Here is a 56459-nt window from a genome sequence, read left to right on the forward strand (position 1 = left end):
GTGAGCGGGGCTTCGACGTGCGGGTGGCGAAGTTCCCGTTCACCGCGAACGGCAAGGCGCAGGGGCTCGGCGACCCCGGCGGCTTTGTGAAGCTCATCAGCGACGGCCGCCACGGCGAGCTGCTGGGCGGTCATCTCGTCGGCCCGGAGGTCACCGAGCTGCTGCCCGAGCTCACCCTCGCCCAGCAGTGGGATCTGACCGTCCACGAAGTGGCGCGCAACATCCACGCCCACCCCACGCTCAGCGAGGCGGTGAAGGAGGCCGTCCACGGGCTCGCCGGGCACATGATCAACATGTGAGCCGAGGCGGCCGGCGCTGGACGGATCATGTGAAGGTGCGCTCGGCGCTGGATCCGCGCAGTGTCGGCGGGCAGGTGTGCGCCTTCCCGGGCTTCCGGCACATCGACATCGTGGAAGGTCATCCAGAAGTCGGACGGGCCTTCCTAGGGTGTCCGGCCCTCGTCCAGCTCCCATGCCACCTGGGCGACATCGGCCATGGTCGCCACGATGGCCGGCGGCTCGCCCGCGCCGTTGAGATACCGGTACTCCGAGCCCACTGTGATCACCAACCGCTCGGGCAGCCCCAGGGACGGAAAGGTGTTCTCGGCGATGAGCGTGCGGGCCGCCTCCAGGGCGGGGACTCCGGCCGTGTGCAGTTGATGGGCACGGTCCCGGACATGCTCCAGATAGCCGATGTGGCCGCGGACGCCCTCCGGGTCCAGGACCGGGCCATGGCCGGGGATGATCACCTGTGCCCCGGTCGCCAGCACCCGCTCGCAGGCCGCGATCACATTGCTGAGCGGGCCCGCCCAGTGCACCGCGTGGTCGCCGGGGTCCTGCGGACCGGACGCGAAGATGACATCACCGGTGAACGCCACCTTCTGCTGGGGCAGATAGGCGACCAGATCGCCCGTGGTGTGCGCGGGCGGCAGCCCGAACAGTTCGACCGGCACCTGGCCGATCCGCAGGTCCAGTTCGCCCACGAAGGTGAGGCTCGGCTCGACGACCTGGGTGGCGGACCAGTCGAACCGCTGGAAGTGGCGCTGGAGATACCAGCCGAGCGGTGTCGCCGGGTCGCTGCCGCGCACCATGGCGTGCAGCTGCCGCGGTTCTGGCTCGTACGCGATATGGCCGAGCGCCTCGCGGGTGGCGACGATCTCCGGGTCGGGCAGGACGTCGGCGCCCCACAGGTGGTCGCCGTTGGCGTGGGTGACGATCACCCGCCCGATACGTCCGCCGGCGGGCAGCAGCGACCGGCTGCGGTCCAGGAAGTCCTGGGCCATGTGCCGGTCGTAGGGGGTGTCGACCCAGGCGGCGGCGCCATCGGGGGAGACGATCAGGCCACAGTTGGCCAGACCCCATCCGGTGCTCGGCGTGGGGGACCAGAGGTGGACACCGTCGGCGACGGTGAGCAGCGGCGATGTCGGGATCATGGACGCAGAGTATTCCGGCCGGCAGGCCGCGCGACAGGCCGTCACACCGTCAAGGCCGTCAAGTGGTCAGGCCGTCAAGCGGTCAGGCCGTCATCGGCCGGTCCGCCGGTCCGACCGGGGTCGGCAGCACCGTGGAGCCCGCCAGATAGCGGTCCACGGCCGCCGCGGCGGAGCGGCCCTCGGCGATCGCCCAGACGATCAGCGACTGGCCGCGGCCCGCGTCGCCCGCCACGAAGACCCCGTCCGCGGCGGTGGCGAAGTCGGTGTCCCGCGCGATGTTGCCGCGCGCGTCCAGTTCCAGGCCGAGCTGCTCGAACAGCCCGCTGTCCCGCTCCGGACCACGGAAGCCGAGGGCGAGCAGGACCAGATCGGCCGGAATCACACGCTCGGCGTCCGGCTCCGCCCGCCCCTCGGCTCCGGTCCCGATGAGCCGTAGCGCCCGTACGCCGCCGTGCGGCCGTTCCGCGTCCGGCGCCGCGCCTTCGAAGCGGACGGTGGTGGCCGAGAAGACCCGCGCGTCCACATCCGCCTCCGGCGAGGCGGCCAGCTCCCGCGCCTCCTCATGGGCGGCGGACATCCGGTAGATCTTGGGGTAGGTGGGCCAGGGCTCGCCCTCGGACCGTTCGTCGCCGGGCTGCGGATGGATGTCCAGCTGGGTCACGGAGGCGGCGCCCTGCCTCAGGACGGTGCCCAGGCAGTCCGCACCGGTGTCCCCGCCGCCCACGATGACGACGTGCTTGCCCTCGGCGGTGATCGGCGGCCGGGCGTAGTCGCCCTCCTGGACCCGGTTGGCCAGTGGCAGATACTCCATCGCCTGATGGATTCCGGCCAGCTCCCTGCCGGGCACCGGAAGGTCGCGCCGGGCTCGCGCGCCCACCGCTATCACGAGCGCGTCATAGCGCGCCCTGAGCTCGGCCGCGTCCACATCGGTGCCCACGCCCACACCCGTGCGGAACTTGGTGCCCTCCGCGCGCATCTGCCGCAGCCGCCGGTCCAGATGGTGCTTCTCCATCTTGAAGGCGGGGATGCCATAGCGCAGCAGCCCGCCCACCCGGTCGTCCCGCTCGTACACCGCCACCGTGTGTCCCGCGCGGGTGAGCTGCTGGGCCGCCGCCAGACCCGCGGGGCCCGAACCGATGACGGCGACGGTCCGTCCGGACAGCCGCTCCGGCGGCTTCGGGGAGACATATCCGCTCTCCCACGCCCGGTCGGCGATGGCGACCTCGACGTTCTTGATGGTGACCGCGGGCTGGTTGATGGCCAGCACACAGGCGCTTTCGCAAGGCGCCGGGCACAGCCGGCCGGTGAACTCGGGGAAGTTGTTGGTCGCGTGCAGCCGCTCGCTCGCGCGCAGCCAGTCGTCACGCGAGACGAGGTCGTTCCAGTCGGGGATGAGATTTCCCAGCGGGCAGCCTTCATGGCAGAACGGGATGCCGCAGTCCATACAGCGGTCCGCCTGGGCGTTGATGATCGGCAGCAGACCGCCCGGTTCGTAGACCTCGTTCCAGTCCCGCACCCGCTCGTCCACCGGACGGCGAGGCGGAAGGCGACGAGGTGTGGTGAGAAAGCCCTTCGGGTCGGCCATGACGGCCTCCATTACCCGTGTCATGGTCTGGCCGGAGGGAGCCCGGTCCGCCGGGTCTCCCGCGTGGCGGTGAAACGTCACGCCTCACCCCACTGTACGTCCGGGCGGCGATCCGCCCGCGGGCTGACCAGGCAGTTCCTACAGCGGCTACCGGGCGGGGAGCCGGGCGAGCACCGCGTCGGCCTCGGCCATGATCCGGTCGATCAGCCCGGCGCACGACGGCAGGTCGCCGATGACCCCGGCGACCTGCCCGGAGGCCATCACCCCGGTGTCGGTGCGGCCGTCCACCATTGACGCCTTCAGCAGCATCGGGGTGGTGGCGGACAGCAGCACCTGGCTCCAGGTGAGCTCCTTGCCGTGGCGCAGGGCCAGCCCGTCGCGTACCATCCGCGCCCAGCTCAGCCCGGAGAGCCGCTTGAAGGCTGCGGCGTGGCGTACGGCGCGGGCGAGCGCGGCGGCGCGGGCGAGCGCGGCGGCGCGGCCGGACCGTTCGAGCGACTCGACCAGTTCGCTGCGGAGCATCCGGTGGGGGTGCCCGTCCACCGCCCTGGTGACGGTGACATCCGTGACCGCCGCCGCCAGATAGCGGGCTTTCACGGCGTCCGGGACCGTGCTGTCGGAGGTCAGCAGAAAGCGGGTGCCCATGGCGATCCCCGCCGCCCCGTAGGCGAGCGCGGCCACCGGACCGCGCCCGTCGTGCCCGCGGCCACGACCGGGATGTCCACCGCGTCCACGACCTGGGGGAGCAGCACGCTGGTGGCCACCTCACCGGTGTGGCCGCCGCCCTCGCAGCCCTGCACCACGACCGCGTCCGCACCCCAGCCCGCGACCTTCTCCGCGTGCCGCCGGGCGCCGACGGACGGGATGACGACCACGCCCGCGTCCTTGAGCCGGGAGATCAGCTCGCGTGTCGGCGCCAGCGCGAAGGAGGCGACCCGTACACCAGCGCGGCCCAGGTGCGGCTCGGGGACGCGGCTCCGCGCCCCTGGGAGTGGAGCTGCCGAAGTGGACCCAGCGCGGCTGCCGCTCACCGCCCTCGCGCCCCATGGCCGCGCCCGCGTCCAGCGTCAGTCCGCGCAGCCGGAACCGGTGGTTGTGCGGCAGCCACAGCTCGATCGCCGCCAACCGCCCCGGAAGGCCGTCGACCCGGGACTCGGCATCCCCGCCGTGGGTTTCCAGCTCGACGGTTGCGGTCCGCCGCCCCTCGCACAGCACATCGAGCCGGGCCCGCTCCTCGGGCCCGTTGAGCCGGGGCGCGGGGTCGGCCTGGTAGCGGCAGACGAGCGAGGTGCTGTCCGTGCGCAGCGTGACCCGTACCCCGGACGGCATCGCGGCGCGGCGGATCCCGCCCTCGGGGAGATGCAGCGCGGCGTCCTCGTACGGCAGCCGCCACGGCGCGGTCCACCCGGGGCCGCGCTCCAGGGACACCGCGCCCCGGTAGCGCAGCCGTGGATCGTCGTCGGCGATGTCGGGCGCGGCGTGGAGGGTCGGGGCGTGCATGGTCGCGAGTGTGGCACGCCTTTAGGACAACGCCCCCGGGACAACGCCTCCTACGACAGCACGCGCGCCTCACAGGCTGACGCCGTGCCCCCGCAGATAGGCGAGCGGGTTGATGTCCGAGCCATAGCCGGGGCCGGTACGGATCTCGAAGTGGAGATGCGGACCGGTGGCGTTCCCCGTCGAGCCGGAACGGCCGATCCGCTGGCCGCCGTTGACGTTCTGCCCCGCCCGCACGGACAGCTGGGAGAGATGGGCGTACTGGCTGTACTTGCCGTCCGGATGCCGGATGACCACCTCGTAGCCGTATGCGTCGGCCCAGCCCGCCGAAACCACATGGCCCGCGCCGACGGCCTTGACCGACGTGCCGACCCCCACGGGGAAGTCGACGCCCGTGTGATAGCCGCTCGACCAGCTGGAACCGGCCGCGCGGTAGGCCGTGCTCGGGCTGACGCCGCTGACGGGCGCGGTGAAGCCCGACGCGGCGGCCGGCTTGGCGGTGCGGTGCCGGCTCCGGTGCGGCTTTTCGGCCGCCGGCCGCGGCTTGGGCTTCGCTTTGGCCTTATGGTGTGTCTCGGGCTCGGCCTTGGACTTGGCGCCGGCCTTGCCGCCGCTCAGGGACAGCTTCTGGCCGGGGTGGATCAGGTCCGGATCGCCGCCGATGGCCGCGTGGTTGGTCGCGTAGAGCGCCTTCCAGCCGCCGCCCACGTCATAGGCGTCGGCGATCCCGGACAGCGAGTCGCCGCTGACGACCACATAGCGGCCGGATTTTGTGGACGCGTGCCCGGGGAGACTGGTGGGCGTCGGCTTGCTCTGCTTGACCTGCTTGGTGGGTCTGCTCTGCTTGGCGGACGCCTTGAGGACCTTCGGCCCGCTCTGGGGCGCGGCGGCCTCATGCGTCAGGCCCGCCTTGCCCGAACAGACCGGCCACGCGCCCGGCCCCTGGGCGCCCAGCACCTTCTCCGCGATGGCGATCTGCTGGTCCCTGGTGGCCAGATCGGCGCGCGCCGCATAGGCGGTCCCGCCGTACGCCTCCCAGGTGCTCTGGGTGAACTGCAGCCCGCCGTAGAAGCCGTTCCCGGTGTTGATGTCCCAGTTGTCGGTGGACTCGCACTGGGCGACCTTGTCCCAGGTCTCGCCGGACGCCGCGCTCGCGCCCGCCGCGCCGACCAGGGGGAGGGCGATCCCGGCGCCGCCGGCCGTGACGCTCAGCGAGGCACGGGAGATGCGGTTGGGCTTGTAGCGGCGGTGGCGTCCCCGTAAGGGCATGGACGGCTCCTTCTCCTGCTGCCGTATGCGGCGAGCTGCCGGGCGCGCCAAAGATATGGGGCCCGATTTGGCCACAACAAGGGGGAGTTCGGAGCAAGGGAGGGGCGCAGCGCGCTGTGCTGCACCCCTCCCCTTGAAGTGTGATGTGCATCACATTGCTGTTGTCGTCCGTGAAGGCGGCGGTGCGTTCGGGCGCACCGCGCACCGCAACGGGGTCCAGGACGGGACGGAGCCGAGGCTGGGCAGATGGCTCCGCGGCCCGCCGCCCCCCGTGACCGCCGCCCGGGGCGTACGGCCCCGGGCGGCGGCCGGCGATGCCCTACGTCCGTACCGCCAGCGACACCGCGAAGCGGCCCTCGCCGTCGGTCCACCAGCGCCGCGACTCCAGCCCCGCGGCGGCCAGTTCGGCGCGCACCTTCTCCTCCCGGAACTTCGCGGACACCTCGGTGCGGATCTCCTCCCCGGCCGTGAAGTGGACCGCGAGATCCATGGCGGGGATCTTCGCGGTGAGGTCCTTACGGGCCCTCAGCCGCATCTCGATCCACTCCTGCTCGGCGTTCCACACCGCCACATGGTCGAAGTCCTCCGGGTCGAGGTCGGCGCCCAGCTCCCGGTCGAGCACCGCGAGCACGTTCTTGTTGAACGCCGCGGTGACCCCCTGCGCGTCGTCGTACGCGGCGACGAGCGTGGCCTCGTCCTTGACCAGGTCGGTGCCGAGCAGCAGCGCGTCGCCCGGTGCGAGCAGCTCGCTCACCGAGGCGAAGAAGTCCGCCCGCTCCGACGGCAGCAGATTGCCGATCGTGCCGCCGAGGAATGCCAGCAGCCGTGGCCCCGGTGTGTCGTCGGGCAGCGAGAGCCCGCTCATGAAGTCGGCGACCAGCGCGTGCACCGTCAGCTCCGGATGGTCGGCGAGCAGGGCCTGCCCGGCGAGCTCCAGGGCGCTCTCGCTCACGTCGACGGGGACGTAGGCGTGCAGATTCGGCAGGGCGCGGATCAGATGACGGGTCTTCTCCGAGGAGCCGGAGCCCAGTTCGATGAGGGTACGGGCCCCGGTGGCATCGGCGATCTCCGCCGCGCGCGCGACGAGGATCTCCCGCTCGGCGCGGGTCGGGTAGTACTCGGGCAGCCGGGTGATCTCTTCGAAGAGCTCACTGCCCCGGGCGTCGTAGAACCACTTCGGCGGCAGCTGTTTGGGGGTGCGGGTCAGCCCGTCGGCCACATCGGCGCGCAGGGCGGCCGAGGTGGTGTCGGCGGGCAGGGTGCGGGTCACGGTGAAGGGGCTCACGCGGAAGCCTCCTTGAGTGCGGTGAGGAGTACATCGGTGCGGGTGGCGGTGAGCAGGGTGTGGTCGGGGACCTCGGTCCAGCGCGGGTCGTCGTCGTACGGCTCGGAGGCGACCACCACGGCGCGGCCCGGGTCGGCCAGATACCACAGTGTGTCGCCCCAGGCGGTGGCGGCGATGGTCTCCCCGTCCATGAGCAGCAGATTGAGCCGCGAGCCGGGTGCCGCGGCGGCCAGCGTGTCGACGGCTTCGGCCAGCGCTTCGGGCGGTTCGTGTTCCAGCCGCAGCCGGTGCAGCACCAGCGCCCAGACGAGCGCGGAGTCGCAGCGCGCCTCCAGACCGAGCAGATCGGCGGGCGGCAGCGAGGCGGCGACGTCCGCGAGCGAGTGCGGCCAGTCGCGGATCGCTCCGTTGTGGCTGAACAGCCAGGACCCGGAGGCGAACGGGGATGCGCCCGCCTCCCCGTCGGCGCTCGCCTCGGTCGCGTCCCGTACGGCGGCCATCAGCGCCCCGGTCCGTACGACGCGGGCGAGATCGGCGAACGACAGATCGCCCCAGATGGGCCCGGCGCGGCGGTAGCGCGCGGGCACCGGGTCGTCCGACGCGTACCAGCCGACGCCGAACCCGTCGGCGTTGACGGTGCCGTGTGCCTGCCGCCGCGGCGCCCAGGACTGCGTGAACAGGCCGTGCGGGGGCGCGATGACGACCTCGCCGATGGGTGTCGTGGGCCCGAGGTACGCGAGATGCCTGCACATCAGCGCCACCTCTCCCCACTGGCTATGCCCTTCACGTGGCCTCCGGGGACGCGTCGCGGGCGGTGCGGAAGCCCGAGAAGATCTGGCGGCGGATCGGCAGGTCCCAGTTGCGGAACGTGCCGCGGCAGGCGACCGCGTCCACCGCGAAGGAGCCGCCGCGCAGCACCTTGTGCGCCGGGCCGAAGAAGACCTGCGAGTACTCGCGGTACGGGAAGGCCGCGAACCCCGGATAGGGCAGGAAGTCGCTCGACGTCCACTCCCACACATCGCCGATCAGCTGCCGCACGCCGAGCGCGGAGGCACCCTGCGGATAGCTGCCGGCCGGCGCGGGCCGCAGATGGCGCTGGCCGAGGTTGGCGTGGTCGGGGGTGGGGTCCGTATCGCCCCAGGGATAGCGCCGGGACCGGCCGCTGTCCGGGTCGTGCCGGGCGGCCTTCTCCCACTCGGCCTCGGTGGGCAGCCGCCGCCCGGCCCAGCGGGCGTAGGCGTCCGCCTCGTACCAGCTCACATGGATCACGGGCTCCTCGGGCGGCACCGGCTCCGTCACCCCGAACCGCCGGCGCAGCCACTGCCCGCCCTCGCGCCGCCAGAACAGCGGGGCGGTGAGCCCGTGCTCCTGGATGTGGGCCCAGCCCTCCGGCGTCCACCAGCGCCGCTCCGCGTAGCCGCCGTCCGCGATGAACCGCGTGTACGCGCCGTTGGTCACGGGGGTGGTGTCGATGTGGAAGGGCGGGACCAGCCGGTGGTGGGCCGGCCGCTCGTTGTCCAGGGCCCAGGGCTCGGTGGAGGTGCCCATGGTGAACGGGCCGCCCGGGACGAGGACTTCGTGGGGCAGCGCGGCGCCGTCCGCGGTGTCGGGCGGCGCCGGGGCGGTGAGCGCGGCGGGTCCGCGGCGCAGTTGGTGGGTGATGAGCATCGTCTCGTCGTGCTGCTGCTCATGCTGCGCGATCATGCCGAAGGCGAAGCCCGCGTCGACCAGCGGGGCGCCGCGCAGCTCGATCCGCTCCAGGATGTCGAGCACCCGGCCGCGCACCTCGTGGACGTAGCCCCGGGCCTCGGCGGGCGCCAGCAGCGGCAGGGAGGGCCGTTCGGCCCGCGGATGCTCGAAGGCGTCGTAGACCGAGTCGATCTCGGGGCGCAGCGCCTCGCGTCCGCCGACGGCGCGCAGCAGCCACTGCTCCTCCTGGTTGCCGATATGGGCCAGATCCCAGACCAGCGGGGACATCAGGGGGGAGTGCTGGGCGGTGAGGTCGTGCTCGTCCACGCAGCCGGTGAGGGTGTGGGTGCGCTCGCGAGCGGTGCGCAGCGCGGTCTCGGCGCGCTGCCGCAGCGTCTCGGGATCGATGGCGAGGTCGGGGTCGGGAGCGGTCATGGCCGTCCCTCCTTCCCGGTCAGGGGAGCGAGCAGATCGTCGGCCGGACATCGGCCGCGGGAGACATAGCGGTCGGTGAAGTCGGTGACGGCGGAGGTGATGGCGGGGGAGGCGCCGATCCGGGGCAGCGCGTCCAGTGCCGTCGCGAAGCAGGTGACGGCGGCGGCGCGCAGCTCGGGGTCGGCCAGCCCGTCGCGGCTCGCGTTCAGCCACAGCGGATTGCAGGGCGCGGGCCGGGCTCCGGCGGTCTCGGCGAGCGGTTTCACCACGCGGTAAACCGTTTCCGCGGCCTGAGGGTCGTCGAAGAGCGCCACCGTGACGGCGAGGGGCACGATCCACCCGTCGTCGCCGCTCTGCGCGTCGATCATGCGCAGTTCGAGATGGCCGCGCGGGCGGACGGGCGGGAAGAGCGTGGAGATGTGGAAGTCGAGATCGTCGAGGGTGGGCGGCCGGGGCAGGGCCGTGCGGGTCCAATCGCGGAAGGTCAGGCCGTCCGGCACGGTCCAGGGCGCCGTCTCGTCCCGTACGGCCATCACGGGGGCGTCCAGTACGTACGCCGCCCATGCGGCGCGCGGCTCCTTGCCGTCGGGCGGGGCGTTGGTGCGGCCGGGGTCCATCGCCGCCCACAGGGCCTGCCGGGTGGAGCGGTAGCCGGTCGGGCGGCCCTCGCGCAGCGGTGAGTTGGCGAAGGCGGCGGTCAGCACCGCGCCCAGCAGATGGGCCAGCCGCCAGCGCCGGCCGAGGCCGAGCGGCCCGGGCTCCTCGTGCCCCGCGTCCACACAGACCTGTACGGAGGCGGTGCTGCACATCATGGACCGCCCGGCCGGCCCCCGGCGGTTGAAGTAGGTCTCCATGGACTCGTACCGGGGTGTGGTGAGAAACCGGCGCGGCGGGCGCCAGGGGTCGTGCCCATGCCCGGCGATACCGAGGCCGAGTCCGGCGAGAAGGGAGCGTACGAGAACCAGATCGGCGGCGGCGGACTCCACACACGCGGTGAGGGAGTCGGCCGGAAGGGAGCTGAGCTCCACCTGGCCGCCGGGTTCGAAGGTGATCGCGGACCGGAGCGGCAGTCCGCGCAGCGCGGTGGCCGCGGCATCGAGCCGGGCCGCCTCGACGGGTCGTGCGGGGTCGTGCGGGTCGTACAGGAACCATTCGAGCTCGACGCCGATGCGGCGCGGCGGACCTGTTTTGAAACAGATGCCGTGGAGTCTGGCCTCCAGTTCGGCCTCGCTGATCGCCTTGCTGTCGGGCACAGTCGTCACTCTCCCGTCCCGTTGCGGCCATCGACTCGCCGCGAAACGAGCCGATATGTCGCCGTCCACTCTCAACTGCCGGGGCGTCGGGCTCAAGGGTGCCTCCAGAGTTGCACAAGAGTTCCCCCGGCGCCGGGCGAGCGAGGCAGGATGGCTGACGGCCCCGCACGGAGCGGTTCCCCTCGTCGTACCGACTGGTTAGTATGTGCGCCCCGGCGCGTTACCGCGTCCCTACCGACCGTTTGTGGAGGCCACCGGATGCAGGCATGGCGAGTGCACGACAATGGCGAGCCGGGTGAGGTCATGCGCCTCGACGAGGTGCCGGATCCCGTGGCGGGGCCGGGCGAGCTGCTGGTGCGGGTCCGGGCCGTCAACGTCAACTTCCCCGACGCCCTGCTGTGCCGCGGCCACTACCAGGTGCGGCCGCCGCTGCCGTTCACCCCGGGCGTCGAGCTGTGTGGCGAGGTCCTGTCCGTCGGCGAGGGCGCCGAGGGCGAGGTGGGCGCGCGGATCCTCGCCACGCCCACGCTCCCCGCGGGCGGCTTCGCCGAGCTCGTGACCGTGAACGCGGCGGCCGCGCTGCCCGCCCCCGACGCGCTGGACGACGCCGAGGCCGCGGCGCTGCACATCGGCTACCAGACCGGCTGGTTCGGCCTGCACCGCAGGGCCCGGCTCCAGTCCGGCGAGACGCTGCTCGTGCACGCCGCCGCGGGCGGGGTCGGCAGCGCCGCCGTACAGCTCGGCAAGGCGGCCGGGGCGAGGGTGATCGGCGTCGTCGGTGGGGCGGACAAGGTCCAGGTGGCCCGCGAGCTGGGCTGCGACCTCGTCCTCGACCGGCGGAGCGACGACATCGTCGCCGCCGTCAAGGAGGCCACCGGCGGCCGGGGCGCGGACGTCGTCTACGACCCGGTCGGCGGCGACGCCTTCGTCAAGTCCGTCAAATGCGTCGCCTTCGAGGGCCGGATCGTGGTCGTCGGCTTCGCCAGCGGGGTCGTCCCCCAGGCCGCCCTCAACCATGCCCTGGTCAAGAACTACGCCATCCTCGGCCTCCACTGGGGCCTCTACAACACCCACGACCCGGCCGCGATCCGCGCCTGCCACGACGAGCTGACCAAACTCGCCGCACAGGGCACGGTCAAGCCCCTGGTCAGCGAGCGCGTGCCGCTCCAGGGCGCGGCCGAGGCCGTCCAGCGCGTCGCCGACGGCGTGACCACCGGCCGCGTCGTGGTCGTGCCGGAGCCGGTGGCGGGAGGGGCCCGATGAGCACCGCCAAGCACCAGGCCGCCGTGGACGCCGACGCGCTGCGCCACCGCGTCCGCGACCTGCTCGACGCCCACCCACCGGCCACCACCGAGCGCCTGGACTTCCTGCGCGCCCGTTTCGACGCCGGACTCGCCTGGGTGCACTACCCGGTCGGACTCGGTGGCCTGGACGCGCCGCGCTCGCTGCAGGCCGTCGTCGACGCCGAACTCGAGGCCGCCGGCGCGCCCGACAACGACCCCCGCCGCATCGGCATCGGCCTCGGCATGGCCGCGCCCACCATTCTCGGCTTCGGCACCGACGAGCAGCGGCAGCGGCTGCTGCGCCCGCTGTGGACCGGCGAGGAGGTCTGGTGCCAGCTGTTCAGCGAGCCCGGGGCCGGATCCGATCTCGCGGCCCTGGCCACCCGGGCCGTCCGCGACGGCGACGACTGGGTGGTCGACGGGCAGAAGGTCTGGACGTCCAGCGCGCACCTCGCCCGCTGGGCCATCCTCATCGCCCGCACCGACCCCGACCTGCCCAAGCACCGCGGGATCACCTACTTCATCTGCGACATGACCGACCCCGGGGTCGAGGTCAGGCCGCTGCGCCAGATCACTGGAGAGGCCGAGTTCAACGAGGTCTTCCTGACCGGTGTGCGGATCCCCGACAGCCGGCGGCTCGGTGAGACCGGCGAGGGCTGGCGCGTCGCCCAGACGACCCTCATGAACGAGCGCGTCGCCATCGGCGGCGGCCGCGCCCCCCGCGAGGGCGGCATGATCGGCCTCGTCGCCGGGACCTGGCGGGAGCGGCCCGAGCTGCGCACCCACGATCTGCACCAGCGGCTGCTGCGGCTGTGGGTGGAGGCCGAGGCGGCCCGGCTGGCGGGCGAACGGCTGCGCCAGCAGCTCGCGCTCGGCCAGCCAGGGCCCGAGGGCTCGGCCATGAAGCTCGCCTTCGCCCGCCTCAACCAGCAGCTCAGCGCCCTGGAGGTCGAACTGCTGGGAGAGGAGGGCCTGCTCTACGACGACTGGACGCTGCGCCGCCCCGAACTGGTCGACTTCACCGGGCGCGAGGCCGGCTACCGCTATCTGCGCGCCAAGGGCAACTCCATTGAGGGCGGCACCTCGGAAGTGCTCCTCAACATCATCGCCGAACGCGTGCTGGGCCTGCCGCCCGAGCCGCGGACCGACAAGGACGTCGCGTGGAAGGACCTGCCCCGATGAGCACCCCGGAACTGCTCTACTCCGAGGCCGAGGACGATCTGCGCGCGGCCGTGCGGTCGCTGCTCACCGACCGTTGCCCGCCCTCCGCCGTGCTCGCCCAGGCGGAGAGCGGCCGGCCCCATGACCCCACGCTGTGGCGCGCGCTCGGCGCCGAGATGGGCACGGCCGGGCTGCTGGTGCCCGACAAGCTCGGCGGACAGGGCGCCACCGCGCGCGAGGCGGCGGTCGTGATGGAGGAACTCGGCCGCGCCGTCGCCCCCGTGCCCTACCTCACCAGCGCCGTCCTCGCCGTCGCCGCCCTGCTCGGCTGCGACACCGACGAGGAGGCCGTGGCGCGGCTGCTGGGCGCGCTCGCCGCGGGCCGTACGGTCGGCGCGCTGGCGGTGCCGCTGTCCACCGCACCGGACGGCACCGCGCCCACGGCCACCGTACGGGCCGGGAGCGACGGGTCTCTCGACGGCCGTACTACGGGCGTCGCGGGCACGGCGGGCGCCGAGGTGCTGCTCGTCCCCGCCGACGGGCCGGACGGATACGGGCTGTACGCCGTGAACACCGCGGAGCCCGGCGTCACCGTCGAACCCCTCACCTCGCTCGACCTCACCCGGCCGCTGGCCACCGTGACCCTTTCCGGGGCCCCGGCGCGCCGGCTGGCCGGGCCCGACCGTGCCGGCGCCGCCGTCGGACGGGCGCTGCTGACCGGCGCCGGGCTGCTCGCCTCGGAGCAGCTGGGCGTGGCCGAATGGTGTCTGACGGAGGCCGTCCGCCACACCAAGGAGCGCCATCAGTTCGGCCGCCCCATTGGTTCGTTCCAGGCGCTCAAACATCGGATGGCCGCCCTGTGGCTCGAATTGGTCTCGGCCCGTGCCGCCGCCCGGCACGCCGCCGACGCACTGGCCACGGACAGCCCCGACACACCGGTCGCGGTCGCCGTCGCGCAGTCCTACTGCGCCCAGGTGGCGGTCCACGCGGCCGAGGAGTGCGTCCAGCTGCACGGCGGCATCGGCATGACCTGGGAGCATCCGGCCCATCTCTATCTCAAGCGGGCCAAGACCGATGAGATCGCGCTGGGCACCCCGGGTCGCCACCGCCAGGCGCTCGCCGGTCTGATGTACCTGGCGGCCCCCACCGGCTGACCGGCCGGGACGGCCCGCCACACCGCCGAGGAGGCTTTCGAACAGCAGATCGGCACCCGTATGGAGCACGACGGTGCGGCGGTTCATGGGCGATTCTGGGCCACACTGACGGCCGGATCCCGATCCTCCGTAGCGGCCGAGGAGGCTCCCCATGGCCATTTCCATCTCCGTGGTCCTACTGCTTCTGATCCTGGCGGTGGTCTTTCTGCGCAGTGGCGGACTACGCATCTCGCATGCGCTGGTCTGCGTCACGCTCGGCTTCTATCTGGCGAGCAGCAGCGTGGCCCCGACGATCTCCGAAGGGCTCGCCGCCACCGCGGACGTGGTCAGCAGCGTCCGGCCCTGACCCACGCCCGCGGTGGCGGCACCGCTCAGCGGCCGACCTCGACGTCCTCCAGCACACCGAGCGCGTCGGGCACCAGCACCGCCGCGGAGTAGTAGGCGCTGACGAGATACGACGTCACGGCCTGCTCGCTGATGCCCATGAACCGAACGTTGAGGCTCGGCTCGTACTCATCCGGAATACCGGTCTGATGGAGGCCGATCACCCCCTGGCTCTCCTCCCCGGTGCGCATCGCCAGGATGGAGCTGGTGCCGGACTCGCTGATCGGGATCTTGTTGCAGGGCAGCAGTGGCACACCCCGCCAGGCCCGCACCGCGACCCCGGCGACCTCGGCACCCTGCGGATACAGCCCCCGGCTGCTGCACTCACGGCCGAAGGCGGCGATGGTGCGCGGATGGGCCAGCAGATACTGGGTCTTGCGGCGCCGTGCGAGCAGCTCGTCGAGGTCGTCGGGGGTGGGCGGGCCGCTGCGGGTGTGGATGCGCTGGGAGAGGTCGGCGTTGTGCAGAAGGCCGATCTCTCGGTTGTTGATGAGTTCGTGTTCCTGGCGCTCGCGCAGGGCTTCGATGGTGAGGCGGAGCTGCTGTTCGACCTGGTTCATGGGGTCGTTGTAGAGGTCGGCGACGCGGGTGTGGACCCGTAGGACGGTTTGGGCCACGCTCAGCTCGTACTCGCGCGGGCTCAGCTCGTACTCCGCGAACGTCCCCGGCAGCACCGGCTCTCCCGAGTGGCCGGACGCGATCGCGATATCGGCCTCGCCACGCCGGTTCTGCGCGGGCACGGACCGGTCGGAGAGCTCCTGGAGATGGTCGCGCAGCGCATCGGAACGGTCGGCGGCCTCCCGGAAGGCGCGGCGGGGGAGGGTGAGCACCGTCGTACGGGTGACCGCCCGGACGGTGAACTCCCAGGTGCGCTCCGGGCCGGTCAGCACGGAGTCGCCGAAGTACTCCCCATCGGCCAGCACCGCCAGCGCCGTGCCCTCGTCGTACGCTCCCGGGGCGATCTGCCGCACCTTGCCATGGGCGATGAGATACACCTGATCGGCCGGGCGCCCCGCCTCGACCAGCACATCCCCGGGCGCGTACTCCCGCTGGACACAGCCATCGGCCAGCGACTCCAGCACCGCGGCGTCCCCGAAGCCGCGCAGCGGCGGCAGCTCGCCCAGCTCCGGCGGGATCACCCGCACCTGCGATCCGGTGGTGATGAACTCCACCCGCCCGTCCCCGACCGTGTAGCTCAGCCGCCGGTTCAACCGGTACGTACCGGCCGACACCTGCACCCAGGGCAGGATGCGCAGCAGCCACCGGGACGAGATGGCCTGCATCTGCGGAACGGACTTGGTGGTGGTCGCCAGATTCCGCGCGGCGGCCGTGCCCAGACTCAGCGGCTGCTCACCGGACTCCACGGAAGTGGTCATAAGTGCTCATCACTCATTTCAGTAGGTGTACGGGAACGTAAGCGAAGGCCGCAGACTCATGCAGAGTGATGCGTAAGGCCGTCAGAGTCCGATTTCCACGTTCTCCAGGATTCCGAGTGCGTCGGGGACCAGGACGGCCGCGGAATAGTAGGCGCTGACGAGATACGAGATGATGGCCTGCTCGCTGATTCCCATGAACCGCACGGAGAGACTCGGCTGGTATTCATCGGGAATGCCGGTCCGATGCAGCCCGATGACCCCCTGGTTCTCCTCCCCGGTGCGCAGGACGAGAATCGAGCTCACCCCGCTGCTGGTCACCGGAATCTTGTTGCACGGGAAAAGGGGCACGCCGCGCCAGGCGGGCACCGCATGCCCGTTCACCTCCGCGTGCTGCGGGGAGATACCACGGCTGTTGAGCTCGCGGCCGATCGCCGCGATGGCGCGCGGATGCGCCAGGATCAGCCCCGGGTCCTTCCAGACGGTGGCCAGTAGTGCGTCGAGGTCGTCGGGGGTGGGCGGGCCGCTGCGGGTGTGGATGCGCTGGGAGAGGTCGGCGTTGTGCAGAAGGCCGATCTCTCGGTTGTTGATGAGTTCGTGTTCCTGGCGCTCGCGCAGGGCTTCGATGGTGAGGCGGAGCTGCTGTTCGACCTGGTTCATGGGGTCGTTGTAGAGGTCGGCGACGCGGGTGTGGACCCGTAGGACGGTCTGGGCCACGCTCAGCTCGTACTCGCGCGGGCTCAGCTCGTACTCCGCGAACGTCCCCGGCAGGGCGGGCTCTCCCGCATGCCCCGAGGCCAGCGCGATGGACGCCTCGCCGTACTCGTTCTGCTCGGCCGCGGGCGCCGAGCGCACCGCCTCCACATGCGCCCGCAGCTCCCGCGACCGGTCCAGCTGCTCCTCGAACTCCCGCCGGGACAGGGCCAGCGCCGTGCAGGAGGTCACCGCCTTGACGGTGACGCCCCAGGTGCCGGCCTCGGCCGCGGCCAGCTCCCGCTCGCCGACATGGTCACCGCCGGCCGCCGAGCCGACCACCGCGGGCTCGTCGAACGCGCCCTCGGCCAGCTTGTCGACCTTGCCGTGCGCGATGAGAAGGAGCTCATCGGCCGGGCGCCCGGCCTCCACGAGCACCTCGCCGGGCGCGAACTCGCGCTGGGTGAACCGGTCCGCCAGCGCCTCGAGCACCGCGGTGTCCTCGAAGCCGCGCAGTAGCGGCAGCTCGCGCAGCTCGACCGGGATGACCCGCACCGCGGACCCCGTGGTGGTGAATTCCACCCGCCCGTCGCCGAGCGTATGCGAGGCCCGCCGGTTCACCCGATAGGAACCGCCCGGCACCTGCACCCACGGCAGCATACGCAGCAGCCACCGCGAGGTAATGCCCTGCATCTGCGGGACGGATTTGGTCGTTGTCGCCAGATTCCGCGCGGCCGCCGTGCCCAGACTCGACAGCGGCTGCGCGTTATCGGTACCGGAACCCGGCTCAACGGACGTCGTCATCGTGAATACTCACCCATCCCTGTACGGATCTGAAGAGAAATTCCGCTGAAGCAAGTTCCAAGCTAGCAGCGCTCTTTGGGGCGGTGCATTCACTCAAAAGAGTGTGGTGTGCAGGGTTATGGCGGGCGCTAGGGACGGGTAAATACTCCGATTCCGTTGGGCACCGGGCGCTCGGAGCCGCCCGAGGGGTGATTACGTACGGTCGTCGACCCCTCGCCCGCCTCCCGCGCGGCGAGCGTGGAGGAGCCGCCGCCGTCCAGATTGACCGCGTCGTCGGCGCCGAGCTCCAGCATGACGTTCGCGAGTTCGCCGACCGTCAGCCCGGGGCGGTAGTCCGCACCGCCGTCCAGCGCCAGCAGATACAGCCGGTGCCCGCCGTCGTCGATCCCGGCCGCGGTGCGCACCGCCGCGTTGACCGCGTCCAGCCCGTCGAGTGGACGATCGTCGCGCACGATCGGAAAGCCGCCGACCGCGAAGGCGATCGGCGCCGGGGCCGCGCCCTCCAGGCGGTACCCGACGCGCACGGTGTCGCCGACCCGCAGCGCGCGCAGCGCCCGCGCGCCCGCCTCGCGCCCCACCAGAACCACCGTGTCCGCCGCGATCGTGCCGTTGCCCGGCGTGGCCGCGACCTGGGTGACCCGGTTCCGGCGCACCGTCACCTCGTAGGTCTGCGCGCTGCAGGGCGCGGCCCGGTCGGTGTCCGTCCCGCAGGTCGCCCGCACCCGGGACGCGGTGCCCCAGCCCGGGGTGTACGCCCCGACGCCGCCCTCGGCCACCGCGTACTGGTTGAATCCGCGCAGGGGGAGCGTGCCCCGCTCGGCCGACACCTCACCCCGCAGCGTGAGCCGGCCGATCCGGGCCACCCGGTCCGTGCCCAGGCCCACCACGTCCTCGGTGGTGGTGCCGCGCGGCAGCGCCGGGCCGAAGCGCTGGCCGAGGGGCACTGCCGCCTTGAGAGGTGTCCCGCCCGCGATCGCCGGTCCCACCGAGGCGCCGGTCGCCTGCACACCGGGGTGCTGGGTCTCGGAGATGTTGAAGAAGTCGCCGTTCACGGCCGCGACCGCACCGCGCTCGTCGGCCATCCGGGAGACCGGTTCGCGCGCGCCGACCGCGCCCGCGGTGAGCAGATCGAGCCGGACGCCGGGATGGCGCAGATCGACCGTGAGCAGATGGCCGTAGGCCGTGCCGTGCGAGGCGACCAGGGTGAACGCGCGGTACTCGACGCCCGGCGCGATGACGGCGCGTACGGTGAAGTGCGGCGCGTCGGCCGCGCCGTGCGCCGGGCCCGCCCCGGCGACGCCCGTACCGACCAGCGCGGTCCAGACGAGAACCGCCGCCACGCGCGTCCGAAACCCGCGCCCACACCGTGTCATCGCGCCCCGCCTCCCTGTGACCGCCGCCAACTCACGGTGTCCGTCCCGTACTTCGCCCCGCGCCGCCGGTGCCGTGGGAACGGCGAGGAAATGGCCGGGGACCACCCGTGGAACTCTTCGCACGCCCCTGCCCACGGGGTCCATGGCCCCCCGATACTCACTGGCGTCCGTCGTGCACATCCGGCACCGCGCCGGGACGAGAGCCGGGAGGCCCCATGGTCCGCCGTACACGCCGCGCCTTTGTCGTCACCCTCGGAGCCGCTCTGGCGGGCGGCGTGGCCGCGCCCGCGTTCGCCGATTCGACAGCCACCGGCAAGAACAAGCCCCCGCTGGCCAGAGCCCACGCGCACAACGACTACGAGCACCCGCACCCGCTCACCGACGCGCTCTCCCACGGCTTCGGCAGCGTCGAGGCCGACATATGGCTGGTCGACGGCCAGTTGCTGGTCGCCCACGACGCCTCCGAACTCGATCCCACCCGCACCCTCGAGTCGCTCTACCTCGACCCGCTCGCCGGGCGCGTCAAGGCGGGCGGTGGTTGGGTCTTCCGCGGCTACGACCTGTCGCTCCAACTGCTGATCGACATCAAGACCGCTGGCGAGCCCACCTACCTCGAACTCGCCAAGCGGCTGCGGCGCTACGGACCCATGTTCAGCGCCGCCTACGGCGGGGTCGGCGGCCGGGTGCGGCGTGGCCCGGTGACCGCGGTCATCTCCGGGGACCGTGGCGCGCGGGCCCCCATGGAGGCCGAGAAGGTGCGCCACGCCTTTTACGACGGGCGGCTTGAGGACCTCGGCACCGGCGTGCCCGCCTCCTTCACCCCGCTCATCAGCGCCGACTGGACGAAGACCTTCGGCTGGCTGGGCACCGGTCAGATGCCGGAGGCGGAACGGGGGAAGCTGCGCCAGATCGTCGGCTCCGCGCACGCCGCCCGCCAGAAGGTGCGCTTCTGGGCCACTCCCGATGTGGCCGGGCCGGAGCGTCTCGCCCTGTGGCGCGAGCTCCTGGCCGCCGACGTCGATTACCTCAACACCGATGATCTGGCGGGTCTCGAGGACTTCCTGCGCGGCGCTCACTGACGCGCCGCGGGGCTCTCGGCAGTCACCGGCAGATCATACGATCACGGGGCGGATGACCCCGGGAGGCGCGCGACGGCCGGCGGGCGGCAGCGGCGGCCGCGAAAACCACTCGCGGGCCGCCGTCCCCGGCGCCATGCTGGCCCCCATGCCCCTCATCAGGACCGCCACCCCCGAGGACTGGTCCGCCATCTGGCCCTTCCTGCACCGGATCGTCGCCGCGGGCGAGACCTACACCTATCCGCGGGACCTGGACGAGGACCGGGCCCGTGACATCTGGATGCTCGGGCCCCCGAGCCGTACCGTCGTCGCCACGGACGCCGGCGGCACCGTGCTCGGCTCGGCCAAGATGAACCAGAACCACATGGGGCCCGCCTCCCATATCGCGAGCGCCAGCTTCATGGTGGCTCCCGAGCACGCCGGGCGCGGCGTGGGACGGGCCCTGGGCGAGCACGCGCTGGAGTGGGCGCGCGCCGAGGGCTACCGGGCGATGCAGTTCAACGCCGTGGTGCAGAGCAACACCCGGGCGGTCGCGCTGTGGCGCTCCCTCGGCTTCGAGGTGGTGGGCACCGTACCGGAGGCATTCGAGCATCCGACGAAGGGCTGCGTCGGGCTGCACATCATGCATCGCTTTCTCTGAGCCCGGCGTGCTCGTCGGCCCCGGCGGGGCCCCTGAGCCCCGCCGGGTCGTCGAGGACCGCCTGGACGACCGAGTTGGCCGCGCCGAGCAGTGGACCGTCCGGACCGAGCAGGGAGATGGTCACCGCCCCCTGCCCGGAGCGGGCCGGGTCCGCGACCCGGCGGGCCAACTCCCGCTCCAGCGAGGGCAGCAGCCAGGGCGCCAGCGGCGTCAGCGCCCCGCCGAGCACCACCTTCTCCGGGTCCAGGAGGTTCACCGCGCCCGCGAGGGCGATACCGAGCGCCGCGCCAGCGCCGCGCAGCGCGCTCCGTGCCTGACGGTCGCCGCTCGCCGCCCGTACCGCCAGCAGGGCGATCCGGCCGCCGGGGCCGGGGTGCTGGGCCGCGGCCTGAAGGGGGGACAGGCCGCTCGCCCGCAGCACCGCCTCCTCGCCCGCGTACTGCTCCAGACAGCCCCGCCCGCCGCACGGGCAGGCGGGCCCGTCGGGGCGTACCGGCACATGGCCGAGCTCGCCCGCGAAACCGTGGGTGCCGCGCAGCAGCCGCCCGTCGAGCACGACCGCCGCGCCGATGCCGATCTCGGCCGAGACATGGACGAAGTCGCGCGGCGCCGGGTCATGGCCGCCCCGCCACAGCTCGGCGAGGGCGCCCAGATTCGCCTCGTTGTCCACGGTGAGCGGCAGGTCGGGGAGTGCGGCGCGCAGCCCGGGGCCGATGTCCACGCCCTCCCAGCCGAGGTTCGGGGCGCGGACGATCAGGGACGACTCCCGCGCGACCAGCCCGGGCACGGCCACCGCGAGCCCGACCGGCCGTAGCCCGTCGAGCTCCGCCTCCGCCGCCACCTGCCGTGCCAGGGCGGCGAGTTGGCCGATGACCGGGGCCGGACCGCGGTCCCGGTTCGGCGACGCGACCTCGCTGCGGGCCCGCACCCGTCCGCCCAGGTCCACCGCGCACACCGCGAGGTGGTCCACGCCGATCTCCGCGCCGAGACCGGCCGGACCCCGCTCATTGAGCTGCAGCGCGGATCCGGGGCGGCCGACCGTGCCGGGCCGCGACGGGCCCAGTTCGACCAGCAGCCCGTCCCGGGTCAGCTCGTCGACGAGCGTCGAGACGGCCGCCCGGGTCAGCCCGACCCGGGCCGCGACGGCCGCGCGGGACAGCGGGCCGTGCGCGGCCACGGCGTGCAGCACGAGGGACAGATTGCGCCGGCGCATCGCCTGCTGGGTGTTGGGCAGTGGCGCTGCCACCTGATCCGTCTCCTCTCGAGCGGTACCGCTCATCCTGCCCGGGCCGCCACGCCCGCCCGGGCCCGGGCCCCTGGCTCTCGCCGTCCGGCATCGCTAGGCCCGGCGCAGCAGTCCGTCCGCGTCGGACAGCACCCGGGAGAGGCGCCCCAGCGCCGCCTCATCGCGCGGCACCGCGGCGTACGACGGCCCCTCCGCGGTCGCCCAGCGCCGCGCCACCGCGGCCGGGTCCTCGCCCAGCAGCAGCCCGGCGGCCTGGGCGGCGGCCCCGAGAGCGACCAGCTCCTCGGCCCGGGGCACCTGGACGGGGCGTCCGCTCAGCCGCCGGACCGTCTCCCGCCACGCCGTGCCCTTGGCGCCGCCGCCGATGAGCAGCAGCGGCGCGTCGGGCGCCGCGTCCGCGTCCAGGACCTGGTCCAACGCGGTGAGCAGGGCGAAGACCGCGCCGTCGTAGGCGGCCTGGAGCACCTGGCCCGGTGTGGTGTCATGGCGCAGACCGTGCAGCAGCCCGGAGGCGTGCGGCAGATTGGGCGTGCGCTCGCCGTCGAGGAACGGCAGGAGGACGGCCGACCCGCCCGGCTCCACCGCCTCGCGGTCGCGGCCCAGCAGCGCCGCGATCCGGTCGACGGCGAGCGTGCAGTTGAGGGTGCAGGCGAGCGGCAGCCACGCGTCGCGGGCGTCGGCGAACCCGGCGACCACCCCGGTGGGGTCGGCCGGCCGGCGCGCCGAGACCGCGTACACGGTGCCGGAGGTGCCGAGGCTGAGCACCGGCTGCCCCGGGCGCAGCCCGAGCCCGAGGGCGGCCGCCATGTTGTCGCCCGTGCCGGTGGCCACCAGGGCGCCGGTGGGCAGTGGCAGATCGGGCAGGTCCCGTACGGTACCGGCGGCCTCGCCGTGGCGCAGCACACGCGGCAGCAGAGCGGGGGAGAGCCCCACCCGGTCCAGGATCTCCTCGTCGTACGCCTCGGTCGCCGAGGCCCACCAGCCGGTGCCCGAGACATCGCCGCGGTCGGTCGTTCCGTAGCCGGTGAGCCGTTCGGTGAGGTAGTCGTGGGGGAGCCGGACGGCCGCGGTGGCGCGGGCCGCCTCCGGCTCGTTCTCCTTCAGCCAGGCCCACTTGGTGACGGTGAAGGCGGGCGCCGGCACGCTGCCGACCCGCTCCGCCCAGGCCTTGGGGCCGCCCAGCTCCTCGACGAGCCGGTCGCGCTGCGGCGCGGAGCGTACGTCGTTCCACAGCAGCGCGGGCCGCACCGAGCGGCCGGCGGCGTCCAGGGTGACCAGGCCGTGCTGCTGGCCGCCGACGGAGACCGCGGCCGCCTCCCGGGCGTGCGTCCCGCACTGGCGCAGCGCCTCGGCCAGCGCCTCCCACCACTCCTCCGGGACGGACTCCTTGCCGTCGCCTCCGGCCCCGCCGCTCACGGTGTGCGGGGCCTGCCCGCGCGCGACGACCGTCCCCGTCGCGGAGTCCACGACCAGCGCCTTGGTCGACTGCGTGGAGCTGTCCACGCCAACGACGAGCGGTCCTTCCGGCATGGGCATGGCTGCTGCTGCCATCTCGCGGTCTCCCTCGTGTCCCTGGTGTGCGATGTGCGGTGTGCGGGGCTTCCCCGGAATGCTCGCGCATACTAATTTGTAAAGTGCCATGACGAAATAGCCACGCAACAGACGAGGGAGCCGCGATGAGCTACCACCCCACCCCTGAGGACCGGTTCACCTTCGGACTGTGGACGGTCGGCTGGCAGGGCAGGGACCCGTTCGGGGACGCCACCCGCCCGGCGCTCGACCCCGTCGAGTCCGTGACCCGGCTCGCCGAACTCGGCGCGTACGGCGTCACGTTCCACGACGACGACCTGATCCCCTTCGGCGCCTCGGAGACCGAGCGCGAGTCGCATGTCAAGCGCTTCCGGCAGGCCCTGGACGCCACCGGGATGACCGTGCCGATGGCCACCACCAACCTCTTCACCCATCCGGTCTTCAAGGACGGCGCCTTCACCGCCAACGACCGGGACGTGCGCCGCTACGCCCTGCGCAAGACGATCCGCAACATCGACCTCGCCGTCGAGCTGGGCGCCAAGACCTATGTGGCGTGGGGCGGGCGGGAGGGTGCGGAGTCCGGTGGCGCCAAGGACGTACGGGCCGCGCTCGACCGGATGAGGGAGGCGTTCGACCTGCTCGGCGAGTATGTCACCGAACAGGGCTACGATCTGCGCTTCGCCATCGAGCCGAAGCCGAACGAGCCGCGCGGCGACATCCTGCTGCCGACCGTCGGCCACGCCCTCGCCTTCATCGAGCGGCTGGAGCGGCCCGAGCTGTACGGGGTGAACCCGGAGGTGGGCCACGAGCAGATGGCCGGGCTGAACTTCCCGCACGGCATCGCCCAGGCGCTGTGGGCCGGCAAGCTCTTCCACATCGACCTCAACGGCCAGTCCGGCATCAAGTACGACCAGGACCTGCGGTTCGGGGCGGGTGATCTGCGGGCCGCCTTCTGGCTCGTCGACCTGCTGGAGACGGCCGGTTACGAGGGCCCGCGCCACTTCGACTTCAAGCCGCCGCGCACCGAGGACATCGCGGGCGTCTGGGCCTCCGCCGCCGGGTGCATGCGCAACTACCTCATCCTCAAGGAGCGGGCTGCCGCCTTCCGGGCCGACCCGGAGGTCCAGGAGGCGCTGCGCGCCTCGCGCCTCGACCAGCTGGCGCAGCCCACACTGAACGAGGGCGAGACCCCGGCCGCGCTGCTCGCGGACCGCACCGCCTTCGAGGACTTCGACGTCGACGCCGTCGCGGAGCGCGGTATGGCCTTCGAGCGTCTCGACCAGCTCGCCATGGACCATCTGCTCGCCGCACGCGGCTGACCGGGTGCCGGCCGCCGGTCCCGCCCCCCGACGGGACCGGCGGCCGGGGCTCCTGGCTCAGGACGTCGGCTGCCGGCCGCCGAGCCAGTCGGCGATCTCGTAGTCGGCGGCCTGGGCATCGGTCAGCTGCGGCCGCGCCGGTGCCGGCCGCGCCGGAGCCGGCTCGGGTGCGTCGGTCTTGCTGCTCGTGGTGGACGACGGCGCCGACGGGGGCACCGAGATGTCCGGATTGTCCTGTATGGGCGCTGGTGGGTCGCGCCCGCACCCCTTGGGGTCCTGGTGGGTGGCGTTGAGTCCGGTGCCCATCACGGCGATCAGGGGGAGCAGGCGCGCCCCCTCAGCCGGAGGCGAGCATCGTGAGGGCCGCCGCCGGGTCCTGGGACGGTGGGCCGGCCGGGCACCAGTGGCCGCGCTCCTTGCGGTAGGGCCACCAGCGTCCGTCACGTCCGTAGCGCACTTGGGCGTCGGTGCCCACCGCCGTCCAGCGGTTGCCCGTCGCGCGCAGCCGGGGTGCTCGCTCGCCCTCCTCCCAGGCGGCGGCGAGCTGGGCGTGGGCGCGCGCCAGCGACTCCGCGTCCGGTGTCCACTCCTCCTCCAGGACGGCGAGCGCGGCGGCCCCGCCGTGCTCCCAGGCGCGTACGGCGCGCGCCAGGCCGGGGCGGTCGCGGCCGCAACCGGTCGCGAGCCGGGCGGCGATCGCGGCCGGGGGACCGGTGGCGGTCATCCGCACCGTGTCCTGCCACACCGTGAGCCCGGCCGGAACCGGGGCCGTGGCATGGTCCGGGGCCAGCGCCTCGGCCAGCAGCCGCTGGGCGCGTACGGCGGCGTCCGCCACGAGGAACTCCAGCGCGGCGACGTCCAGCCCCGGCGCCGGATCCGTGCCGCCGACGAGCGCCGGGGGCCGGCCGGGTGCGGCCACGGCGGGCGGGGGCGCGGGCAGCGGCGGCGGGCCGGGCACGGCGAACGCCTCCCGAGCCGGTATGCCCGGTACGCCCTGCGGGTCCGGACCGGCGGCGTCCCCCGCCCCCTCCGAAGCCGTGTGCCGGGCGGCCCGCGCCACGCTGCGCACCTGGAGCTCGTCCAGCAGCTCCCGCTCGTCCCGGCCACGCATCAGCAGCAGTACGAACGGATCCTCGTCCAGCAGCCGGGCGACCTGATAGCACAGCGCGGCGGTGTGCGGGCAGTGGTCCCACGCCTCGCAGGCGCACTCCGGCTCCAGATCGCCTATGCCCGGCAGGAGTTCGACGCCCACGGCGGCCGCGTCCTCGACGAGCTGCGGTGGCATATCGCGGTCCAGCAGTGCGGCGATATGGCCCGAGCGGTCGGCGACCACCTCCAGCAGCCGGTCCCATTCGGCCCCGCTCAGCTCCTGCAGCAGGACGTCGGAGCGGTAGGGCGTGCGGTCCCGGCCCCGTACCACGGCGGTGATCCGCCCCGGCCGCACGCACACCGCCCCGACCGCCCCCTCCCGCGAGTGCTTGCGCCCCCGTTTGAGCTGCTCGCCGTCCAGCGCCGTGTCCTCCAGGGCCTTCAGCCACGCCTGGCCCCACCAGGTCCGGGCGAATGGGCCGCGGGCGGGCGGCAGGGCGGCGAAGGTGCGCTCGGGCCCGCCCTCGTCGTAGGTGGTCTCGGCACGGCTCATCGCTCGGTCCCCCTCAGCTCCACGAGCTTCGTCAGCTCGGCGTCGGTCAGTTCGGTCAGCGCGCCCTCGCCGGCGCCGAGCACCGCGTCCGCCAGTTCCCGCTTGCGCTCGAGCATCGCCGCGATCCGGTCCTCCACGGTGCCCTCCGCGATGATGCGGTGGACCTGCACCGGCTGGGTCTGGCCGATGCGGTACGCGCGGTCGGTGGCCTGGGCCTCGACCGCCGGGTTCCACCAGCGGTCGTAGTGCACGACATGCCCGGCCCGGGTGAGGTTCAGCCCGGTGCCCGCGGCCTTCAACGACAGCAGGAACACCGGGACCTCACCGTCCTGGAACGCCCGCACCATCTCCTCGCGCCGCGCCACCGGCGTACCGCCGTGCAGCAGCTGGGTCGGCACCCCGCGCGCGGCCAGATGCTGTTCGAGGATGCGCGCCATCTGTACGTACTGCGTGAAGACGAGGACGCTCGCACCTTCGGCGAGGATCGTGTCCAGCAGCTCGTCGAGCAGCTCCAGCTTGCCGGAGCGGCCGGGGACCGTGGGCCGGTCCTCCTTCAGATACTGCGCCGGGTGGTTGCAGATCTGCTTCAGCCCGGTGAGGAGCTTGACGATGAGTCCGCGCCTCACCAGGCCGCCGGTGCCGGAGATCTCGGCGAGGATCTCGCGCACCACCGCCTCGTAGAGCCCGGCCTGCTCCTTGGTGAGCGCGACGGCCCGGTCGGTCTCGGTCTTCGGCGGGAGCTCGGGGGCGATGCCCGGATCGGACTTGCGCCGCCGCAGCAGAAAGGGTCGGACCAGCTTCGCCAGCCGCGCGGCGGTCGCCGGATCGCTGCCGCTCTCGACGGGCTGGGCATAGCGCTTGCGGAACGCACCATGGGCGCCCAGCACACCGGGCGTGGTCCAGTCGAGGATCGCCCACAGCTCGGACAGGTTGTTCTCGATGGGCGTCCCGGACAGCGCCACGCGCGCCTTCGCCCCGATGGTGCGCAGCTGCTTCGCGGTCGCCGAGAACGGGTTCTTGACGTGCTGCGCCTCGTCGGCGACCACCATGCCCCAGGGTCCGGCCCCGGCCAGCCGCCCCGCGTCCAGCCGCATCGTCCCGTACGTGGTGAGGACGAACTCGCCGTCCGTAAGGCCCTCCAGACTGCGCGCGGCGCCGTGATAGCGGCGCACCGGGGTGCCCGGCGCGAACCTCTCGATCTCGCGCCGCCAGTTGCCCATCAGGGAGGTGGGGCAGACCACGAGGGTGGGCCCGGCGGCCTCGGGGACACTCCGCCGGTGCAAATGCAGCGCGATCAGCGTGATGGTCTTGCCGAGCCCCATATCGTCGGCGAGGCAGCCGCCGAGGCCGAGCGAGGTCATCCGCACCAGCCAGTCCAGGCCGCGCAGCTGGTAGTCGCGCAAGGTGGCGGCGAGGGCCGCGGGCTGGGCGACGGGCGGCCGGCCGGGAAGGGCGGCCCCTTCGGGGTCCGCGAGGCGGTCGCGCAGCGCCGCCAGCCAGCCGGTGGGCTCTACGTCCACCTCGGTGCCGTCGGCCTCCGTGGTACGGCCGGTGATTACCGCGCTCAGCGCGTCGGCGGGGGTGAGCTTGCGGTCCTGCCGGTCCCGGGCGCGGCGCGCCGACTCCGGGTCGAGGACGACCCATTGGTCACGCAGCCGCACCACCGGGCGGCTGGCCTCGGCGAGCCGGTCGAGCTCGGCGCGGGTGAGCTCCTGATCGCCCACCGCGAACCGCCAGCTGAAGCGGAGCAGCGCGTCGGCGGAGAGATGAGAGGGCATCCGGGGCTCGGTACCGCCCTCGGCGTCGCCCTCGCCGTCCGGGCCGACGACGGCGCGGGCGGTGAGCCCGCGCACCAGCTCCTTGGGCCAGTGCACCTGGATCCCGGCGGCATCCAGCGCCCCGGCCGCAGGACCGAGCAGCTCGGTGACCGCCTCGTCGGCGAGGTCGATCGCCTCGGGTACGGCGGCCGACAGCAGCGGAGCGAGCGGTGCCCAGGCGCGGGCAGCGCGCCGCAGTGTGAGCAGCGCGTCCATCCGGGCGCGTGGGCCCAGGGCCGCCGCGACGGGCGAGGCGCCCGCCCAGACGTCGGCGGCGTCCGCGACCAGGGCCGGGTCGGTGAGGCTGTGCAGCTGAAGGACGGCACGGAAGTCCGGACCGGCCGCCGCACCGCCGTCGCCGGCGTGGAGCAGCTCGATCCGGAGCGACAGCCGTACGCCGGCGTCGTGACCGGCGGCCACATCGGCCGCCCAGGCGCGCTGCTCCGGCAGGCGCCGCGGCGCGGCGGCGGCGAAGGCGGGGCCGCCGCCGGCCAGGGACGCGGCGGGCGAGCGCGGCAGCCCGTCCGCCACCGCGTCGAGGAACGCCCGCAGATGCCGCTCGGGGTCGGGCAGCAGCACGGGGTCGGTGCCGGGCAGCGGCAGCGCGTGGGCGGTCGGCGGCATGGCGGCGGCCAGCTCGCGCACCCGTCGCAGGTCGTCGGGGGTGAGCGGGCCGACGCGCCAGGCATCGTGGTCGGTGGCGGTGAGACCGGGCAGCAGCCGTCCGCGGGCCGCGAGTTGGAGGGCGAGTACGGCGGCGGCGCCCCAGAAGGCCGTGGCGGGGTCGGCCTGAGCGGAGTCGGCCTGCGCCGGGCCCGGCTGCGAGGCCCGTGCCCTGGCCCGGGTGAGCACCGGCAGCGCCTCGCCCAGGGGCAGTACGAGGGCCCGTACGGTGCGCGTGTGGACCTCGAGGCCGCCGTCACCGGCGTCCGGGACAACGACGGTCAGCTCCTCGGTGGAGCCGGTGGCGGGGCCGGAAGGGGGCGGGCCGTCCGGCCGCCAGAAGCCGATCCGGCCGGTGCGCGCCGGATCGGCGGGCAGGAAGACGGCCGTACTGCGGCAGAGTTCGGCGATCTCGGAGGGCGTTGCCGCGGGGGGTGGTGTCACAGCGCTGACGCATTCCTCAAATTTGACTAGTGGAGACCGGAGCGGCCGAGGGTACAGGACGCGGCCGGGATGAGGAACCGCGCGACGCCGGTGTCCGTTGTGAGGAGTGAACGCGGCTATGGGCCGTGAAGGAGGCGGGTGAGATGTCCACACGCGCGAAGGTTGCCGTCGGAGGTGTGGCGGTAGGTGTGATCATGCTGTGGCTGCTGCCGTTCTGGGCCGCGTTGCTGGTGATCGTCGGGGTGCCGGCGGCGGCCTATCTGCTCCTGGATCCCTCGCAGCGCCGCAGGCTGCGCAGGGTCTCCCGCAAGGAGCTCGGCCGCTGACCTGGGTCCCCTCAGACCGCTGGCCGGGCTCGGACCCCAGGGCGGCACGCGCCTGGGAGTGACCGTGCAGCACCGATCGCGGGTCGCCCAGGGCCCACCGGGCCCGGTCAGCCGGGGAGAGAGGGGCGCGACGGCCGGACGGCCCGGCGCCCCGGGGAGCAGCGCGCCGACGCGCTGCGCCGCCTCGCCGGTTGCGCGTCCGCCGTCGTCGACCGGCTCCGGCGGTCGACGGGCGACAGGCCGGCGTCGGCCGACGCCGCCGTGGACGCGCTCCTGGCCGCCGGTCCGCGGCGCGAGGGCAGTGGCGCGGCGCTCAGCGTCGCCTGCCCGCGCTGCACGCGGGCGACGCCGCCCCGGCCCGCTGGGAGCGCTGTCTGTCGCTGGTCGAAGAGCGCCCCGACCGCCTCCGGTTCGGGGGCTGTCTCTCCTTCGACCACGACCATGCCGCGGTGCCCCATGCGGTCCTTACCGTCGTCGGCGCGCTGCGCGAGCGCGGCGGCGCCGCTGACCGCCCTCGCGCTGGTCATGGGCGTGGGCGGCAACAGCGGCTGGGCGGACGTGTGGCGGGCGGAGCTCGACGCGCTGCGCCGGCACGACGACCCGGACACGGCCGAGGCCGCCCTCCTCGTCGGCCCGCCCTCGCGGTGGTGACCGGCGCGACGCCTCGCCGCGTGCTCAGAGCGGACGTACGGCCAGCTCGTCCAGAGCCGTCAGCAGCTCCGGCAGCTCCGGGCCGCGGCCCACCGGCAGTACCTCTCCCGGCGCGTCGTCCAGCAGGACGAAGGCGATGTCGTCGGTCCGCGCCACCATGCTCCAGCCCGGCCCGTCGGCCCGGAGCGTCCGCGCGTCACCGGCGGCGAACGCGGATCGGATCCGGCCCAGCGGCGGCGGCGCCTCCACATAGCCGCGCGCCTCTTCGAGTACCCGCCGTACGCCCCCGTGCGGCTTCTCACCCGGGGACACGAACGTCACCTCACTGTCGACCTGTTCGCGCCAGATCGCCCACTGGAGCGCGATCTCGTCCGCGCCGAGCCGCCGCTGCGCCGGGCCCCACCGCTCGGCGTCCGGCGGCGCGAGCGGCGGCTGTGTGGCGTCCCCGAGCTCCGGGTCGGGCGCGGGGTCGTGCGGCGCCGGAATGCCTGGAGCGGCCACGGCCACCGCGAGCGGCCAGCCGGGCAGGGAGGCGACCACGGTCCGGTCGCCGAGGGACAGGTCGTACTCCATACCGCAGTCCCATGTCGCGATGGCGCAGGCCACGAGCGACACATCGTCGGTGACCACGGTCCAGCGGGCACCGCCGCCGTCCTGTCCCAGCACCAGGCCGTAGCCGACCTCGTACGGTTCCAGGCCGAGCGCGGCGCACGCCTCGGGGTAGTCGTCGCCGAGCACGCTCGGGAATTGAGCGGGTGTCAGCAGCACTGCGGTCAGTACATACAGCGCGTCGTCGCCTGACTCCTCCGTGGCGGGCACGGCAGCCTCCTCTTGCGGTTCCGGATCCGATGGGCCGATCCGTCGTCGGCGCACCCTAACCAGCCGGTAGCCACGGCGTCGAGACATCGTGCCGGGGTCGGTTTAGCAGCCGTCCGCCGCCCGCAGCGTGTCCAGGGTGCGCCGCGGCCAGGACAGTCCGGCCTGGCCGCGGCCCGGGCGTTGGTGAGGATGCCGCGCCGGGGTCGGCGTCCGCCGGGTCCGCCAGCCGGCGGCGCGGTTCGGCTCGCCCCTCGGCCGTCAGCGTCAGGGCGTTGCCGGCCGGCAAAAGGGGCCGCCCCTGCGCGCCGGCTCACCGGGCGAGATGAGCCGGCGCCGGCCGCTCAGCCCCAAGGATCCTGAGCGTCCGTGCGGACCGAGAGCGCCAGAAAGCACGTGTCCTCGTCGGTGTACGACTCCAGACGCCAGCCGGAACGGGCCAGCAGCGGCCTCAACCGGGGCTCCGCCCGCAGATCGCCGGGGGTGATCGGGCGGCCGTGACGGGCGGCGAGCGCGGCCCGCCCCACGGGGTGGAACAGCGCGAGCCGCCCGCCGGGGCGTGCCACTCGGGCCATCTCGCGCAGCCCGGCCCCGGGCTCCGCGAGATGGGAGATCAGCCCGGCGGCGAACACCGCGTCGAGACAGCCGTCGCGCAGGGGCAGCCGCGCTACGTCGGCGAGGGCGAGCGCCGCGCTGCCGGCACGGCCGGCGCGTACGGCGGCCTCCAGCATGGCGGGCGTGAGATCCACCCCCAGCACGGTCCCCTCGGGGCCGACGGCCTCGCGCAGCGCGGGCAGCGCACGGCCCCGACCACAACCCGCGTCGAGCACCGTGTCCCCGGGGCGCAGGCCGAGGTCGGCGACGGCGGCGGCATAGGCCGGGCCGTCGTCCGGGAAACGGCTGTCCCAGTCAGCCGCCCGGGGGGTGAAGAAGTCCCTCACCTCGGCGGCACTGTCTCCATGGGCGTGCTCATGGCGCATCGAGACTCCTCGGTCGGTGAGTTTGCAGCCTACGACGTGTCCCGATCATCGAGGCTGCCCGCGGTGCCCAGGAAACGCCCGCCACGAGTGCAGATTCGCGCATTGATCGATCGCTCTGGCATCTGTCCCTGTCAAATTCCAACAGGTTCCGAATGCGCCCCCAGTGTGCGCCCCCGCCGGGTCTAGCGTCCCTGGCCCAAGGGGGGACACCTGGTGCGCCGCCCGGCGCGGCGCATCCCGACCGAGGGAGACCGCCCATGACCACGCGCCGCCGCACCGCAGCCCGCTCCATGGCCGACCACGACCGGATCCTGGACGATCTGGTGGCCCGGGTCGGGGGCATACGCCATGCCGTGGTGCTCTCCCACGACGGGGCGACCGTCAGCGCGTCCCGAGGACTCTCCCGCCGGGACGCCGAGCACCTGGCCGCCGTCGCCTCCGGATTCCACGGCCTCGCCAGGAGCGCGGGCCGTCGTGCGCGCGGCGGCCCGGCCCGGCAGACGGTGATCGACACGGGGGCGGGCCGGCTGTTCGTCGCGGCGCTGGGGGACGGCGCATGTCTGGCCGTCCTGAGCACGGCGGGTGCCGACCCGGCCGCGGTCGCCGCCGAGACGGCCCGGGCGGCGGAGCGGGTCGTCTTCCCGCCGGCGGTGCGGCCCGGCCCCTCGGGGTACCCGGAAGAGCCTGTCGGCGGTGGAGCGGAAGACCACGGCGAAGGGACACGGCGATGCGAGCGGTGACCCGGCAGGGTCGGCGCGATGTACGCGTGGAGACGGTGCCCGACCCCATGCCGTTCCAGATCGCCTGCGGCCACTGCTGGATGTGCCGCGAGGGCTGCCGGCGCAGTGCGAGAACACCCAGGTCGTCGAGCACGGCATGGGGGCGGAGCTGTTCGGCTGCGCCAAGCTCTACGGCGCTGTGCCGGGCGCCCAGGCCCTAGTACGCGGCCGTCCCGCCGGACGGCACGCTGGCCGTGCTCGCACTCGGCCCCATCGGGGGCATGGCCTGCCGCGTCGCCGGCCTCCGGGGAGCCGGCCGGGCATGGCGTGGACCTCGTCCCCGAGCGGCTGCGCCGGGCGCGGCGCCGACGGCGTCGAGGTCTTCGACCTGCGGGACTTCGACAGCCAGGAAGAGGACGAGGCCGCCCGCACCTATGAGATGTTCCAGCACAAGGAGGACGGAGCGATAAAGGTCCTCATGCGCCCGTAAACGCCGGGTGGGCGGCGGTCCGCCGTGAAGTGATGGATTTCGGCCGAATCCGGCTAGTCGTTCGGTCGAATCCGGCTACTCGGCAACGCCGGAGAACGCGGTGACCTTCTCGATACGGACCCGGACCAGCAGTTCGCCCGGCACGCTGTTGCGGGCGCCGTACTCCTCGGCGCGGTCCTCGCCCGTGTAACGGGCCGCGATCCGGGTGGCCCATTCGCGGACCTGCTCCAGGTCATCGCTGAGTTCGGCGCGCCCCCGCACCGTGACGAAGGCGAACGGGGGCCGGTCGTCGTCGACACATACGCAGACCCGGCCGTCCCGCGCCATGTTCCGCCCCTTGACCGTGTCCTGACCTGTGTTGAAGACCAGATCGTCGCCGTCGAGCAGGAACCACACGGGCGCGATGTGCGGGCTTCCGTCGGCCCGCACGGTCGCCAGCTTCCCGGTGCGGGTGCCCTCCAAGAGGAACTTCTGCCACTGCTCCTTGGTCATGTTCTGTGCCATGTCTCCATCCTGCGTCAATCAGCCCACAACGACGGGGTGACCGGCAGGGCGGGTTGCCCAGATGGCGGCAGTGAGAAAGGCTGGCACGCAGCTGAAAGGGAATCGGGGAGGAATGGAATGGCACCGAGCAAGGGGCTCGACTGGTTACTGGACGACCTGACCGAGCGGATCGCACAGATACGGCATGCGCTGGTGTTGTCGAACGACGGGCTGGTGACGGGGGCGAGCTCATCGCTCGAGCGCCAGGACGCCGAGCACCTGGCCGCGGTCGCCTCCGGATTGCACAGCCTCGCCAAGGGGTCAGGGCACCACTTCCGGACGGGCCGGGTACGGCAGACAATGGTCGAATTCGAAGAGGGGGTCCTCTTCGTCACGGCGGCGGGCGACGGCAGTTGCCTGTGCGTGCTCAGCGGCCCGGAGGCCGATGTGGGGCAGGTCGCCTACGAAATGGCACTGCTGGTCAACCGGGTGGGGGAGCATCTGGGAGTCGAGGCCAGGCAGGAAAGCGGCGCGCCCAGCTGAGGCCGAGCGGAAGTTATCCACAGGCCTGACGGACCGTCTTGCTTCGCGGCTATCGTCGTCACTGTCAGTGATTGATATATCGCGGGGGAGGACATCGTCATGGCAGTGCGGGTGCATCAGGAGCTGCGGGGGCGCCGGGGGCCACAGGGTCTGGACGGGCCGGTGGAGCCGGCCGGGGCGGGAAAGTCGAGCGGCCCGGGGGAGAGCGTCGCGTTCAGTACGGCGGCCCGGGCGCTGGGCCTCAAACCGCTTGAGTTGGAGCTGGCCGTGCAGCTCGGAGAGGTGCGCGCCCTCACCACCGGCACGGGCCGGCGGGTGGCGCGTGAGGAGCTGGCGCGGGTGACCGCCGCCGAGGGCTTCCCGGAGGCGCTGCGCGCAAGGCTCCGCGTGGTCGGCACGGCGGAGGGGGCCGAGCTGCTGGGCATCAGCCAGGGGCGGCTCACCCGTCTCGCGCGCGGCGGTTTCTTCGCCCCGGTCCGGTTCTATGTCAATCGGTACCGGGCCGTCGTATGGCTCTATCTGGCGGCGGATCTCATCGAATTCGCCGCCCGGCAGCCGGAGTTGCTGACCGGGCGCACTCCGCCGGGGCTGACCGCGACGCTGGCCGCCGGGGAGGATGCGCGGGGGGCGAAATGGCGGGCCCGGCGGATCGACCAACTGCTCGCCCGGACCCGGGATCCCTGGGAGCGGGCCGGGGCGCTGGCGGCGGTGCTGGGCTCCATCGAGCTGGCATCGGCCGTCGACGATCCGCACGAGCGGGCCTATGTGCGTGAGCTTCGCCCCGCGCTCATCCCCGTGCGTCCCACGGCCGCCGCGGCCCGGGAGGTCGTCGACACGGTGCTGACGGCCGACGATCCGCGGGAGATCATGCGCTATCGGGTCGCTCTCGCCTCCGCCGTGCGGGACGCCCGCCGGTCCCGGCCCGCGCCGCGGCCCGACGCCGCGGTGGTGCCGCCGCACAGTGGCCGTATCCGGCCCCCGGGCCGCCCGCGGAGCCTGTGGCGCAAGCTGGTCGGCAGGTGCTGAGCCATGGACCGGCCCGTCACCGAGGGCTCAGCCGCTCTCAGTGGTCCCCTCGGCGGGCGGCAGCGGGCGGAACAACCCCTCTTGCACCACCGAGACCAAAAGCCGGCCCTCGCGGTCGTAGATCCGACCGCGTGCCAGGCCCCGGCCGCCGGTGGCCACGGGCGACTCCTGCTCATAGAGAAACCACTCATCGGTACGGAAGGGCCGGTGGAACCACATGGCGTGATCCAGTGAGGCCATGTCGAAACCCCGTGGGCCCCACAGCGGTTCGACGGGTACGCGCACCGCGTCCAGCAGCATCATGTCGCTCGCATAGGTGAGCGCACAGGTGTGCACCAGCGGATCGTCCCCAAGCGGTCCGACCGCGCGCATCCACACGGCGCTGCGCGGCTCCGCGCCCTTGAGCTCCTCGTCCGTCCAGCGCAGCCGCTCGACGTACCGGATGTCGAAGGGCTGCCGGCGCTCCATCCTCGCGAACGCCTCGGGGAGGGTCCCCAGATGCGCGCGGACCTCGTCGGCGAGGCGCGGCAGGCTCTCGGGGTCAGGCACCTCGGGCATCGGCAACTGCTGTTCGATGCCCGGCTCCGGAAGATGGAAGGAGGCCGTCAGATTGAAGATCGTACGACCCTGCTGGATGGCGACGACCCGGCGGGTGGTGAAGGAGCGCCCGTCCCGGACGCGCTCCACCTGGTACACGATGGGCACGCCGGGCCGCCCCGGCCGCAGAAAGTACGCGTGCAGCGAGTGCACCGGGCGCTGCCCGTCGGTCGTCCGCCCGGCGGCCACCAGCGCCTGCCCCGCCACCTGCCCGCCGAACACCCGCTGCAGCGACTCATCGGGGCTGCGGCCGCGGAAGATGTCCAGCTCGATCCGTTCCAGGTCGAGCAGATCGACCAGACGCTCGGCGGGATTGGTCATCGGTGGTGCTCCTTCGGTGCGAGGGCCCGTGGCACGGACCACGTCCAGGAGGCTACAGCTGGCCCACGTCGGTGACCCTGATCACCGCCCGGCCCTCCTCGTCGGAGGCGGCGAGATCGACCTCGGCCGAAATGCCCCAGTCATGGTCGCCGTTCGGGTCGTCGAAGGTCTGCCGCACCCGCCACAGCCCGTGCTCGGGCTCCTCCTCGATCCGCAGCAGCTTCGGTCCCCGTGCCTGCGGTCCGGTGCCGAGCTCCTCGTACTCGTCCCAGTACGCGTCCATCGCGTCCGCCCAGGCGTCCTCGTCCCAGCCGGCGTCCGCGTCCATCTCGCCGAGCTCCGCGACCTTGTCGAGCGCGGCCAGTTCGACCCGCCGGAACATCGCGTTGCGCACCAGCACCCGGAACGCGCGGGCGTTCGCGGTGACGGGCCTGACCTGGTCGGCGCGCTCCTGCGCCTCCCCCGCCGACTCCTCCGCCGGATTGGCGAGCTGCTCCCACTCGTCGAGGAGGCTGGAGTCGACCTGCCGCACCATCTCGCCGAGCCAGGCGATGATGTCCTCGAAGTCATCGGACTTCAGATCGTCCGGCACGGTGTGGTCCAGCGCCTTGTAGGCGCCGGCCAGGTAGCGCAGCACGATGCCTTCGGTGCGCGCGAGGTCATAGAACGAGATGAACTCCGTGAAGGTCATCGCCCGCTCGTACATGTCGCGGATCACCGACTTGGGCGACAGCGGATGGTCGCCGACCCACGGGTGGCTCTTGCGGTAGAGGCCGTAGGCGTGGAAGAGCAGCTCCTCCAGCGGCTTGGGGTAGGAGACGTCCTGGAGCCGCTCCATGCGCTCCTCGTACTCGACGCCGTCCGCCTTCATCGCGGCGACCGCCTCGCCGCGCGCCTTGTTCTGCTGGGCCGCCAGGATCTGCCGCGGATCGTCCAGCGTCGACTCGACGACCGAGACCATGTCCAGGGCGTAGGACGGGGATTCGGGGTCCAGCAGCTCGAACGCGGCGAGCGCGAAGGTGGACAGCGGCTGGTTGAGCGCGAAGTCCTGCTGCAGATCCACCGTCAGCCGGGCGATCCGGCCCTCCGCGTCCGGGGTCTTCAGCCGCTCCACGATCCCGCCGTCCAGCAGCGAGCGGAAGATCGCGATCGCCCGGCGGATGTGGCGGAGCTGGTTCTTGCGCGGCTCGTGGTTGTCCTCCAGCAGGCGTCGCATCCCCTCGAAGGCGTTGCCCGGCCGGGCGATGACCGACAGCAGCATCGCGTGGGTGACCCGGAACCGGGAGGTGAGCGGCTCGGGTTCGGACGCGATGAGCTTCTCGAAGGTGTTCTGGCCCCAGCTGACAAAGCCCTCCGGTGCCTTCTTGCGGACCACCTTGCGGCGCTTCTTCGGATCGTCCCCGGCCTTCGCGAGCGCCTTCTCGTTCTCGATGACATGCTCGGGCGCCTGAGCCACCACAAAGCCCGCGGTGTCGAACCCGGCCCGGCCGGCGCGGCCCGCGATCTGGTGGAACTCCCGCGCCCGCAGCGTCCGCACCCGCTGGCCGTCGTACTTCGTCAGCGCGGTGAACAGCACGGTCCGGATCGGCACATTGACGCCCACCCCGAGCGTGTCCGTACCACAGATGACCTTGAGCAGCCCGGCCTGCGCCAGCTTCTCCACCAGCCTCCGGTACTTCGGCAGCATGCCCGCGTGATGCACCCCAATCCCATGCCGGACGTAACGGGACAGATTCCGGCCGAACTTGGTGGTGAACCTGAAGTTGCCGATCAGCGAGGCGATCTCGTCCTTCTCGGCGCGCGTGCACATGTTGATGCTCATCAGCGCCTGGGCCCGCTCCACCGCCGCGGCCTGGGTGAAGTGCACGATGTAGACCGGCGCCTGCCGGGTCTCCAGCAGCTCGGTCAGCGTCTCGGTGAGCGGCGTCGTGCGGTACTCGTAGCTCAGCGGCACCGGCCGGGTCACGGACCGTACGACCGCGGTGGGCCGCCCGGTGCGCCGGGTCAGATCCTCCTCGAACCGGCTCATGTCGCCGAGCGTCGCCGACATCAGGATGAACTGCGCCCGGGGCAGCTCCAGCAGCGGGATCTGCCACGCCCAGCCCCGGTCCGGCTCCGCGTAGAAGTGGAACTCGTCCATCACCACCTGGCCGACATCTGCGTCCTTGCCGTCCCGCAGAGCGATGGACGCCAGTACCTCGGCCGTACAGCAGATGATGGGCGCGTCCGCGTTGACCGACGCGTCCCCGGTGAGCATCCCGACGTTCTCGGTGCCGAAGAGCTTGCACAGCTCGAAGAACTTCTCCGAGACCAGGGCCTTGATCGGCGCGGTGTAGAAGGTGACCTCGTCACGTGCGAGCGCGGCGAAGTGGGCGCCCGCCGCCACCAGGCTCTTGCCCGAGCCGGTGGGGGTGGAAAGGATCACGTTCGCCCCGGACACCACCTCGATCAGCGCTTCCTCCTGGGCCGGATAGAGCGAGATACCCCGCTCTTCGACCCAGGTCGAGAACGCCTCGAAGAGGGCGTCGGGGTCGGCGTCGCTCGGCAGCTGATCGATAAGAGTCACGTGCCTATACTGCCTGGTTTCCCCCGCCGGGCGGGAACCGGCTGTACGGACGAAGATCGTTCGCAGTTAGGCTGTGCCGGTCCGATGCAACCAACTACCGCGCGGACGCGGGCAAGAACAACAGGGGCGGGGTACGACCATGATGGGACCGGCGCATTCGCTGTCCGGGGCGGCGGCCTGGCTGGGGGTGGGAGCGGCGGTCGCGGCGGCCGGCCACGCGATGCCCTGGCCGGTGCTTGTCGTAGGCGCGCTGATCTGCGCCGGAGCGGCGCTCGCCCCCGACCTCGATCACAAGGCGGCGACCATATCGCGCGCCTTCGGCCCGATCTCCCGGGGCATGTGCGAAGTGATCGACAAGATCTCGCACTCCGTCTACAAGACCACCAGGAAGCCGGGCGACCCGCGCCGCTCGGGCGGTCACCGCACCCTCACCCACACCTGGGTCTGGGCGGTGCTGATCGGCGGCGGCGCCTCGGCGCTCGCCATGGTCGGCGGCCGCTGGGCGGTGCTCGGCATCCTCTTCGTCCATATGGTGCTGGCCGTCGAGGGACTGCTGTGGCGTGCGGCGCGGGTCTCCAGCGATGTCCTGGTATGGCTGCTCGGGGCGACCAGCGCATGGATCCTCGCCGATGTGCTGCACAAGCCGGGCAACGGCGCGGACTGGCTGTTCAGCGCACCGGGCCAGGAGTACCTCTGGCTCGGCCTGCCGATCATCCTCGGCGCCCTGGTGCACGACATCGGCGACGCGCTCACCGTATCCGGCTGCCCGATCCTGTGGCCCATCCCGATTGGCCGCAGGCGCTGGTACCCGGTCGGGCCGCCGCAGGGGATGCGCTTCCGGGCGGGCAGCTGGGTCGAGCTGAAGGTGCTGATGCCGGTCTTCATGCTGCTCGGCGGAATGGGCGGCCTCAGCGCCCTCGGCATCATCTGATCGGCACCGGCCCGGGCCCGGACGGTGCCCGGGCCGGGCCGGTGAGAGCGGCGTCACTGATGCCAGGAGCGCCACAGCGCCGCGTACGCCCCGTCCGCCGCGACGAGTTCGTCATGGCTGCCCAGCTCGCTGATCCGGCCCGCCTCGACCACGGCGATCACGTCCGCGTCATGCGCGGTGTGCAGTCGGTGCGCGATCGCGACCACGGTCCGCCCCTCCAGCACCCGGCCCAGCGACCGCTCCAGATGGCGCGCCGCCCGCGGGTCCAGCAGCGAGGTGGCCTCGTCCAGCACCAGCGTATGCGGATCTGCGAGCACCAGCCGGGCCAGCGCGATCTGCTGTGCCTGCGCGGGGGTGAGGGCGAGACCGCCCGATCCGACCTCCGTGTCCAGACCGGCGTCCAGCGCCCGCGCCCAGCCGTCGGCGTCCACCGCGGCCAGCGCCGCCCACAGCTCGGCATCCCGCGCCGAGGCGCGGGCCAGCAGCAGATTGTCACGCAGCGAGCCCACGAAGACATGGTGCTCCTGGTTGACCAGGGCGACGTGCTCACGCACCCGCTCGGCCGGCATCCGGGCCAGCTCCGCGCCGCCCAGGGTCACCCGGCCCGCCCGGGGCGCGTAGATCCCGGCCAGCAGCCGGCCCAGCGTGGACTTGCCCGCCCCCGACGGCCCCACCAGCGCCAGCCGCGTCCCCGGCCGCACCTTCATCGACACCCCGTGCAGCACATCGGTGCCCGCCCGGTAGCCGAACCGCACCTCGTCCGCTCGCACATCCCGGCCGCCGGGCGTCACCCCGCCGTCGGCGGGGCCCTGCTCGATCTCCCGCACCCCCACCAGCCGGGCCAGCGACACCTGCGCGACCTGCAGTTCGTCGTACCAGCGCAGAATCAGCCCGATCGGCTCGACCAGCATCTGCGCCAGCAGCGCCCCGGTCGTGAGATCGCCGATCGACATCCAGCCCCGCATCACACAGACACCGCCGATCATCAGCACGGAGCCGGTGATCAGCGTGTAGGTCACATTGATCACGGGGAAGAGCACGGAGCGCAGCCAGAGCGTATAGCGCTCCCATGCGGTCCACTGCCGGATACGGAGGTCGGACCGGGCGATCCGCCGGTCGCCCAGGCGGTGGGCCTCGATGGTCCGCCCGGCGTCCACGCTCTCCGTGAGGGACGCGGACACCGCCGCGTACCCGGCCGCCTCCGAGCGATAGGCGCTCGGCGCGCGCCGGTAGTACCAGCGGCAGCCGACCACCAGCACCGGAAGCGCGACCAGCACCGCGAGGCCCAGCGGCGGCGCGGTCACGGTCAGCGCGCCCAGCAGCAGCCCCGTCCACACCACGCCGATGGCGAGCTGCGGCACGGCCTCGCGCATCGCGTTCGCCAACCGGTCGATATCGGTGGTGATCCGGGAGAGCAGATCCCCCGTCCCGGCCCGTTCCAGTACGCCCGGCGGCAGCCCCACCGACCGGACGAGAAAGTCCTCGCGCAGATCCGCCAGCATCTGCTCGCCCAGCACCGCGCCGTGCAGCCGCACCATCCGGACGAACACGGTCTGCACCGCGAGCGCCACGGTGAACAGCGCGACCGTGCGCCCGATGGGGAGGTCTTCCTTGCCCTCCGCGAGATCCTCGACCAGCCCGCCCAGCAGCTGCGGGCCGACCATCGAGGCGATCACGGCGGTCGCGTTCACCACCATCAGCACGGTGAAGGCCCTCCGGTGCCGCCGCAACAGCTCACGCACATAGGCCCGCACGGTCATGGGCGTGCCGACCGGCAGCGTCGTCGCCGACTCCGGTGCGGCCGGGTCATAGGCGGGTGGCGCCACGCCGATCATGCCGACTCCTCGATCTGCTCTTCGATCCGTTCGATGTCCTCAAGAGCGGTGCCGTCCAGCCCCGCGGTGCCGCTCCCGGCCGTCCGCTCGCCGGCCTCGTCATCCGTCTCACGCGTGACGACCGCGCGATACGCGGGATCGGTGCCCAGCAGCTCGCGATGCGTCCCCACCCCCGCCGCCTCGCCGTCGTGCACGAACACCACACGGTCGGCGCGGTCCAGCAGCAGCGGGCTGGAGGTGAGGACCACGGTCGTCCGCCCGGCCCGCAGCCGCCGCACCCCCTCCGCGATCCGCGCCTCGGTGTGCGAGTCCACGGCGGATGTCGGCTCGTCGAGCACCAGCACCTCCGGGTCGGTCACCAGCGAGCGGGCCAGCGCCAGCCGCTGCCGCTGGCCGCCCGACAGCGAGCGGCCACGCTCGGTGATACGGGTGCGCATGGGGTCCGCCTCGCCGGACTCGTCGGTCGACGCCTCGGCCAGTGCGGCCAGCACGTCGGCGCACTCGGCCGCCTCCAGTGCCTCCCGCTCCGAGACCTCGCCCGACCTCGGCACATCGAGCAGCTCGGCGAGCGTCCCCGACAACAGCACCGGATCCTTGTCCTGGACCAGCACCGCGCCGCGCGCGGCGGCCAACGGCACCTCGTCCAGAGCGACCCCGCCCAGCAGCGCCGACGGCGCCCCGCTACCGTCCCCGGCCCCCGCCCCGCCCTCGGCGGGGTGCCCGCCGAGCCGGTCCGCCAGCCGCCCCGCCGCGTCCGGGTCGCCGCAGACCACCGCGGTCAGCTGCCCGGTCGGCGCGAGCATCCCGCTCGCCGGGTCGTACAGATCGCCGCCGAGCCGCTCCCCGTCCTTGTGCCCTGCCCCACGCCCGTCGCCACCCCTCTGCTCCTCGCCGTGGAGCGAGGAGCGCCGCAGTGCCAGCACCCGTGCCGCGCGCCGCGCGGAGGGCCGTGAGAAGGAGTACGCCATGGCGATCTCCTCGAAGTGCCGCAGCGGGAAGAGCAGAAAGGTGACCGCGCTGTAGACGGTGACCAGCTCGCCCACCGCGATCCGCCCGTCCCGGGCCAGCTCGGCCCCGTACCAGACGACCCCGATCAGCAGCAGCCCCGGCAGCGCGACCTGTACGGCCGCGATCAGCGCCCACATCCGCGCGCTGCGAACCGCCGCGACCCGCACCTCCTGCGACGCCCGCCGGTAGCGGCTGAGAAACAGCTCCTCGCCGCCGATGCCGCGCAGCACCCGCAGCCCGGCCACGGTGTCCGAGGCCAGCTCGGTCGCCCGGCCGGCCTTCTCCCGCTGCTCGTCGGCCCGGCGCGCCGCGCGCGGCAGCAGCGGCAGCACGGCCAGTGCCAGCGCGGGCACGCCGACCGCGACCACCGCTCCCAGCGCCGGCTGATAGATCACCAGCGCCACACACACCCCGATGGTCGTGATCGCCGCCGCGGTGAAGCGGGACAGCGCCTCCACGAACCAGCCGATCTTCTCGACGTCGCCCGTGGAGACGGCGACGACCTCGCCCGCCGCGACCCGCCGGGTGAGCGCCGACCCCAGCTCGACCGCCTTGCGGGCCAGCAGCTGTTGCACCCGGGCCGCCGCCGTGATCCAGTTGGTGACCGCCGCGCGGTGGAGCATGGCGTCCCCGAGCGCGGTGAGCACGGTCAGCCCCACCATCACCGCTCCGGCCAGCGCGAGCCGGGAGCCGGAGCGGTCCACGACCGCCTGCACCCCAAGTCCGATGGCGATGGGGAAGGACACCAGGGCAGCCATGTGCAACAGGCCCCACAGAGTGGCCTTGATCTGCCCGCCCAGCTGATTCCTGCCCAGCCAGAACAGAAACCGGGGACCTGACCGTACGTCGGGTCGGCCGGGATCGGGATACGGAAGATCGCGAATGTGCATGACGTCCCAAGGCTCGGGCGGGTGGGAGAGAGAGGAGGGCTGGTCGGAGACGTGAAAGGTTGACGGCCGGTGGAGGCGGAATTCAACTGCTTTTTCCGGGAGCGGTACGGAACACGCCAATCCGGGTGCGCCGCCTCCACGCCGGGGTGGGACGATGGGGGACATGCGAATTTCCGTCACGACGCCGATCCGCGGGGCGGCCGCGGCCGCCGCTGTCCTCGCCCTTCTGACAGCCTGCGGCGGCGGAGGGGACAGCGGTGGCGACAAGGGCGGCGCCCAGGGCGGACAAGCGCTGCGCAGCAAGGCGCCGGTGTCGGACCCCACGCGCATTCCCGAGGTGGGAAACACCCTCCAGTCCAGGATCCCCGGAAATTCCCGCCAAGTCGTCGCGGTCTACGGCAAAGGAGTGAACTCCGCGGACGCGACGGTCGTGCTCTACACCAAGGACGGCAGGGACTGGAAGCGAACGCGCAGTTGGGCCGCGCACAACGGCAAGCGCGGCTGGACGACGAGCCATCACGAGGGCGACAAGCGCAGCCCGGTCGGCGTCTACACGCTCAGCGACGCGGGTGGTGTGCTGCCCGACCCCGGCGCCCGGCTGCCGTACACCAGGTCCGGCTCCTTCGCGGCGCCCCACTACTGGCCCCAATCGCACTGGACCGACTTCAACTACGTCATCGCCATCGACTACAACCGCGTCAAGGGCACCTCACCGCTCGATCAGACGCGTCCCGAGGGGCAGAGCAAGGGCGGCAGCATCTGGCTGCACATGGATCACGGCAGCGGTACCTCGGCGTGCGTCAGCCTGTCCAAGTCCGGTATGGAGTATCTGCTGAGGAACCTCGACCCCAAGCAGCACCCGGTCGTGGTCATGGGGGACAAGGCGCATCTGGCCGCCTGAGCCGCCTGAGCGGTTCATGGGACGGAGAGGCCCGCAGGGCGTCGATCACCTCTTCGTCCGCCGCTTGTTCGAAGTTCTCGTACCACAGCCCGACGGCCCCGAACGTGTCCGGCTGATGCAGACACACCAGGTCGTCCGCCTCCGGGCGTACCGCCGTGGCGGCCTCCCGGGAACAGACCGGCACCGCGAGGACGACACGGGCGGGCCCCCGGCGGCGTACGGTGCGCAGTGCGACGCGCGCCGTGACGCCGGTGGCCAGCCCGTCGTCCACCACGATCACCGTCCGGTTCCGGACATCCGAGGGGGGACGGCCGCAGCGGTAGAGCTGCTCGTGGCGGTGCAGTTCGGCGCGCTCCCGTTCGACGTGGGACGCGAGCTGGCCGGGCGTCAGACCGAGCACCTCCAGCGCCCGCTCGTCGTAGAGCGGAGGGTCTTCGCCGGCCAGCGCGCCGACGCCGAGCTCGGGATTGAACGGAGCGCCGATCTTCCGGGCGACCAGCACATCCAGGGGCGCGTGCAGCGCCTGGGCCACCTCGCCGGCCACCGGGGCGCCCCCGCGGGGGAGCGCCAGCACCACGGGATTCCTCAACCGCCCGTTGTGGGTCGGCTCGCACAGCCGCCGGGCCAGTCGTCGCCCGGCCTCTCTCCGGTCGTGAAAACGCATGATCCTGCCTCCTCGTATGGAGGGCTCTCTCCGTCTCGACCGTGAACAGGATGTCTCGGAGTGGGTGGTATCAGCGGTATGTCGCCTCCCAGTACCCCTCAGGCCGACGGGAAAACGCATCATGCGGTGTGCTGCGAGGCGCGGAGCTTCAGGATTTCCCTGGCTGTTACACGGACCTCATCGGCGGAGATGTGCGCTCCCCCATAGTGGCGTCGCGCGGAAAAAATTCTTCCGCATCCCAGAAGTTCCTGCTCGGAGGAGTGCCCGTGCCGCACTCCGCACCACCCTCGGTCGCCCGGTGCGCGCGTGGAGCGGATCATGGACTCGATGCGCGTGGCCACGAATCTGCTCGGCAACCGCGTCGCGGTCTTCGTCGTCTCGCGATGGGAAGGGGCGCTGGACCAGGAGAAGGCCCAGCGAGTCCTCGCCGGTGAAGAGGCGGCCGTCGAGGAAGACCCCGCCGTGCGGGTCGAGGTGGATCGGTCCGAACCCGCGGGCAGTCTGTCCCGGAGTCGCTGAACCTCCCCTGCCCGCAAGGTACTTCTGCAAGTGACTGGAATCCCTTACGGAATATCTTGACGCGTTCAGTAGCGGCCCGGCAGGCTGCCTCCCGGAACCGCCGCCACGTCAGGCGGCAGTTCCGCTTCCCCCCACGGGTGGCCGGGCGCGTGGCTGCCTTCGAGGGCACCACTGTGCCCGGACGCCGAAGGAGCCGTTCATGCAACACCGGTCCCGTCTGCTGGGCGGGGCGCTGGCCGGGCTGCTCACCGCAGCCGCCATCGCCACCGTCGCCCCCTGGTCGTCCCAGGCCACACCGCCGGGCGTCAAGACGGTCACGGCAACGCTGTTCGAATGGAAGTACGACGCGGTCGCCCAGGCGTGCAAGGAGTCGCTCGGGCCGGCGGGCTACGGCTATGTGGAGGTCTCGCCCGCCTCCGAGCACATCCAGGGCGATCAGTGGTGGACCTCGTACCAGCCGGTCGGCTACAAGATCGCGGGACGGCTCGGCGGCCGGGCCGCCTTCCAGGACATGGTGAGCGCATGCCACCAGGCGGGCGTCAAGGTCATCGCCGACGCGGTGATCAACCATATGGCGTCCGGATCGGGCACCGGTACCGGCGGCACGGCGTACACGAAGTACGACTACCCGGGCACCTATCAGAACCAGGACTTCCATGGCTGCCGTAAGGACATCGGCAACTACGGGGACAGGGGCGACGTCCAGAACTGCGAACTCGTCAGCCTCGCCGATCTCGACACCGGCAGCGACTACGTCCGCTCCACCATCGCCCGTTACCTCACGGACCTGCGCTCCCTCGGCGTCGACGGCTTCCGCATCGACGCCGCCAAGCACATGGCCGCGGACGACGTGGCCGCCATCAAGGCCAAGATGGCCGACCCCGGGATGTGGGTGTCGGAGGTCATCTACGGCGGGGGCGAGGCCGTGTCACCCGATGAGTACACGGGCATCGGCGACGTCGACGAGTTCCGCTACGGCGCCCACCTCAAGGGCGCCTTCCAGAGCGGGAACATCGCGCAGCTGAAGTCGGTGGCCGACGGCAAACTGGGCAGCGACAAGGCCCGTACCTTCGTCGACAACTGGGACACCGAGCGCAACGGCTCGACGATTACCTACAAGGACGGCGCATCCTACACCCTCGCCAACGTCTTCATGCTCGCCTCGGCCTATGGCTCGCCGAATGTGTACTCCGGCTATGAGTGGACCGACAAGGACGCGGGCCCGCCGAGCGGCGGCGCGGCCACCTGCGGCGCCGGGAGTGGCTGGACCTGCAACCACGCCAAGCCGGAGATCACCGGCATGGTCGGCTTCCGCAACCAGGTCGCGGGGACCGAGCAGACCGGTTGGTGGGACAACGGCGGCAGTGCCATTGCCTTCAGCCGTGGCGACAAGGGGTTCGTCGCCATCAACACCGGTGACGGTGAGCTGCGCGAGACCTTCACCACGTCGCTGCCCGCCGGCACCTACTGCAATGTCGCCAAGGCGTCCCCGGCCGCCTGCGACGGCAACACCGTGACGGTCGGCGACGAGGGACGGGTGCAGACCACCCTCCCGGCCAAGAGCGCGCTCGCGCTCCACACCGGCGCCAGGGGCTGAACCTCCCGCTTCCGGCCGCCGCCGCGCCCGTCAGCAGTGGTGGCCGGGAGCGCCGGAAAGGGTGTCCAGCAGCTCGCCGAGAACTTCGCGCTGCTGCTCGCTGAGCGGCGCGAGGATGTCCTCGGCGGCGGCCCGGCGCGCGTCGCGCAGCGCGCGCAGCGTCGCGCGCCCCGCGTCCGTGAGCTCGATCCGTACCACGCGGCGGTTCGTCGGGTCCGGTACGCGACGCACCGACCCATGCGCCTCCAGTGCGTCTACCAGCGTCGTCACGGCACGCGGGACCACCTCGAGCCGCTGCGCAAGATCCGCCATCCGCGGCGGCTGCTCGCCGTGCGCGACGGTGCGCAGCAGCCGGGACTGGGCGGGGGTGATGCCCAGCGGCTCCATATAGCGCTTCTGGGCACGGTGCAGTCTGCGGGTCAGGCGCAGCAGTTGCTCCGCGAGGAGGCCGGATGTCTCGGACGTGGGCATGATCGCAGTCTATCAGGACAGAGTTCACTGTGAGTATAGGTAACAATGAGCTATGCTCTGAAAGTCCTGCCGACTCGACCGCGCCGTCGCCCTCGGCAGCGGCGGCCCCTGCCATCAGAAGGAGCCCATGCACCACGACGCACGCTCATGGACCCCACCCGCCGCCGAACCGGAGCGGCCCGCCCAAGTGCGGCGCATCCTCCGGCTCTTCCGCCCCTACCGCGGCCGCCTCGCCATGGTCGGCCTGCTGGTCGCCGCCTCCGCGCTGGTCTCGGTCGCCTCCCCGTTCCTGCTCCGCGCGGTCCTCGACACCGCCATCCCCGAGCGCCGCACCGGACTGCTGACCCTGCTCGCCCTCGGCATGATCGCCGCGGCCCTCGTCAACAGCGTCTTCGGCGTTCTGCAGACCCTCATCTCCACGACCGTCGGCCAGCGCGTCATGCACGATCTGCGCACCGCCGTCTACGACCGGCTGCAGCGCATGCCGCTCGCCTTCTTCACCCGCACCCGCACCGGCGAGGTGCAGTCCCGGATCGCCAATGACATCGGCGGGATGCAGGCCACCGTCACCTCCACCGCGACCTCGCTGGTCTCCAACCTCACCAGCGTCGTCGCCACCGTCGTCGCGATGCTCGCCCTCGACTGGCGGCTGACCGTCGTCTCGCTGCTCCTGCTGCCGCTGTTCGTGTGGATCAGCCGGCGGGTGGGCGCCGAGCGCAAGAAGATCACCTCGCAGCGTCAGAAGCAGATGGCGGCCATGTCCGCGATGGTCACCGAGTCCCTGTCGGTGAGCGGAATCCTGCTGGGCCGCACCATGGGCCGGTCCGCGTCGCTCACCCAGGAGTTCGCCCGGGAGTCCGAGGGTCTCGTGGGCCTCGAGGTGCGCTCCAACATGGCCGGGCGCTGGCGGATGTCCACCATCGGCGTCGTCATGGCCGCCATGCCCGCAGTCATCTACTGGGCCGCCGGAGTCGCTCTCCAAGCCGGTGGTCCGACGGTCTCCATCGGCACGCTCGTCGCCTTCGTTTCGCTTCAGCAGGGCCTGTTCCGGCCCACGGTGAGCCTGCTGTCCACCGGTGTGCAGATGCAGACGTCCCTCGCCCTCTTCGCCCGCATCTTCGAGTATCTGGACCTGCCGATCGACATCACCGAGCCCGCCGAGCCGGTGCGGCTGGAGAAGGTGCGTGGCGAAGTCCGCTTCGACGGCGTCGACTTCGACTACGACCCCCAGGAAGCCGCCTCAGCCCAGGGGACCCTGCGCGGTATCGACCTGACGGTTCCGGCGGGCGGCAGTCTGGCCGTCGTCGGGCCGACCGGCTCCGGTAAGACCAGCCTCAGCTATCTGGTGCCGCGGCTCTATGATGTGACCGGCGGCCGGGTGCTGATCGACGGAGTCGACGTCAGGGACCTCGACTTCGACACCCTCGCCCGCGCGGTCGGCGTCGTCTCCCAGGAGACCTATCTCTTCCACGCCTCCGTCGCCGACAATCTGCGCTTCGCCAAGCCCGACGCGACCCATAAGGAGATCGTGGCCGCAGCGGAGGCCGCCCAGATCCACGACCACATCGCCTCCCTCCCGGACGGCTATGACACCCTCGTGGGCGAGCGGGGCTACCGCTTCTCCGGCGGTGAGAAGCAGCGGCTCGCCATAGCCCGCACGATTCTGCGCGACCCGCCCGTCCTCATCCTCGACGAGGCCACCAGCGCCCTCGACACCCGCACCGAACAGGCCGTACAGCAAGCCATCGACGCCCTCTCGGCCGGCCGCACCACCATCACCATCGCCCACCGGCTCTCCACCGTGCGCGACGCCGACCAGATCGCTGTCCTCGACGGCGGCAAGGTCGCCGAGCGGGGGACGCATGAGGAGCTGCTGGCGCAGGGCGGGCGCTACGCCGGGCTGGTGCGGCGCGACGCCCAGCTCTCGCCCGCCCCGGCCGTATGACACCCCCCAGCCGCGCGGCACATCAGGAGAACTCGGCGCGCACCGCCTCCGTGTGCTCGCCGAGTCCGGGCACCGGTCGCATCGGCGCCCGGCGCCCCGCCACCTCGACCGGCGGCAGCAGACCGCGCAGATGCCCCACGGGCGAATCGAACTCACCCCAGCGCCCCCGCGCCTCGAGCTGGGGATGGGCGGCGAACTCCGCGATATCGCGCAGCCGGGCGTTGGCGATACCGGCCCCGTCCAGCAGAGTGACCAGCCCCTCGGCGGTGTGCCCGGCGAAACACTGCTCCAGCTCGGCCGTCAGCTTCTCGTCATGGGCGCGGCGCAGCGGGTTGTCGGCGAAGCGCGGATCGCGGATCAGCTCGGGGCGGACCAGCACCCGTTCGCACAGGGCGACCCATTCGCGATCGCTCTGCACACTCAGAAAGACCTGCGCGCCGTCACCGCAGCGGTAGGCCCCGTACGGGGAGATGGACGGATGGCGGGCGCCGCTGCGCACAAGGGGAGACCCGCCGTACGCCTGGGCGAAGTAGGGGTGGCCCATCCACTCGCCCAGTGCGTCGAGCAGGGTGACGCTCAGATGCGTTCCCGCACCGGTGCGCTCCCGCTCGTACAGCGCGGTGAGAATGCCGGTGTAGGCGTACATCCCGCCCGCGATATCGGCGATCGAGATCCCGGGGCGGGCCGGGGCCTCGGGGCTGCCGGTGATCGACAGCAGCCCCGCCTCGCACTGGATGAGCAGGTCGTACGCCTTCTTGTCGCGGTACGGGCCGCTGTCGCCGTACCCGGAGATGGCGCAGGTGATCAGGCGCGGATGGCCGGCCCGCAGCGCCCGCGCCCCGAGGCCGAGCCGGTCCACGGCCCCGGGCGCGAAATTGTGCACAAAGACATCGGCACGGGCGAGCAGCTTGTCGAGCAGGGCCCGGTCGGCGCCGTCCTTGAGGTCGAGGACGACGCTCTCCTTCCCCCGGTTGACCCAGACGAAGTACGCCGACGCCCCCTTCACCTGGCGGTCGTAGTCGCGGGCGAAGTCGCCGCGCCCCGGCCGCTCCACCTTGATGACACGGGCTCCGAGATCGGCGAGCTGGCGAGTGGCGTACGGGGCGGCGACGGCCTGCTCGAGGGCGACGACGGTGATGCCGTCCAGGGGTTGTGCGGGCACGGGGACTCCTTCGGTACGGGTAGCCCCTGTCTTCCCCACGGCGCCCGGCCGCCGAACGCCCTCACCTCGCCGGGCTCAGCCGAGAAGCTTCCGCAGGAAGACGATCTGCTCGGCCTGCTGATGTGTGCCCCCGCCCTCATGGCCGTTGAAGGACCACACCCTGATGTCCTTCTCGCCCGCGTAGTGGTGGTAGGCGGCGAAGCCGCAGGAGGTCGGGGTGATCTCGTCGCGCAGAGCCGTCGAGAAGAGCGCGGGTGCGTTCGCCCGGACCGCGAAGTTCAGGCCGTCGAAGTGGTCGAGGGTGGTGAAGACCCGCTCGGTCAGATGGCGCTGACCGGAACAGAACCGGGCCAGTTCACCGTAGGGCTCCGCGTCGGTGATCTCGACCGCGCGCCGGATGTGGGTCATGAACGGCACATCCACCAGCGCCGCCGTCAGATCCGGCACCAGTCCGGCCGCCGCCAGCGCCATCCCGCCGCCCTGGCTGCCCCCGCTGACCACGATCCGCGCGGGGTCGACCAGCGGATGCTCACGGGCGGCCTCGACCGCGCGCACCGCGTCGGTGTAGAGCCGGCGGTAGTAGTAGTCGGCCGGGGAGAGGATCCCCTTGGTCATCATGCCTGGTGCCTCGGGCCCGGTACCGCCCGCCGGATCGGGGGTGGCGCCGGGGGTGTGCTCCGCCCAGCCCTGGCCACGGGTGTCCATGACGAATACCGCATAGCCGACCGACGGCCACAGCAGCCAGTTGTGCGGCAGCCCCCGTCCGCCGTTGTAGCCGATGTACTGCACCACACACGGCAGCGGTCCCGCCGCGTCGCGCGGGGCCAGCAGCCAGCCGCGTATCCGGTGCCCGCCGAAGCCGGAGAACTCCACGTCATAGGTGTGCAGACGGGTCAGACCCGCATCGGTCTCGGTGAACACCGCGTCCAGAGCCGGCGTGCGGGCCTCGGTGAGGGTCCGCTTCCAGAAGGCGTCAAAGCCGTCGGGCTCGGGCAGCGGCGGCTGATACGCACGCAGCTGGTCCAGGGGCAGGTCGATAAACACGGCGGGAGAACCTCCGTAGCGATCGATGCGTGATGCGGCTCGTTCGGATATCCGAGCGGTGTTCGACTTCTCGGTCAAGACGCGGTGCGGCCTCCTCCACACCGTGCAGCACCGCCCCCGACCAGGCCCCATCGAGTGCGTGCACCACAAGATCGACCAGGGCGGGTTGTTTGAACGCCTCCGCAGCGCGGCTTGCGGACGGACGTACCCCAGGCGGTCCAGGACCTCGGTGACACGGCGGCGGATATCGGCGGCCGCGTCCTCCCGGCCGTTGACCACCTTCGAAGCGGTCGGCACCGACACACCCGCCTCACGGGCGACGACCGCCGGCGTGGGCCCCGTCGATCCCGAGGAACGAGCCATCGAGACTCCCCTTCCGTACCCACCCACGCCGAACGCCGGCCGGTCGGCAACCGGTTTTTACCGTAAGGCCGCCTCAAATCCGCGGGAAGGCCCGGGGGGCTTGAGGCGGACGGAGGTCCTGCAGGCCGTGCGGAGCCGGCCATGGGCTCGGCCGTCGTCGTACCTCTGGCGCCCAGTCCGGATCGCCGGGGCACGTGCCGTCCTGCTCGCGGTGGTGCCGGGGTCGGCGGGGGCTTGCCGGCCGGCCCCGGTCATCCGTCGCATTGCCGTGCCAGACGAGATTGACCAGGGTGCCGGTCCTGTAAGCCCCTTGCCAGTTGCCGGCGCTCTTGACCGCGACAGGGCCGTCGGTCCGGTCGCCGCTGGAGAACCCGCGGACGTTCCCCCTCGGGCAGTGGGGCGGGTCGGGCTCGGCAGACGCGGCAGGCGCACCGACGAGTACCCCCACGAGGGCGGCGGAGGCGGCGACCGCTCCGGTGATCCGTGTGTCCATGGCGTTCTCCCCGGGTTGGCGTTCCGGGTGCCCGCTCGCTGCGGGCACCCGACTCGCCGACAGGCCACCACGGCCCGGCCGGGAGGGGGCCCCGACCCGGCGGTGAGGGGGAGGGGGCTCAGGGCCCCCGGGCCTCACCGGTCGATACGGGCGTCGTGCGGGCCGGCGTCCGGTACCTCGCCGACCCGAGCCGCGGCCGGATCGAGGACCCGGGTGAGGAACGCGCGGGTGCGCGGATGGCGCGGGTCGGCGACGACCTGCTCCGGGCCGCCCTCCTCCACGATCACCCCGTCGTCCATGAAGACGACCCGGTCGGCGACCTCCCGGGCGAAGCTCATCTCATGCGTGACGACGAGCATGGTCATGCCCTCGTCGGCCAGCGCGCGCATGACGGCGAGCACATCCCCGACCAGCTCCGGATCGAGGGCCGAGGTCGGTTCGTCGAAGAGCATCAGTTCCGGATCCATCGACAGCGCCCGTGCGATGGCCACCCGCTGCTGCTGGCCGCCCGACAGCCGCGCCGGATAGGCGGACTCCTTGTCGCTCAGGCCGACGCGCCGCAGATTGTCCCGGGCGATCCGTATCGCCTCGGCCTTGTCGCGGCGCAGCACCCGTCGCTGAGCGATCGTCAGGTTGTCCAGCGCGGTCAGGTGCGGAAAGAGGTTGAACGCCTGGAACACCATGCCGATCCGCCGCCGCACCCGGTCGATGTCCACGTCCGGGTCGGTGACCTCGGCCCCGGCCACGGCGACCGACCCCGATGTCGGTTCCTCCAGGAGGTTCACACAGCGCAGCAGCGTCGACTTGCCGGATCCCGACGGCCCGATGACACAGACCACCTCGCCCCGCCGGACCGTCAGATCTATGCCCTTGAGCACCTCGAGTTCGCCGAAGGACTTGCGCAGCCCCTCGACCCGGATGGCGATGGCATCGGGGGCGCCCGCCTCTGCCGTCTTCCGCACGCTGCTCACCTCGCTTTCGCCGTACGGGCCTCGAGCCGTCGGACCACTTGGCCGAGCGGAACGGTGATGACCAGGTAGCACGCCCCGGCGACCAGGATCGGGGTGAGGCTGCGGTGCTGATTGAGTGCGTCCCGGCCGAACTTGGACAGTTCGTACTGGTCCAGGGAGAGCCCGAGCAGATAGACCAGGGACGAGTCCTTGGTGAGCAGGATCAGCTCATTGGTGAGCGGCGGCAGTACGACCCGGAACGCCTGGGGGATGATGATCGAGACCATCGCCCGGCTGTGGGACATGCCCAGCGAACGCGCCGCCTCCATCTGACCCTTGGGCACCGCCTGGATGCCCGCGCGCATCGTCTCCGCTATATAGGCGGCGCCGACCAGCCCGAGCGCCAGCATGACCGTGACATACCGGTCCAGCGCCACCTGGAAGGCGAGCGGTACCCCGAAGCCCAGCGCGATGAAGACCAGGAGCGCGGGAACCCCGCGGAAGAACTCGATATAGGCGACCGACAGCCAGCGGTACGGCGGCACCTGCGAGAGCCGCATCAAGGCCAGCACAAGCCCGAGGACGAGTCCGAACCCGAAGCCGAGCAGGGTGTAGACGACGGTGTTGACCAGAGCGGTGGTGATGATGTCGGGAAACAGGGACCGGGCGACCTCGACGTCGAAGAACGCGCGCCGCAGCTCACCCCAGTCCGCGGCCAGGACGAAGACGAGCAGCACGGCGACGAGCAGGGCGTACTGCGCTGCCCGTACTGCCCGCGCCCGCTGCCGACGGGTCATTGCCATAACTGTGCCGACTCCTCAACTCCGATGGCGGTCTGCAGCTCCGATGGCGTCTGCGGGTGTCACTTCTTGGGAGCGGTGCCGAACCACTTCTTGTAGATCCGGTCGTAGCGGCCGTCCGCCTTGGCGTCCTTCAGCACCTTGTTGACCTTCTTGCGCAGGGCGTCATTGCCGGTCCTTACGGCGATGCCGTACCGCTCACCGGTGTTGAACTCGGCCGTCACCTCGGTGTCGGGGTTGTCCTTGACATAGTCGTAGAGCACGCCGTTGTCGTCGATGCCCGCGTCGACAATTCCGGTCTTGACGGCGGTCAGCAGCAGCGCCAGATCCTCGAACTGGACCAGCTTGGCGCCCTTGGCCCGCTTCTGGGCGTACTGCTCACCGGTGGTCCCCTGCTGGACCGCCAGCCTCTTGCCCTTGAGATCGCCGAGGGCCTTGTAGGGTTTGCCCTTCTTGGTGAGCAGCGCCTGGGTGGCCTCGAAATAGGGGTCGGAGAAGTCGAGGTTCTTCTCGCGCACGTCGTTGATGGTCATTCCGGCGGCGGCCAGATCGCACTGGTTGGTGTTGAGGTCCTCACCGGACTGGATGCCTTCGAAGGGCGTGTCGACGATCTCCTGCTTCACCTTGAGCGCCGAGGCGACGAGATCGACCAGATCCACATCGAAGCCGACGATCTTCTTGCCCGCCCTGAACTGGAAGGGCGGATAGGGCAGATGGGTGCAGGTCGTCAGCTTCCCGGAATTCACCAGACTGATGTCCGAGCCGCCGGAGCCCGACGACTTGGTACTGGTACAACCGGCCAGCAGGGCTGCGGTGGCGGCAACGGCTATGACGGGCAACGCGGAGCGAGCGAACACGGCACCTCCGGGACAGGGTCGGCGGGCGGCCTCACGGATCACATGATCAGTGAGCCGGGCCGCATCCTGCCATCCACGGTGCCGGGCCGACCCCGCCGTGTGCGTTGCGAGCGCATAACGTCAACGCCGTAAGACCCCTAACGCCGCCGTCGCCACCTGCGGCGCTTGCTCCAGAACCAGCCGGCCGGCGGTTCGTCCGCCCGCCAGGGCTGCGGCTCGGGCGCGCCGCGTCGCCAGCGCGCACTCAGCATCCGGGTGCGCGCGGCGGGCTCGGTGGCCTCGGCGCCGCGTATGAAGTCCTCGTCGAGGACGACGTCGTCCCAGCCGTCCGCGTCGTCACCTCGGTCGGTGGCATCGGTGGCATCGGTGCTCAAGAGGCACCTCCCGTTCGCCGGTGCCGCTCGGGCACAAGAGTGTGTTCCTCGAGCGGAGAACGTGCGGGGCGTCCGCCGAGTTCCGGCCGCATGGCGCGACGGGCGCTACACCGGGATCCAGACACGCATCGCGCCGTCCTCGCGGTTCGCCCACGCGTAGTACGGGATCGCGGTCACCGGAGCCGGCTCGGGGGCCTCGGCCCGGCGCGCGGCCGTACTGGTGCTGTCCGTTCCGGCGGTGCCCTCTCCCGGGTCGGTGCGGGGCTCGCCCGAGCCGCCGTCCCGGTACGGCCACCAGCCGTCGCGCGAGCCCGTACGGCGCAGAGCCCGGGCGGTGATCACGGTCACTCCGCCGAGCAGCTCCGGCCGGTGCTCGGGGCTCGGCGCGGTGCCCGGGGCGAGCGCGATGTCGTCCAGCCGCAGTCCGGCCGGCTGGTCCTGCTGCTCCAGGCAGTACACCAGCGGGCCACGCTCGATCGCCACGCAGCCGCGCACCGCGTCCACCCGCGGATCGGGCCGGGTGAGCCGGGGGCACAGCGGCAGGCTCAGCACGACCGTCTCACCGGGCCGCCAGCGCCGGCGCAGCCGCAGCCAGCCGGCCTGGGCCCGCTCGGCCACCGGCTCGCCACCGACCGTCGCCTCGTACCGCTCCGCCCAGTGCGGGATGCGCAGCGACAGCGTCCAGTCCGCCTCCTTCGGGGCCTCGTCGACGACGACCGCGATCCGCCCTTCCCAGGGATAGCCGGTCCCCACGCGCACCGCCCCGCCGCCCGCCGCGTACGAGCCGGACGCGTACTGGTGCAACTGCAGTCCTTCGGCGTCGCCGCTCGCCATATAGTGCGGCAGCGAGGCCAGCAGCCGCATCACATTCGGCGGGCAGCACGCACAGCGGAACCACGGCGTCCGGCGGGCCGCCCGGTCGTTGCCGGTGTCCTTGGGATCGTCATGGTCGTCATGGTCGTCGTGGCGCTCACGGACCTGGAGCGGATTCACAGAGAGCCAGCGCTCGCCGTCCAGCGCGACACCCGACGCGAAGCCGTTGAACAAGGTCCGCTCGACAAGATCGCTGTAGCGGGCGTCCCCCGTCAGC

The 56459-nt window shown here is 72.4% G+C and carries 48 protein-coding genes and 5 pseudogenes (2 of these 53 only partly in view); 19 read left to right on the forward strand and 34 right to left on the reverse strand.

All coding sequences use genetic code 11. The annotated features are described in order from the left end of the window. Positions 1–299 carry the final stretch of a dihydrolipoyl dehydrogenase gene (gene lpdA / locus ABZS71_RS11890; protein WP_356209116.1) on the forward strand. It extends 1102 nt beyond the left edge of the window, so the window shows 299 of its 1401 coding nt (coding positions 1103–1401); the start codon falls outside the window, past its left edge; the stop codon is at positions 297–299. Between the two features lie 143 nt (positions 300–442). Here lpdA and ABZS71_RS11895 read toward each other — a convergent pair whose 3' ends face one another. From ABZS71_RS11895 to egtA, 9 genes and pseudogenes are all read right to left on the reverse strand, one after another. Continuing rightward, complete coding sequence (locus ABZS71_RS11895) at positions 443–1432, reverse strand: MBL fold metallo-hydrolase (protein ID WP_356209119.1); 990 nt, start codon at positions 1430–1432, stop codon at positions 443–445. 82 nt (positions 1433–1514) lie between these two features. Next, on the reverse strand, positions 1515–3017 hold the full coding sequence (locus tag ABZS71_RS11900) for a glutamate synthase subunit beta (protein WP_356209121.1): 1503 nt from the start codon (positions 3015–3017) through the stop codon (positions 1515–1517). A gap of 147 nt (positions 3018–3164) precedes the next feature. After that, positions 3165–3961 (reverse strand): annotated as a pseudogene (locus ABZS71_RS11905) (nitronate monooxygenase); the annotation flags it as partial. Between the two features lie 190 nt (positions 3962–4151). After that, positions 4152–4517, reverse strand: a pseudogene (locus ABZS71_RS11910) (G-D-S-L family lipolytic protein); the annotation flags it as partial. 69 nt (positions 4518–4586) lie between these two features. Further along, positions 4587–5783 (reverse strand): transglycosylase family protein, encoded by a 1197-nt coding sequence (locus tag ABZS71_RS11915; RefSeq protein WP_356209124.1) that lies wholly within the window; start codon positions 5781–5783, stop codon positions 4587–4589. 319 nt (positions 5784–6102) lie between these two features. Continuing rightward, entirely contained in the window at positions 6103–7068 is a 966-nt protein-coding gene (egtD, locus tag ABZS71_RS11920) for an L-histidine N(alpha)-methyltransferase (protein WP_356209127.1), read from the reverse strand. Next, positions 7065–7820 carry an ergothioneine biosynthesis protein EgtC gene (gene egtC / locus ABZS71_RS11925; protein WP_355843898.1) on the reverse strand — a complete coding sequence of 252 codons (756 nt, stop codon included), beginning with the start codon at positions 7818–7820 and terminating at the stop codon, positions 7065–7067. The genes egtD and egtC overlap by 4 nt, the downstream gene beginning before the upstream one ends. Before the next feature lie 31 nt (positions 7821–7851). After that, on the reverse strand, positions 7852–9192 hold the full coding sequence (gene egtB / locus ABZS71_RS11930; RefSeq protein WP_355843895.1) for an ergothioneine biosynthesis protein EgtB: 1341 nt from the start codon (positions 9190–9192) through the stop codon (positions 7852–7854). After that, positions 9189–10445 carry an ergothioneine biosynthesis glutamate--cysteine ligase EgtA gene (gene egtA / locus ABZS71_RS11935; RefSeq protein ID WP_356209129.1) on the reverse strand — a complete coding sequence of 419 codons (1257 nt, stop codon included), beginning with the start codon at positions 10443–10445 and terminating at the stop codon, positions 9189–9191. The genes egtB and egtA overlap by 4 nt, the downstream gene beginning before the upstream one ends. 258 nt (positions 10446–10703) lie before the next feature. Between egtA and ABZS71_RS11940 the strand changes: the two genes are divergently transcribed. The 4 genes from ABZS71_RS11940 to ABZS71_RS11955 all read left to right on the forward strand — a co-directional run bounded on the left by ABZS71_RS11940 (position 10704) and on the right by ABZS71_RS11955 (position 14389). Beyond that, a complete protein-coding gene (locus ABZS71_RS11940; RefSeq protein ID WP_356209131.1) occupies positions 10704–11708 on the forward strand; it encodes an NADPH:quinone oxidoreductase family protein in 1005 nt (334 codons plus the stop codon). Next, positions 11705–12910, forward strand: coding sequence for an acyl-CoA dehydrogenase family protein (locus ABZS71_RS11945; protein ID WP_356209134.1), 1206 nt, complete (start codon positions 11705–11707; stop codon positions 12908–12910). Before ABZS71_RS11940 ends, ABZS71_RS11945 begins: the two co-directional genes overlap by 4 nt. Beyond that, on the forward strand, positions 12907–14043 hold the full coding sequence (locus tag ABZS71_RS11950; RefSeq protein WP_356209136.1) for an acyl-CoA dehydrogenase family protein: 1137 nt from the start codon (positions 12907–12909) through the stop codon (positions 14041–14043). Before ABZS71_RS11945 ends, ABZS71_RS11950 begins: the two co-directional genes overlap by 4 nt. A gap of 151 nt (positions 14044–14194) precedes the next feature. Then, on the forward strand, positions 14195–14389 hold the full coding sequence (locus ABZS71_RS11955) for a hypothetical protein (protein WP_069860708.1): 195 nt from the start codon (positions 14195–14197) through the stop codon (positions 14387–14389). Positions 14390–14414: 25 nt separating this feature from the next. Here ABZS71_RS11955 and ABZS71_RS11960 read toward each other — a convergent pair whose 3' ends face one another. The 3 genes from ABZS71_RS11960 to ABZS71_RS11970 all read right to left on the reverse strand — a co-directional run bounded on the left by ABZS71_RS11960 (position 14415) and on the right by ABZS71_RS11970 (position 18670). Further along, a complete protein-coding gene (locus tag ABZS71_RS11960) occupies positions 14415–15803 on the reverse strand; it encodes a family 2B encapsulin nanocompartment shell protein (RefSeq protein ID WP_356209138.1) in 1389 nt (462 codons plus the stop codon). An 81-nt stretch (positions 15804–15884) separates the two neighbouring features. Then, complete coding sequence (locus ABZS71_RS11965; RefSeq protein WP_355843874.1) at positions 15885–17297, reverse strand: family 2B encapsulin nanocompartment shell protein; 1413 nt, start codon at positions 17295–17297, stop codon at positions 15885–15887. A gap of 128 nt (positions 17298–17425) precedes the next feature. Beyond that, positions 17426–18670: a phosphodiester glycosidase family protein gene (locus ABZS71_RS11970; protein ID WP_356209141.1), complete on the reverse strand. Its 1245-nt coding sequence runs from the start codon at positions 18668–18670 to the stop codon at positions 17426–17428. A 215-nt stretch (positions 18671–18885) separates the two neighbouring features. Between ABZS71_RS11970 and ABZS71_RS11975 the strand changes: the two genes are divergently transcribed. Together ABZS71_RS11975 and ABZS71_RS11980 are read left to right on the forward strand one after the other, a co-directional pair. Further along, on the forward strand, positions 18886–19749 hold the full coding sequence (locus ABZS71_RS11975; protein ID WP_356209143.1) for a phosphatidylinositol-specific phospholipase C/glycerophosphodiester phosphodiesterase family protein: 864 nt from the start codon (positions 18886–18888) through the stop codon (positions 19747–19749). Between the two features lie 133 nt (positions 19750–19882). After that, positions 19883–20386, forward strand: a complete 504-nt coding sequence (locus tag ABZS71_RS11980; RefSeq protein ID WP_355844079.1) for a GNAT family N-acetyltransferase — start codon at positions 19883–19885, stop codon at positions 20384–20386. Here ABZS71_RS11980 and ABZS71_RS11985 read toward each other — a convergent pair. Further along, the gene (locus ABZS71_RS11985) at positions 20367–21632 is read right to left on the reverse strand and encodes an ROK family transcriptional regulator (protein ID WP_356209146.1); all 1266 of its coding nucleotides are present in this window, start codon (positions 21630–21632) and stop codon (positions 20367–20369) included. The genes ABZS71_RS11980 and ABZS71_RS11985 overlap by 20 nt on opposite strands. 93 nt (positions 21633–21725) lie before the next feature. Continuing rightward, positions 21726–23168 (reverse strand): xylulokinase, encoded by a 1443-nt coding sequence (gene xylB / locus ABZS71_RS11990; RefSeq protein WP_355844076.1) that lies wholly within the window; start codon positions 23166–23168, stop codon positions 21726–21728. Positions 23169–23308: 140 nt separating this feature from the next. Here xylB and xylA point away from each other — a divergent pair, with 140 nt between their 5' ends. Beyond that, the gene (xylA, locus tag ABZS71_RS11995; protein ID WP_355843862.1) at positions 23309–24481 is read left to right on the forward strand and encodes a xylose isomerase; all 1173 of its coding nucleotides are present in this window, start codon (positions 23309–23311) and stop codon (positions 24479–24481) included. Between the two features lie 57 nt (positions 24482–24538). On the opposite strand, the gene ABZS71_RS12000 is transcribed toward xylA, so the two are convergent. Genes ABZS71_RS12000 through ABZS71_RS12010 form a run of 3 tightly spaced genes read right to left on the reverse strand, consistent with a single transcriptional unit; the run spans position 24539 to position 29047 of the window. Next, the gene (locus ABZS71_RS12000) at positions 24539–24787 is read right to left on the reverse strand and encodes a hypothetical protein (RefSeq protein WP_356209149.1); all 249 of its coding nucleotides are present in this window, start codon (positions 24785–24787) and stop codon (positions 24539–24541) included. A gap of 31 nt (positions 24788–24818) precedes the next feature. Next, positions 24819–26123, reverse strand: coding sequence for an SWF or SNF family helicase (locus ABZS71_RS12005; protein ID WP_356209151.1), 1305 nt, complete (start codon positions 26121–26123; stop codon positions 24819–24821). Beyond that, a complete protein-coding gene (locus tag ABZS71_RS12010; protein WP_356209153.1) occupies positions 26120–29047 on the reverse strand; it encodes a DEAD/DEAH box helicase in 2928 nt (975 codons plus the stop codon). The genes ABZS71_RS12005 and ABZS71_RS12010 overlap by 4 nt, the downstream gene beginning before the upstream one ends. Positions 29048–29190: 143 nt before the next feature. Between ABZS71_RS12010 and ABZS71_RS12015 the strand changes: the two genes are divergently transcribed. Both ABZS71_RS12015 and ABZS71_RS12020 read left to right on the forward strand, forming a co-directional pair. Next, entirely contained in the window at positions 29191–29373 is a 183-nt protein-coding gene (locus tag ABZS71_RS12015; RefSeq protein ID WP_355843850.1) for a hypothetical protein, read from the forward strand. A gap of 456 nt (positions 29374–29829) precedes the next feature. Next, positions 29830–30024 (forward strand): hypothetical protein, encoded by a 195-nt coding sequence (locus ABZS71_RS12020; protein WP_356209156.1) that lies wholly within the window; start codon positions 29830–29832, stop codon positions 30022–30024. A gap of 24 nt (positions 30025–30048) precedes the next feature. On the opposite strand, the gene ABZS71_RS12025 is transcribed toward ABZS71_RS12020, so the two are convergent. Beyond that, positions 30049–30843, reverse strand: coding sequence for a hypothetical protein (locus tag ABZS71_RS12025; protein WP_356209158.1), 795 nt, complete (start codon positions 30841–30843; stop codon positions 30049–30051). A gap of 341 nt (positions 30844–31184) precedes the next feature. Continuing rightward, positions 31185–31820: a methyltransferase domain-containing protein gene (locus ABZS71_RS12030; protein WP_356209160.1), complete on the reverse strand. Its 636-nt coding sequence runs from the start codon at positions 31818–31820 to the stop codon at positions 31185–31187. 257 nt (positions 31821–32077) lie between these two features. Here ABZS71_RS12030 and ABZS71_RS12035 point away from each other — a divergent pair, with 257 nt between their 5' ends. Together ABZS71_RS12035 and ABZS71_RS12040 are read left to right on the forward strand one after the other, a co-directional pair. Further along, a complete protein-coding gene (locus tag ABZS71_RS12035) occupies positions 32078–32560 on the forward strand; it encodes a roadblock/LC7 domain-containing protein (RefSeq protein WP_355843835.1) in 483 nt (160 codons plus the stop codon). Further along, positions 32548–32939, forward strand: a pseudogene (locus ABZS71_RS12040) (hypothetical protein); the annotation flags it as partial. The gene ABZS71_RS12035 and the pseudogene ABZS71_RS12040, both read left to right, overlap by 13 nt. Before the next feature lie 165 nt (positions 32940–33104). Here the strand turns inward: ABZS71_RS12040 and ABZS71_RS12045 are convergent. Further along, positions 33105–33533 (reverse strand): PPOX class F420-dependent oxidoreductase, encoded by a 429-nt coding sequence (locus ABZS71_RS12045; RefSeq protein WP_356209162.1) that lies wholly within the window; start codon positions 33531–33533, stop codon positions 33105–33107. Positions 33534–33650: 117 nt separating this feature from the next. Here ABZS71_RS12045 and ABZS71_RS12050 point away from each other — a divergent pair, with 117 nt between their 5' ends. Together ABZS71_RS12050 and ABZS71_RS12055 are read left to right on the forward strand one after the other, a co-directional pair. Then, a complete protein-coding gene (locus ABZS71_RS12050) occupies positions 33651–34055 on the forward strand; it encodes a roadblock/LC7 domain-containing protein (RefSeq protein ID WP_355843829.1) in 405 nt (134 codons plus the stop codon). Positions 34056–34154: 99 nt separating this feature from the next. Beyond that, the gene (locus tag ABZS71_RS12055) at positions 34155–35081 is read left to right on the forward strand and encodes a DUF6397 family protein (protein WP_356209165.1); all 927 of its coding nucleotides are present in this window, start codon (positions 34155–34157) and stop codon (positions 35079–35081) included. A 27-nt stretch (positions 35082–35108) separates the two neighbouring features. Here the strand turns inward: ABZS71_RS12055 and ABZS71_RS12060 are convergent, their stop codons facing one another. Together ABZS71_RS12060 and ABZS71_RS12065 are read right to left on the reverse strand one after the other, a co-directional pair. After that, positions 35109–35999: an acyl-CoA thioesterase II gene (locus ABZS71_RS12060; protein WP_355843823.1), complete on the reverse strand. Its 891-nt coding sequence runs from the start codon at positions 35997–35999 to the stop codon at positions 35109–35111. 52 nt (positions 36000–36051) lie between these two features. Beyond that, entirely contained in the window at positions 36052–38565 is a 2514-nt protein-coding gene (locus tag ABZS71_RS12065; protein ID WP_356209168.1) for a DUF3516 domain-containing protein, read from the reverse strand. A gap of 139 nt (positions 38566–38704) precedes the next feature. Between ABZS71_RS12065 and ABZS71_RS12070 the strand changes: the two genes are divergently transcribed. Beyond that, positions 38705–39496: a metal-dependent hydrolase gene (locus tag ABZS71_RS12070; RefSeq protein WP_356209170.1), complete on the forward strand. Its 792-nt coding sequence runs from the start codon at positions 38705–38707 to the stop codon at positions 39494–39496. Between the two features lie 53 nt (positions 39497–39549). On the opposite strand, the gene ABZS71_RS12075 is transcribed toward ABZS71_RS12070, so the two are convergent. Both ABZS71_RS12075 and ABZS71_RS12080 read right to left on the reverse strand, forming a co-directional pair. Further along, complete coding sequence (locus ABZS71_RS12075) at positions 39550–41331, reverse strand: ABC transporter ATP-binding protein (RefSeq protein WP_356209173.1); 1782 nt, start codon at positions 41329–41331, stop codon at positions 39550–39552. After that, a complete protein-coding gene (locus ABZS71_RS12080; protein ID WP_356209175.1) occupies positions 41328–43229 on the reverse strand; it encodes an ABC transporter ATP-binding protein in 1902 nt (633 codons plus the stop codon). The genes ABZS71_RS12075 and ABZS71_RS12080 overlap by 4 nt, the downstream gene beginning before the upstream one ends. 154 nt (positions 43230–43383) lie before the next feature. Between ABZS71_RS12080 and ABZS71_RS12085 the strand changes: the two genes are divergently transcribed. Next, positions 43384–44130, forward strand: coding sequence for a L,D-transpeptidase family protein (locus tag ABZS71_RS12085; protein ID WP_355843808.1), 747 nt, complete (start codon positions 43384–43386; stop codon positions 44128–44130). On the opposite strand, the gene ABZS71_RS12090 is transcribed toward ABZS71_RS12085, so the two are convergent. Then, on the reverse strand, positions 44099–44794 hold the full coding sequence (locus ABZS71_RS12090; RefSeq protein WP_356209178.1) for a phosphoribosyltransferase: 696 nt from the start codon (positions 44792–44794) through the stop codon (positions 44099–44101). The genes ABZS71_RS12085 and ABZS71_RS12090 overlap by 32 nt on opposite strands. 306 nt (positions 44795–45100) lie before the next feature. On the opposite strand from ABZS71_RS12090, the pseudogene ABZS71_RS12095 reads away from it, so the two are divergent. Further along, positions 45101–45313, forward strand: a pseudogene (locus ABZS71_RS12095) (C4-dicarboxylate transporter DctA); the annotation flags it as partial. Positions 45314–45512: 199 nt separating this feature from the next. Beyond that, positions 45513–46910 (forward strand): alpha-amylase family protein, encoded by a 1398-nt coding sequence (locus tag ABZS71_RS12100; RefSeq protein WP_356209181.1) that lies wholly within the window; start codon positions 45513–45515, stop codon positions 46908–46910. A gap of 30 nt (positions 46911–46940) precedes the next feature. On the opposite strand, the gene ABZS71_RS12105 is transcribed toward ABZS71_RS12100, so the two are convergent. Continuing rightward, complete coding sequence (locus ABZS71_RS12105) at positions 46941–47381, reverse strand: MarR family transcriptional regulator (protein WP_355843799.1); 441 nt, start codon at positions 47379–47381, stop codon at positions 46941–46943. A gap of 127 nt (positions 47382–47508) precedes the next feature. On the opposite strand from ABZS71_RS12105, the gene ABZS71_RS12110 reads away from it, so the two are divergent. Then, on the forward strand, positions 47509–49326 hold the full coding sequence (locus tag ABZS71_RS12110; RefSeq protein WP_356209183.1) for an ABC transporter ATP-binding protein: 1818 nt from the start codon (positions 47509–47511) through the stop codon (positions 49324–49326). Positions 49327–49348: 22 nt separating this feature from the next. Here the strand turns inward: ABZS71_RS12110 and ABZS71_RS12115 are convergent, their stop codons facing one another. The 8 genes and pseudogenes from ABZS71_RS12115 to ABZS71_RS12150 all read right to left on the reverse strand — a co-directional run. Then, on the reverse strand, positions 49349–50488 hold the full coding sequence (locus ABZS71_RS12115; RefSeq protein WP_356209185.1) for a CaiB/BaiF CoA-transferase family protein: 1140 nt from the start codon (positions 50486–50488) through the stop codon (positions 49349–49351). Between the two features lie 75 nt (positions 50489–50563). Beyond that, complete coding sequence (locus ABZS71_RS12120) at positions 50564–51532, reverse strand: acetylxylan esterase (protein ID WP_356209188.1); 969 nt, start codon at positions 51530–51532, stop codon at positions 50564–50566. A gap of 85 nt (positions 51533–51617) precedes the next feature. Continuing rightward, positions 51618–51895 (reverse strand): annotated as a pseudogene (locus tag ABZS71_RS12125) (LacI family DNA-binding transcriptional regulator); the annotation flags it as partial. A gap of 627 nt (positions 51896–52522) precedes the next feature. After that, on the reverse strand, positions 52523–53350 hold the full coding sequence (locus ABZS71_RS12130; protein WP_356209190.1) for an amino acid ABC transporter ATP-binding protein: 828 nt from the start codon (positions 53348–53350) through the stop codon (positions 52523–52525). 5 nt (positions 53351–53355) lie between these two features. Continuing rightward, complete coding sequence (locus tag ABZS71_RS12135; RefSeq protein ID WP_356209194.1) at positions 53356–54141, reverse strand: amino acid ABC transporter permease; 786 nt, start codon at positions 54139–54141, stop codon at positions 53356–53358. 59 nt (positions 54142–54200) lie between these two features. After that, on the reverse strand, positions 54201–54995 hold the full coding sequence (locus tag ABZS71_RS12140) for an ABC transporter substrate-binding protein (protein WP_355843781.1): 795 nt from the start codon (positions 54993–54995) through the stop codon (positions 54201–54203). A gap of 137 nt (positions 54996–55132) precedes the next feature. Next, positions 55133–55369, reverse strand: coding sequence for a hypothetical protein (locus ABZS71_RS12145; protein ID WP_355843778.1), 237 nt, complete (start codon positions 55367–55369; stop codon positions 55133–55135). A 105-nt stretch (positions 55370–55474) separates the two neighbouring features. Further along, positions 55475–56459 carry the 3' portion of a beta-L-arabinofuranosidase domain-containing protein gene (locus ABZS71_RS12150; protein ID WP_356209196.1) on the reverse strand. 1037 nt of this gene lie beyond the right edge of the window, so the window shows 985 of its 2022 coding nt (coding positions 1038–2022); the start codon falls outside the window, past its right edge — the gene reads right to left on this strand; the stop codon is at positions 55475–55477.

This window comes from Streptomyces sp. NPDC005393, from assembly GCF_040606675.1.
GTDB lineage: Bacteria > Actinomycetota > Actinomycetes > Streptomycetales > Streptomycetaceae > Streptomyces.

What these genes read in the sequence shown, in the direction of transcription:
- ABZS71_RS12075 (WP_356209173.1), bottom strand. Translation starts at nt 41,331, where the DNA reads ATGATCGGCGTGGCGCCACCCGCCTATGACCCGGCCGCACCGGAGTCG.
- ABZS71_RS11965 (WP_355843874.1), bottom strand. Translation starts at nt 17,297, where the DNA reads ATGACGACGTCCGTTGAGCCGGGTTCCGGTACCGATAACGCGCAGCCG.
- ABZS71_RS12085 (WP_355843808.1), top strand. Translation starts at nt 43,384, where the DNA reads ATGGGGGACATGCGAATTTCCGTCACGACGCCGATCCGCGGGGCGGCC.
- ABZS71_RS12000 (WP_356209149.1), bottom strand. Translation starts at nt 24,787, where the DNA reads ATGGGCACCGGACTCAACGCCACCCACCAGGACCCCAAGGGGTGCGGG.
- ABZS71_RS11915 (WP_356209124.1), bottom strand. Translation starts at nt 5,783, where the DNA reads ATGCCCTTACGGGGACGCCACCGCCGCTACAAGCCCAACCGCATCTCC.
- ABZS71_RS12090 (WP_356209178.1), bottom strand. Translation starts at nt 44,794, where the DNA reads ATGCGTTTTCACGACCGGAGAGAGGCCGGGCGACGACTGGCCCGGCGG.
- ABZS71_RS11975 (WP_356209143.1), top strand. Translation starts at nt 18,886, where the DNA reads ATGGTCCGCCGTACACGCCGCGCCTTTGTCGTCACCCTCGGAGCCGCT.
- ABZS71_RS12110 (WP_356209183.1), top strand. Translation starts at nt 47,509, where the DNA reads ATGCACCACGACGCACGCTCATGGACCCCACCCGCCGCCGAACCGGAG.
- ABZS71_RS12015 (WP_355843850.1), top strand. Translation starts at nt 29,191, where the DNA reads ATGTCCACACGCGCGAAGGTTGCCGTCGGAGGTGTGGCGGTAGGTGTG.
- egtB (WP_355843895.1), bottom strand. Translation starts at nt 9,192, where the DNA reads ATGACCGCTCCCGACCCCGACCTCGCCATCGATCCCGAGACGCTGCGG.
- ABZS71_RS12070 (WP_356209170.1), top strand. Translation starts at nt 38,705, where the DNA reads ATGATGGGACCGGCGCATTCGCTGTCCGGGGCGGCGGCCTGGCTGGGG.
- xylB (WP_355844076.1), bottom strand. Translation starts at nt 23,168, where the DNA reads ATGCCCATGCCGGAAGGACCGCTCGTCGTTGGCGTGGACAGCTCCACG.
- ABZS71_RS11960 (WP_356209138.1), bottom strand. Translation starts at nt 15,803, where the DNA reads ATGACCACTTCCGTGGAGTCCGGTGAGCAGCCGCTGAGTCTGGGCACG.
- ABZS71_RS12080 (WP_356209175.1), bottom strand. Translation starts at nt 43,229, where the DNA reads ATGCACATTCGCGATCTTCCGTATCCCGATCCCGGCCGACCCGACGTA.
- ABZS71_RS11940 (WP_356209131.1), top strand. Translation starts at nt 10,704, where the DNA reads ATGCAGGCATGGCGAGTGCACGACAATGGCGAGCCGGGTGAGGTCATG.
- ABZS71_RS11970 (WP_356209141.1), bottom strand. Translation starts at nt 18,670, where the DNA reads ATGACACGGTGTGGGCGCGGGTTTCGGACGCGCGTGGCGGCGGTTCTC.
- ABZS71_RS12105 (WP_355843799.1), bottom strand. Translation starts at nt 47,381, where the DNA reads ATGCCCACGTCCGAGACATCCGGCCTCCTCGCGGAGCAACTGCTGCGC.
- ABZS71_RS12035 (WP_355843835.1), top strand. Translation starts at nt 32,078, where the DNA reads ATGACCACGCGCCGCCGCACCGCAGCCCGCTCCATGGCCGACCACGAC.
- ABZS71_RS12045 (WP_356209162.1), bottom strand. Translation starts at nt 33,533, where the DNA reads ATGGCACAGAACATGACCAAGGAGCAGTGGCAGAAGTTCCTCTTGGAG.
- ABZS71_RS11955 (WP_069860708.1), top strand. Translation starts at nt 14,195, where the DNA reads ATGGCCATTTCCATCTCCGTGGTCCTACTGCTTCTGATCCTGGCGGTG.
- ABZS71_RS12135 (WP_356209194.1), bottom strand. Translation starts at nt 54,141, where the DNA reads ATGGCAATGACCCGTCGGCAGCGGGCGCGGGCAGTACGGGCAGCGCAG.
- ABZS71_RS11980 (WP_355844079.1), top strand. Translation starts at nt 19,883, where the DNA reads ATGCTGGCCCCCATGCCCCTCATCAGGACCGCCACCCCCGAGGACTGG.
- ABZS71_RS12030 (WP_356209160.1), bottom strand. Translation starts at nt 31,820, where the DNA reads ATGCGCCATGAGCACGCCCATGGAGACAGTGCCGCCGAGGTGAGGGAC.
- ABZS71_RS12020 (WP_356209156.1), top strand. Translation starts at nt 29,830, where the DNA reads ATGCGGTCCTTACCGTCGTCGGCGCGCTGCGCGAGCGCGGCGGCGCCG.
- ABZS71_RS11945 (WP_356209134.1), top strand. Translation starts at nt 11,705, where the DNA reads ATGAGCACCGCCAAGCACCAGGCCGCCGTGGACGCCGACGCGCTGCGC.
- ABZS71_RS12005 (WP_356209151.1), bottom strand. Translation starts at nt 26,123, where the DNA reads ATGAGCCGTGCCGAGACCACCTACGACGAGGGCGGGCCCGAGCGCACC.
- ABZS71_RS11895 (WP_356209119.1), bottom strand. Translation starts at nt 1,432, where the DNA reads ATGATCCCGACATCGCCGCTGCTCACCGTCGCCGACGGTGTCCACCTC.
- ABZS71_RS12050 (WP_355843829.1), top strand. Translation starts at nt 33,651, where the DNA reads ATGGCACCGAGCAAGGGGCTCGACTGGTTACTGGACGACCTGACCGAG.
- ABZS71_RS11900 (WP_356209121.1), bottom strand. Translation starts at nt 3,017, where the DNA reads ATGGCCGACCCGAAGGGCTTTCTCACCACACCTCGTCGCCTTCCGCCT.
- egtC (WP_355843898.1), bottom strand. Translation starts at nt 7,820, where the DNA reads ATGTGCAGGCATCTCGCGTACCTCGGGCCCACGACACCCATCGGCGAG.
- xylA (WP_355843862.1), top strand. Translation starts at nt 23,309, where the DNA reads ATGAGCTACCACCCCACCCCTGAGGACCGGTTCACCTTCGGACTGTGG.
- ABZS71_RS12055 (WP_356209165.1), top strand. Translation starts at nt 34,155, where the DNA reads ATGGCAGTGCGGGTGCATCAGGAGCTGCGGGGGCGCCGGGGGCCACAG.
- ABZS71_RS12060 (WP_355843823.1), bottom strand. Translation starts at nt 35,999, where the DNA reads ATGACCAATCCCGCCGAGCGTCTGGTCGATCTGCTCGACCTGGAACGG.
- ABZS71_RS11950 (WP_356209136.1), top strand. Translation starts at nt 12,907, where the DNA reads ATGAGCACCCCGGAACTGCTCTACTCCGAGGCCGAGGACGATCTGCGC.
- ABZS71_RS12100 (WP_356209181.1), top strand. Translation starts at nt 45,513, where the DNA reads ATGCAACACCGGTCCCGTCTGCTGGGCGGGGCGCTGGCCGGGCTGCTC.